Origin of the sequence: Bradyrhizobium sp. AUGA SZCCT0176, assembly GCF_018130145.1 — a bacterium.
In the GTDB taxonomy this organism is placed as follows: domain Bacteria; phylum Pseudomonadota; class Alphaproteobacteria; order Rhizobiales; family Xanthobacteraceae; genus Bradyrhizobium.
This window is the reverse complement of the sequence record NZ_JAFCMB010000034.1, coordinates 1-45,651: the sequence shown is the minus strand read 5'-3', so window position 1 is coordinate 45,651 and position 45,651 is coordinate 1. Positions and strand designations below refer to the sequence as shown.

The 45,651-nt window shown below is 63.1% G+C and carries 42 protein-coding genes; 31 read left to right on the top strand and 11 right to left on the bottom strand.

The window, feature by feature from the left end:
* Positions 1 to 155 precede the first annotated feature (155 nt).
* Complete coding sequence (locus JQ600_RS35350; protein ID WP_212392077.1) at positions 156 to 1,430, bottom strand: NAD(P)/FAD-dependent oxidoreductase; 1,275 nt, start codon at positions 1,428 to 1,430, stop codon at positions 156 to 158.
* A 150-nt stretch (positions 1,431 to 1,580) separates the two neighbouring features.
* Positions 1,581 to 2,315 carry a GntR family transcriptional regulator gene (locus JQ600_RS35345; RefSeq protein WP_212392078.1) on the bottom strand — a complete coding sequence of 245 codons (735 nt, stop codon included), beginning with the start codon at positions 2,313 to 2,315 and terminating at the stop codon, positions 1,581 to 1,583.
* A gap of 109 nt (positions 2,316 to 2,424) precedes the next feature.
* Between JQ600_RS35345 and JQ600_RS35340 the strand changes: the two genes are divergently transcribed.
* The 11 genes from JQ600_RS35340 to JQ600_RS35290 all read left to right on the top strand — a co-directional run bounded on the left by JQ600_RS35340 (position 2,425) and on the right by JQ600_RS35290 (position 14,549).
* Positions 2,425 to 3,552, top strand: coding sequence for a cupin domain-containing protein (locus tag JQ600_RS35340; protein WP_212392079.1), 1,128 nt, complete (start codon positions 2,425 to 2,427; stop codon positions 3,550 to 3,552).
* A gap of 11 nt (positions 3,553 to 3,563) precedes the next feature.
* Entirely contained in the window at positions 3,564 to 4,475 is a 912-nt protein-coding gene (locus tag JQ600_RS35335; RefSeq protein ID WP_212392080.1) for a fumarylacetoacetate hydrolase family protein, read from the top strand.
* Between the two features lie 27 nt (positions 4,476 to 4,502).
* Positions 4,503 to 5,144 carry a flavin reductase family protein gene (locus tag JQ600_RS35330; protein ID WP_249136244.1) on the top strand — a complete coding sequence of 214 codons (642 nt, stop codon included), beginning with the start codon at positions 4,503 to 4,505 and terminating at the stop codon, positions 5,142 to 5,144.
* A gap of 293 nt (positions 5,145 to 5,437) precedes the next feature.
* Positions 5,438 to 6,610, top strand: a complete 1,173-nt coding sequence (locus tag JQ600_RS35325) for an ABC transporter substrate-binding protein (RefSeq protein WP_212392081.1) — start codon at positions 5,438 to 5,440, stop codon at positions 6,608 to 6,610.
* Between the two features lie 199 nt (positions 6,611 to 6,809).
* Entirely contained in the window at positions 6,810 to 7,724 is a 915-nt protein-coding gene (locus JQ600_RS35320; RefSeq protein WP_212392082.1) for a branched-chain amino acid ABC transporter permease, read from the top strand.
* Positions 7,721 to 8,668, top strand: coding sequence for a branched-chain amino acid ABC transporter permease (locus tag JQ600_RS35315; protein ID WP_212490343.1), 948 nt, complete (start codon positions 7,721 to 7,723; stop codon positions 8,666 to 8,668). Before JQ600_RS35320 ends, JQ600_RS35315 begins: the two co-directional genes overlap by 4 nt.
* Positions 8,661 to 9,428, top strand: a complete 768-nt coding sequence (locus JQ600_RS35310) for an ABC transporter ATP-binding protein (RefSeq protein ID WP_212267484.1) — start codon at positions 8,661 to 8,663, stop codon at positions 9,426 to 9,428. The genes JQ600_RS35315 and JQ600_RS35310 overlap by 8 nt, the downstream gene beginning before the upstream one ends.
* Positions 9,421 to 10,149 carry an ABC transporter ATP-binding protein gene (locus JQ600_RS35305; protein ID WP_249136243.1) on the top strand — a complete coding sequence of 243 codons (729 nt, stop codon included), beginning with the start codon at positions 9,421 to 9,423 and terminating at the stop codon, positions 10,147 to 10,149. The genes JQ600_RS35310 and JQ600_RS35305 overlap by 8 nt, the downstream gene beginning before the upstream one ends.
* 159 nt (positions 10,150 to 10,308) lie before the next feature.
* Complete coding sequence (locus tag JQ600_RS35300; protein WP_212392085.1) at positions 10,309 to 10,911, top strand: trans-aconitate 2-methyltransferase; 603 nt, start codon at positions 10,309 to 10,311, stop codon at positions 10,909 to 10,911.
* 312 nt (positions 10,912 to 11,223) lie between these two features.
* On the top strand, positions 11,224 to 13,050 hold the full coding sequence (locus tag JQ600_RS35295; RefSeq protein WP_212392086.1) for a glycosyl hydrolase family 17 protein: 1,827 nt from the start codon (positions 11,224 to 11,226) through the stop codon (positions 13,048 to 13,050).
* 38 nt (positions 13,051 to 13,088) lie between these two features.
* The gene (locus tag JQ600_RS35290; RefSeq protein WP_212392087.1) at positions 13,089 to 14,549 is read left to right on the top strand and encodes a GH1 family beta-glucosidase; all 1,461 of its coding nucleotides are present in this window, start codon (positions 13,089 to 13,091) and stop codon (positions 14,547 to 14,549) included.
* 139 nt (positions 14,550 to 14,688) lie between these two features.
* Here JQ600_RS35290 and JQ600_RS35285 read toward each other — a convergent pair whose 3' ends face one another.
* A complete protein-coding gene (locus JQ600_RS35285) occupies positions 14,689 to 16,125 on the bottom strand; it encodes a glutamine synthetase family protein (protein WP_212490342.1) in 1,437 nt (478 codons plus the stop codon).
* Positions 16,126 to 16,318: 193 nt separating this feature from the next.
* Positions 16,319 to 17,677: an aromatic ring-hydroxylating dioxygenase subunit alpha gene (locus tag JQ600_RS35280; RefSeq protein WP_212392089.1), complete on the bottom strand. Its 1,359-nt coding sequence runs from the start codon at positions 17,675 to 17,677 to the stop codon at positions 16,319 to 16,321.
* A 117-nt stretch (positions 17,678 to 17,794) separates the two neighbouring features.
* On the opposite strand from JQ600_RS35280, the gene JQ600_RS35275 reads away from it, so the two are divergent.
* Positions 17,795 to 18,580, top strand: a complete 786-nt coding sequence (locus tag JQ600_RS35275) for an IclR family transcriptional regulator C-terminal domain-containing protein (protein ID WP_212392090.1) — start codon at positions 17,795 to 17,797, stop codon at positions 18,578 to 18,580.
* 42 nt (positions 18,581 to 18,622) lie between these two features.
* Here JQ600_RS35275 and JQ600_RS35270 read toward each other — a convergent pair whose 3' ends face one another.
* Entirely contained in the window at positions 18,623 to 19,141 is a 519-nt protein-coding gene (locus JQ600_RS35270) for a hypothetical protein (protein ID WP_212392091.1), read from the bottom strand.
* A gap of 346 nt (positions 19,142 to 19,487) precedes the next feature.
* On the opposite strand from JQ600_RS35270, the gene JQ600_RS35265 reads away from it, so the two are divergent.
* On the top strand, positions 19,488 to 19,850 hold the full coding sequence (locus JQ600_RS35265; RefSeq protein ID WP_212267502.1) for a hypothetical protein: 363 nt from the start codon (positions 19,488 to 19,490) through the stop codon (positions 19,848 to 19,850).
* Between the two features lie 18 nt (positions 19,851 to 19,868).
* On the opposite strand, the gene JQ600_RS35260 is transcribed toward JQ600_RS35265, so the two are convergent.
* The 3 genes from JQ600_RS35260 to JQ600_RS35250 form a co-directional block, all read right to left on the bottom strand.
* Positions 19,869 to 20,084 (bottom strand): hypothetical protein, encoded by a 216-nt coding sequence (locus JQ600_RS35260; RefSeq protein WP_212392092.1) that lies wholly within the window; start codon positions 20,082 to 20,084, stop codon positions 19,869 to 19,871.
* Between the two features lie 36 nt (positions 20,085 to 20,120).
* Entirely contained in the window at positions 20,121 to 20,480 is a 360-nt protein-coding gene (locus JQ600_RS35255) for a PilZ domain-containing protein (protein ID WP_212392093.1), read from the bottom strand.
* Positions 20,481 to 20,618: 138 nt separating this feature from the next.
* The gene (locus tag JQ600_RS35250) at positions 20,619 to 21,515 is read right to left on the bottom strand and encodes a helix-turn-helix transcriptional regulator (RefSeq protein ID WP_212033461.1); all 897 of its coding nucleotides are present in this window, start codon (positions 21,513 to 21,515) and stop codon (positions 20,619 to 20,621) included.
* A gap of 125 nt (positions 21,516 to 21,640) precedes the next feature.
* Between JQ600_RS35250 and JQ600_RS35245 the strand changes: the two genes are divergently transcribed.
* The 5 genes from JQ600_RS35245 (at position 21,641) to boxB (ending at position 28,135) form a co-directional block, all read left to right on the top strand.
* A complete protein-coding gene (locus JQ600_RS35245; RefSeq protein ID WP_312011158.1) occupies positions 21,641 to 23,188 on the top strand; it encodes a benzoate-CoA ligase family protein in 1,548 nt (515 codons plus the stop codon).
* A gap of 184 nt (positions 23,189 to 23,372) precedes the next feature.
* Positions 23,373 to 24,185 carry an alpha/beta fold hydrolase gene (locus tag JQ600_RS35240; protein ID WP_212490341.1) on the top strand — a complete coding sequence of 271 codons (813 nt, stop codon included), beginning with the start codon at positions 23,373 to 23,375 and terminating at the stop codon, positions 24,183 to 24,185.
* A gap of 51 nt (positions 24,186 to 24,236) precedes the next feature.
* On the top strand, positions 24,237 to 24,755 hold the full coding sequence (locus JQ600_RS35235) for a DUF309 domain-containing protein (RefSeq protein WP_212267510.1): 519 nt from the start codon (positions 24,237 to 24,239) through the stop codon (positions 24,753 to 24,755).
* A gap of 98 nt (positions 24,756 to 24,853) precedes the next feature.
* A complete protein-coding gene (gene boxC / locus JQ600_RS35230) occupies positions 24,854 to 26,542 on the top strand; it encodes a 2,3-epoxybenzoyl-CoA dihydrolase (protein WP_212392095.1) in 1,689 nt (562 codons plus the stop codon).
* Between the two features lie 156 nt (positions 26,543 to 26,698).
* Positions 26,699 to 28,135, top strand: coding sequence for a benzoyl-CoA 2,3-epoxidase subunit BoxB (boxB, locus tag JQ600_RS35225; protein WP_212392101.1), 1,437 nt, complete (start codon positions 26,699 to 26,701; stop codon positions 28,133 to 28,135).
* A 169-nt stretch (positions 28,136 to 28,304) separates the two neighbouring features.
* Here the strand turns inward: boxB and JQ600_RS35220 are convergent, their stop codons facing one another.
* Both JQ600_RS35220 and JQ600_RS35215 read right to left on the bottom strand, forming a co-directional pair.
* Positions 28,305 to 29,105, bottom strand: coding sequence for an SDR family NAD(P)-dependent oxidoreductase (locus JQ600_RS35220; RefSeq protein ID WP_212267515.1), 801 nt, complete (start codon positions 29,103 to 29,105; stop codon positions 28,305 to 28,307).
* A 212-nt stretch (positions 29,106 to 29,317) separates the two neighbouring features.
* Positions 29,318 to 30,376, bottom strand: a complete 1,059-nt coding sequence (locus tag JQ600_RS35215; protein ID WP_212392096.1) for a polysaccharide deacetylase family protein — start codon at positions 30,374 to 30,376, stop codon at positions 29,318 to 29,320.
* A 328-nt stretch (positions 30,377 to 30,704) separates the two neighbouring features.
* Here JQ600_RS35215 and JQ600_RS35210 point away from each other — a divergent pair, with 328 nt between their 5' ends.
* The 10 genes from JQ600_RS35210 to phoB all read left to right on the top strand — a co-directional run bounded on the left by JQ600_RS35210 (position 30,705) and on the right by phoB (position 40,657).
* Positions 30,705 to 32,099 (top strand): OmpA family protein, encoded by a 1,395-nt coding sequence (locus JQ600_RS35210; RefSeq protein ID WP_212267518.1) that lies wholly within the window; start codon positions 30,705 to 30,707, stop codon positions 32,097 to 32,099.
* Positions 32,100 to 32,101: 2 nt separating this feature from the next.
* Complete coding sequence (locus tag JQ600_RS35205) at positions 32,102 to 32,398, top strand: hypothetical protein (protein WP_212267520.1); 297 nt, start codon at positions 32,102 to 32,104, stop codon at positions 32,396 to 32,398.
* A gap of 272 nt (positions 32,399 to 32,670) precedes the next feature.
* Positions 32,671 to 33,726 (top strand): lysylphosphatidylglycerol synthase domain-containing protein, encoded by a 1,056-nt coding sequence (locus tag JQ600_RS35200; RefSeq protein ID WP_212267522.1) that lies wholly within the window; start codon positions 32,671 to 32,673, stop codon positions 33,724 to 33,726.
* Positions 33,727 to 33,769: 43 nt separating this feature from the next.
* On the top strand, positions 33,770 to 35,074 hold the full coding sequence (locus JQ600_RS35195) for an ATP-binding protein (RefSeq protein WP_212267524.1): 1,305 nt from the start codon (positions 33,770 to 33,772) through the stop codon (positions 35,072 to 35,074).
* A gap of 143 nt (positions 35,075 to 35,217) precedes the next feature.
* Complete coding sequence (gene pstS / locus JQ600_RS35190) at positions 35,218 to 36,228, top strand: phosphate ABC transporter substrate-binding protein PstS (protein WP_212267525.1); 1,011 nt, start codon at positions 35,218 to 35,220, stop codon at positions 36,226 to 36,228.
* A 255-nt stretch (positions 36,229 to 36,483) separates the two neighbouring features.
* Complete coding sequence (gene pstC, locus JQ600_RS35185) at positions 36,484 to 37,473, top strand: phosphate ABC transporter permease subunit PstC (protein ID WP_212267572.1); 990 nt, start codon at positions 36,484 to 36,486, stop codon at positions 37,471 to 37,473.
* 3 nt (positions 37,474 to 37,476) lie between these two features.
* Entirely contained in the window at positions 37,477 to 38,322 is an 846-nt protein-coding gene (gene pstA / locus JQ600_RS35180; RefSeq protein WP_212267528.1) for a phosphate ABC transporter permease PstA, read from the top strand.
* Complete coding sequence (gene pstB, locus JQ600_RS35175; protein ID WP_212267531.1) at positions 38,319 to 39,140, top strand: phosphate ABC transporter ATP-binding protein PstB; 822 nt, start codon at positions 38,319 to 38,321, stop codon at positions 39,138 to 39,140. Before pstA ends, pstB begins: the two co-directional genes overlap by 4 nt.
* 23 nt (positions 39,141 to 39,163) lie before the next feature.
* The gene (phoU, locus tag JQ600_RS35170; RefSeq protein ID WP_212033448.1) at positions 39,164 to 39,880 is read left to right on the top strand and encodes a phosphate signaling complex protein PhoU; all 717 of its coding nucleotides are present in this window, start codon (positions 39,164 to 39,166) and stop codon (positions 39,878 to 39,880) included.
* Positions 39,881 to 39,955: 75 nt separating this feature from the next.
* Positions 39,956 to 40,657 carry a phosphate regulon transcriptional regulator PhoB gene (gene phoB, locus JQ600_RS35165; protein WP_192735463.1) on the top strand — a complete coding sequence of 234 codons (702 nt, stop codon included), beginning with the start codon at positions 39,956 to 39,958 and terminating at the stop codon, positions 40,655 to 40,657.
* A gap of 169 nt (positions 40,658 to 40,826) precedes the next feature.
* Here phoB and JQ600_RS35160 read toward each other — a convergent pair whose 3' ends face one another.
* On the bottom strand, positions 40,827 to 41,336 hold the full coding sequence (locus tag JQ600_RS35160; RefSeq protein ID WP_212267534.1) for a GcrA family cell cycle regulator: 510 nt from the start codon (positions 41,334 to 41,336) through the stop codon (positions 40,827 to 40,829).
* Between the two features lie 482 nt (positions 41,337 to 41,818).
* Here JQ600_RS35160 and JQ600_RS35155 point away from each other — a divergent pair, with 482 nt between their 5' ends.
* The 3 genes from JQ600_RS35155 (at position 41,819) to JQ600_RS35145 (ending at position 45,138) form a co-directional block, all read left to right on the top strand.
* Positions 41,819 to 43,024: an aspartate aminotransferase family protein gene (locus JQ600_RS35155; RefSeq protein WP_212392097.1), complete on the top strand. Its 1,206-nt coding sequence runs from the start codon at positions 41,819 to 41,821 to the stop codon at positions 43,022 to 43,024.
* Positions 43,024 to 43,950 carry an ornithine carbamoyltransferase gene (argF, locus tag JQ600_RS35150; protein WP_212208805.1) on the top strand — a complete coding sequence of 309 codons (927 nt, stop codon included), beginning with the start codon at positions 43,024 to 43,026 and terminating at the stop codon, positions 43,948 to 43,950. The genes JQ600_RS35155 and argF overlap by 1 nt, the downstream gene beginning before the upstream one ends.
* A gap of 183 nt (positions 43,951 to 44,133) precedes the next feature.
* Positions 44,134 to 45,138: an Hsp33 family molecular chaperone gene (locus JQ600_RS35145; protein WP_212392098.1), complete on the top strand. Its 1,005-nt coding sequence runs from the start codon at positions 44,134 to 44,136 to the stop codon at positions 45,136 to 45,138.
* Positions 45,139 to 45,651: the final 513 nt, after the last annotated feature.

Below are 45,651 nucleotides of genomic sequence, written 5' to 3'. Positions count from 1 at the left end.
CGCTTGCGGGGAGAGGTCGGATCGCCTCGGCGATGCGAAGCATCGTCCGGTGCGATCCGGGTGAGGGGGTACAGGTCTCACGACACACTTCGCTCGTGGAAAGAGCCCCTCACCCCGACCCTCTCCCCGCAAGAGCGGGGCGAGGGAGAAGAGGCTCACCCCGTCACCTTGCTCGAGCCCTGCGTGATCAGTCGCGCCGCGCGCTGGTTCCTGGCGTGGATCCAGAGCCAGCTCATGGCGACGCTGAGTCGGTGGCGCAGGCCGATCAAGAAATAGATGTGGGCGATGCCCCAGATCCACCAGGCGAGATTGCCGCGCAGCTTCATCCAGCCGAAATCGATCACCGCCTTGCGCTTGCCGATCTGCGCCAGGCTGCCGGCATGCTTGTAGCGGAACGGTGGCAGCGTGCCGCCGCCGAGCCGCGCCTTGATGAGGGCTGCGACGTAGCGGCCCTGTTGCTTGGCCGCCGGCGCAATGCCGGGCACCGGATTTCCGCTCGCATCGGCAATCGTTGCGGTGTCACCCACAGCGAAGATATCGGGATGGCCGGGCACTGTCAGGTCCGGCTTTACCTGCACGCGGTAGGCGCGATCGGCAGGCGCGCCCAGCCATTCGGCCGCGCGCGAGGCACGCACGCCCGCGGCCCAGATGATGGTTTTCGCGTCGAGCTTGGTGTCGCCATAGACCACGCCATCGATGCTGCATTCCGTCACCGGCTTTCCCAGCATCACTTCGACGCCGAGGCCCTCGAGCGAGGTTTGTGCGTAGGCCGAGAGATCGTCGGGAAAGCCCGCCAGCACGCGAGGACCTGCCTCGATCAGCACCACGCGCGCCTTGCTGGTGTCGATGTTACGGAAATCCTGCGGCAGCGTGTCCTTGGCGAGGTCGGCAATGGTGCCGGCGAGTTCGACGCCGGTGGGGCCCGCGCCGATGATGACGAACGTCAGCAATGCGGCGCGCCGCGCCGGATCGGTCTCGCGTTCGGCGCGCTCGAAGGCGACCAGGATGCGCCGCCGCAGCGTGGTGGCATCCTCCAGCGTTTTCAGACCGGGTGCGAACGGTTCCCATTCGTCATGGCCGAAATAGGCGTGGCGCGCACCGGTGGCGAGGATCAGCGTGTCATAGGGCAGCGCCTCGCCGTCATCGAGCAGTACACGCTTGCCGGCGGCGTCGACGCCATTGACGTTGGCGAACAGCGTCGTGACATCGGGCCGGTCGCGCAGGAGATAACGGATCGGCCAGGCGATCTCGGAGGTCGCCAGCGATGCGGTGGCAACCTGATAGAGCAGCGGCTGGAACAAATGGTGGTTGCGCCGGTCGATCAGCGTGATTTTCACCGCTGCGCCGGCCAGCCCGAAGGCGGCTTCCAGCCCGCCGAAGCCGGCGCCGACGATCACCACGTGGTGCTGACGTTTCGGCGCGCTCGTCATGGAATCCAGCCTCGGTTCGAGATGTCTCCGTGCCCTCATTATGTAGTTATTTGTGCACTGCTTCCAAGAGAAGCTTCAAGGCGTGTTTGCCAATCGACCGATAGCGAAAGCGTATCGTGAGCCGTGAAACACAGCGTCGAAAAATTTTGCTTACGCTGACGACGGCCACACGGTCGACGCCTCGATGATGTCTGCGGTTCGCCGGTAATGCTCGGCCAAATAACGCACGGCGTCTTCGCTGCGGCGTAGCGTGGCGTCCATGATCTGCTGATGCTCGGCGGCAACGTCGCGCGCCGGCGTTCCCGCCACCCGGCCGACCAGGCATGGCAGCCGGTAGCGCTGGGTTTCGACATAGAGCTGGTCGGCCAGGTCGAGAAGCCGCGGCGATCCGCAATGGGCGATCAGCGCCCGATGGAATTGATAGTGCCGCTCGTCCATCGCATGCATGTCGACGGCGCCTACTTCGCCGGAGAGGCGCGATTGCCGTTCGGCCTGCAGGCTGAGCGCATGGAAGGCGGCCACGATGGCGGCTTCCCAATCATCGTCGCCGTTGCGCATCGATCTGCGCAGCGCGTCGGATTCGATCAGAATGCGGGTTTCAGTCGCGTCCTTCATTTCCGCGCGCGACAGCGGCGCGACCGAAAAACCGCGCAGCGCCGTCGAGAACACGAGCCGCTCGGACTGCAGCCGCATCAACGCCTCGCGCAGCGGCGAAAAGCTCAGGCCGTAGCGCTGCTTCAGCGCTTCGAGCCGCAGCGGCTTGCCCGCGTCGAGCGCGCCGGAGACGATGTCGGCACGCAGACGCTGATAGGCGACTTCGCTCAATGTTGCGGGCTCGCCGGCTCCTTCGCTGACGATCCGGCGGTCGCCTGCCACGCCTGCCATGTTTCCTGCTTTCGCGGTCGCCATTAGTGGATTGGATTTCTTTCGAAAATTTTCTATTGCTTCGAAGATATATATTATTTTATATGATTGGTAACCCAGGGAGAGCGAAATGGCAACAGGACGCCGCGAAAACCACCGGGAAGACGTCGCCGGGCGCGCCAATGTCGAGGACACCCCGGAATTGCTCGCCTATTACGACGAGCTGGAAAATCTGGACGCGGGTGCGCTGTGGACGGTCGCCAACAAGATCGAGCCCTGGCAGCCCAAGTCGTCCTCCGTCCCTGTGCTTTGGCGCTATGAGGACCTGCGCCGGCATGTGCTGCGGTCCGTCGAACTGGTGTCTCCCGAAAAGGCCGGCCGACGCGTCATCTACCTGAACAATCCCGGTCGCCGTGATCATGCCGCCGCCGTCGGCTGGCTCTATTCGGGTCTGCAGGTGATGCATCCCGGTGAAGTTGCCTCCGCCCATGCCCATTCCGCCTCGGCGCTGCGCTTCATCATGGAAGGCGAGGGCGCCTACACCATTGTCGATGGCCACAAGCTCACACTCGGCGCCAATGATTTCGTCCTGACCCCAAACGGCACGTGGCACGAACACGGTGTTTCCAGCGATGGCACGCCGTGCATCTGGCAGGACGGTCTCGACATCCCGCTCGTCAACACGCTCGAGGCCAATTTCTACGCGGTGCATCCGAAGATGCAGCAGGAGGTCGGCTATCCCGTCGACGACATGACCCACGCCTGGGGCAATCCGGGCCTGCGCCCCGCGGGCGCGGAATGGACGCGCGGATATTCACCGCTCCTGAAATACGAGTGGGGCCCGACCTACGAGGCGCTGCAACGCTACGGTAAGGCCTCCGACGGCTCGCTTTATGACGGCGTGCTGATGAACTACGTCAATCCCGTCACCGGCGGTCCTGTGATGCAGACGATCGGTGCGTCGATGCAGCTGCTCCGGCCCGGCGAGGCCACAAAGGCTCATCGTCACACCGGCAGTTTCATCTACCAGGTCGCAAAGGGAAGCGGTCACTCGATCATCGACGGCAAGCGCTTCGACTGGAAAGAGCGCGACATCTTCTGTGTTCCGTCCTGGTCCTGGCATGAGCATGTCAACGGCTCCGAACGCGACGACGCCTGCCTGTTCACCTTCAACGATCTGCCTGTGATGCACGCCCTCGGCCTGTATCGCGAGGAAGCGTATGGCGACAATCAAGGCCGGCAGCCGCTGACATCCTAGGGAAACCAACCATGCGTCTTGTTACCTACCGCGCCAATGTCGAGGCGGCGGCCCGCCTCGGTGCCGTCGTCGATGACCTAGTCGTGGACGTCGAACGGATCGGCGCGCATGCCGGCGTCGCGCTGCCATCGTCGATGCTCGATCTGATCGATCTCGGGCCGCCGGCGACGATGGCGCTGAAGAAGATTTTAAGCGATCACGCAAGCCATTGGCCGGTAGGCACAGCGCTGCCGCTTGCCAATGTCAGGCTGCTGGCGCCGATCCCGAGGCCGCGGAAGAACATCTTCGGGATCGGGCTGAACTATGTCGAGCACGTCGCGGAATCGTCACGCGCGCTGGACACGGCGAAGGAATTGCCGAAGCAGCCGATCATCTTTTCAAAGCCTCCGACCAGCGTGATCGGGCCCGACGACGCCATCGAGCACAACCGGACGATTACGCAGCAGCTCGATTGGGAAGTCGAACTCGCCGTCGTGATGGGGCGAACGGCGCGCCGGATCCCGGAAGCGCAGGCCCTCGATTTCGTTTTCGGCTACAGCGTGATGATCGACGTCAGCGCGCGCGACAATCGCCGCGCCGGCCAGTGGATCTATTCCAAGGGCCAGGACACCTACGCGCCGTTCGGTCCATGCATCGTGACGGCTGATGAGATCGGCGATCCGCACGCGCTCGATCTCTGGCTCACGGTGAACGGCGTCGAAAAACAGCGATCCAACACCCGCCACATGCTGTTCAAGGTGCCGCTGCTGATCTCGGACATTTCGGCAGCGATCACGCTCGAGGCGGGTGACATCATCGCGACCGGCACGCCCGATGGCGTGGGCGCGGGGCGGACACCGCAGGAATGGCTGTGGCCTGGCGATGTCGTGGAGGCGGAAGTGGCCGGCATTGGCCGGCTGCGTCATCCGGTCGTGGCGGTCTAAGCGCGGGGGCCGGCGATGTTGTTCGACATGGAGACGCTGGAGGCTCAACAACGCTACAAGATATTGACGGCGACGGTGACCCCGCGGCCGATTGCCTGGGTGACGACGCTGTCCGAAGACGGTGTCATCAACGCGGCTCCCTACAGCTTCTTCAATGTGTTGGGGCACGAGCCGCCGACGCTTGCGATCGGGCTGCTCGCCGGGCCGGGGCGCTTCAAGGATACCGCGACGAATATTCTTGCGACCGGAGAGTTCGTTGTGAACCTGGTTTCCGAACAGAATGCCGCGGCCATGAACGTCACTTGCATCGATGCGCCGCCCGATATCGACGAACTCGCGCTGGCGGGCCTCACCGCCGCCGCGTCACATGCGATACGGCCGCCGCGCATTGCGGAGTCCCCGGTTTCCTTCGAATGCCGGGTGCTGAGCTCGATGGTGACGGGGCCGCGCCAGACGGCGGTGATCGGCCGCATCCTGTGCGCGCACGTGGATGGTGCGGCGGTTCAGGACAGGGAGCGCTGCCATATCGACACGCCTGCGCTGCGGTTGATCGGCCGCATGCATGGCAGCGGCTGGTATGCTCGCTGCACCGATCTGTTCCAACTCGACCGGCCGAGCTGGGCGGAGTGGCGACGAAACGCCGCGCCCCAACCGGATCAGGCGCCATGAACATGATGGCGCGCGCTGTCTCTTCCGATTGTGCTGCGGCCGCACCTGCGACATTTGTTGCCCCGGCAACCGGAACTATAGTTCTTGCCTTCGGCGCCGTCTGCGAATTATGGTGCAGGCCGCTGGGGTATGGGCCGAAGGTTCTAATCGGAGCTTTCGGTTCGTGCTTGCTGTGGGCCGGAGATTTCGCGCACAAAATATCCGGGCTTACCGGGATTGACGAAGGCGCAGGCCTCGAGACGGCAGCCGCACTGGCTGGCGGAACAAAATAGATAATGAGGAGGGGAGTGAATATGAAAAAGACATTCTGGCTGGCGGGCGCAATGGCTCTGGCGCTGGCGCAGCCCGCGCTTGGCGCCGACAGCATCAAGATCGGTTTCGTCTCGACCTTCAGCGGCCCCACGGCCGCGATCGGCAACGACATGCGCAACTCGTTCGAACTGGCGCTCGACCATCTGGGCCGCAAGATAGACGGCAAGCCGGTCGAGGTGATCTATGAGGACGACGGCCAGAAGCCGGATGTCGGCAAGCAGAAGACCGAAAAGCTGATCCAGTCCGACAAGGTCGATTTCATCGTCGGCTACATTTGGTCGAACGTGCTGCTGGCTTCGCTGAAGACCGCGGTCGATTCCAAAACCTTCCTGATCTCGGCCAATGCCGGTCCCTCGCAGCTCGCCGGCGAATTGTGCTCGCCTTACGTGTTCTCGACCTCCTGGCAGAACGACCAGACGCCGCAGGCGATGGGCACCTACATGAACCAGAAGGGCGTTAAGTCGGTGTTCCTGATCGGCCCGAACTATGCCGCCGGCAAGGACATGCTGGCCGGCGTCAAGAGCACGTTCAAGGGCCAGGTAGTCGGTGAAGAATACACGGTGTGGCCAAGCCAGCTCGACTTCTCCGCCGAGCTCACCAAGGCCAAGAACTCCAAGGCCGATTCGATCTTCGTGTTCTATCCGGGCGCTGCTGGCGTGCAGTTCCTCAACCAGTATGCGCAGGCCGGCATCAAGGCGCAGATCCCGCTCTATACGGCGTTCACCATCGACGAATTGTCGCTGCCGTTGCAGAAGGACAACGCGCTCGGCGTTCCCGGTGCGCAGCAATGGGTCAACGACCTGCCGAACCCCGAGAACAAGAAGTTCGTCGAGGACTACCGCAAGAAATATCCGAACCTGCGCCCGACCTTCTATGGCGCGCAATCCTATGATGCCGCGCAGCTGATCAACAGCGCGGTGGTTGCGGTCAAGGGCGACACGACCAAGAAGGACGCGATGAAGGCCGAGATGGAGAAAGCCAACTTCAAATCGGTGCGCGGCCCGTTCAAATACGGCAAGAACCACATTCCGATCCAGAACTTCTATCTGCAGGACGTGGTCAAGGATGCTGACGGCCAGTTGGCGCTGAAGACGGTGGCCACCATCGTCAAGGACAGCCAGGATGGCTTCCACGATAAATGCCCGATGAAGTGATCAGTTGTTCTGCCGACGCATGGTCCGCCAGAAATTGACGACTTGGCCAAAATCTTGGCAAGAAACTTGGCAAGGATCATGCATCCAATAAGAAAATGGCGGCGGCGCAAACGCGCTGCCGCTGTTTTGTTTCGAGTTGCGGGGCATGATCGCGACCAACGCGTGGCGTTGACGCCAGTATCATGGAGAGGGCGCTAAGTTGGTTCTTGTCGAACAATCGCTGAACGGGTTGCAGTTCGGCCTGCTGCTGTTCCTGCTGGCGGCCGGGCTGACGCTGGTGTTCGGCATCATGGACTTCGTCAATCTGGCGCACGGCTCGCTCTACATGATGGGCGCCTATTTCGCCGCGACCTTCACCGCATGGACCGGAAGCTTTATCCTCGGCGTGCTGCTGGCGCTCGGCGCCACGCTGCTGCTCGGGATCGCGCTGGAATTTGTCGCGCTCCGGCATCTCTACGGCCGCGACCACCTCGACCAGGTGCTGGCGACGTTCGGACTGATCTTGTTCTTCAACGACGCGGTGCGGCTGATCTGGGGCCCAGCCGGGCTCGCGCTGCCGCTGCCGGCCTGGCTGACCGTGCCGGTCCAGATCATCCCGGGCGTGTACTATCCGGCCTACCGGCTGTCGATCATCATCGTCGCGCTCGCTGTCGCCGCGCTGCTTTACGTCGTTGTGATGCGGACCCGGATCGGCATGCTGATCCGCGCCGGCGCCTCCAACCGCGAAATGATCGGCGCGCTCGGCATCAACATCAAACTGCTGTTCACGCTGGTGTTCGGCCTTGGCGCGGCGCTCGCCGGTCTTGCCGGACTGATGCAGGCGCCGATCCTCACCGTGCAGATCGGCATGGGCGAGAACATCCTCATCCTCGCCTTCGTCATCATCGTCATCGGCGGCATCGGCTCGATCCGCGGCGCGTTCCTGGCCGCGATCTTTGTCGGCATGATCGATACGCTCGGTCGTGCCTTCCTGCCTGATCTCCTGCGCATGGTGCTGAGTTCCGCCGCCGCCTCTACCGCCGCGCCCGCGCTGTCGTCGATGCTGATCTATCTCTTGATGGCGATCGTGCTGGTGGTGCGGCCGGAGGGGCTGTTTCCGGCCGCCAAGCGATGAAACTACAAATCAATACAAGCAACGTCGTCGTCGCGCTGGTCGCCGCCGGGCTGGTCGTGCTGCCGCTCTATTCGCAGCTCACCGGCAACATCTTCATCCTGACGCTGTTCACCCGCATCATCATCTTCGCGCTGGCCGCGGCCAGCCTCAATCTCATCATGGGCTATGGCGGCATGATGAGCTTCGGCCACGCGGCCTATCTCGGCATCGGCGGCTATGCGGTCGGCATCCTCGCGCATGAGGGCATCGGCTCCGGCTTCATCCAGTGGCCGGTGGCGCTTGCAGTGTCGGCGCTCTATGCGCTGGTCATCGGCGCGCTCAGTCTGCGCACCCGCGGCGTCTACTTCATCATGATCACGCTCGCCTTTGCGCAGATGGCCTATTACATCGCCTCGGGCATGTCGCGCTACGGCGGCGACGACGGCCTCACCATTTACAAGCGCAGCAGTTTCGGCGGCCTGATCGACCTGTCGAACCGCGTGCAGTTCTATTACCTCTGCCTCGGCTGCCTGTTCGGCGGCATCTATCTGATCTGGCGGATCATCAATTCGCGCTTCGGCCTGGTGGTGCAGGGCATTCGTTCCAACGAGCAGCGCATGCAGGCGATCGGCTATCATGCCAACCGCTACCGGTTGGTCTGTTTCGTCATCTCCGGTACCATTTGCGGCCTGGCCGGCGCGCTGCTGGCGAACAATACCGACTTCATCAGCCCGGCCGGAATGTACTGGACCCGCTCCGGCGAGCTCATGGTGATGGTGGTGTTCGGCGGCATGGGCTCGCTGTTCGGTCCTGTCATCGGCACGATCTTCTTTCTGCTGCTGGAGGAGCTGCTGTCGCAATTCACCGAATACTGGGCGCTGATCATGGGGCCGCTGCTGCTGCTGATCGTGCTGTTCGCGCGCGGCGGCATCATGGGCCTGCTCGGGAGGTTTAACCGTGGCTGATCCCTTGCTCCGCGTTGAAAACCTGGTGCGGCGGTTCGGCGGCATTCTCGCCACTGACAATCTGTCGCTCGACGTCATACCTGGCGAGTTGCACGCCATCATCGGCCCCAACGGCGCCGGCAAGACCACGCTGATCAGCCAGTTGACTGGGCAATTGATGCCGAACTCAGGCACCATTGTTTTCGGCGGCCGCGACGTCACCGGGCTGCCGTCCTATGAGCGCAGTCGGCTCGGGCTGGCGCGCTCGTTCCAGATCACCTCGCTGCTGCCGAATTTTACCGCGGCCGACAATGTCGCGCTCGCAGCGCAAGCCCATGACGGCCACTCGTTCCGGTTCTGGGGCAATGCGCGCAAGGAAAAACCGCTGCGCGCCGCCGCGCAAGCCGCGCTGACGCGGGTCGGGCTCGGGGCGCGCGCCGACGTGCCGGTGTCCGAACTCAGCCATGGCGAACAACGCGAACTCGAGCTTGCGGTCGCGCTCGCCACCAAGCCGCAATTGCTGCTGCTCGACGAGCCGATGGCGGGGCTCGGCGTCACCGAGTCGGCGCGCATGGTGGCGCTGCTGAAGGAATTGCGCAAGGAAGTCACCATCGTGCTGGTCGAGCATGACATGGAGGCGGTGTTCGCGCTGGCTGACCGCATCACCGTCCTCGTGTACGGCCGCGTCATCGCGTCGGGCGATCCCGATGCGATCCGGCACAACGACGAAGTCAAGCGCGCCTATCTCGGCGATCAGCACGTGGTGGTCGCTCATGGCTGAAACAAAAATGGCTGAAACCCTGCTCGAAATTGATGGCATCGAAACCTGCTATGGCCTCAGCCAGGTGCTGTTCGGCCTGTCGCTGAAGGTTCAGTCAGGCGAAATGGTCGCGCTGATGGGCCGCAACGGCATGGGCAAGACCACGACCATCCGCTCGATCATGGGCATGACGGGCGCGCGTGCCGGCACCATCCGTTTCGGCGGGCAGGAGGTTCGCAGCCTGCCGTCGTACAAGATCGCAAAACTCGGCATCGGCCTGGTGCCGGAAGGCCGCCAGATCTTTCCGAACCTCACCGTGTACGAAAACCTGGTCGCGGCTGCCGGCAATCGCGCCGGGAATTCCGATCCCTGGACCATCGAAAAGATCCACGCGCTGTTTCCGCGCCTCGCCGAGCGCGGCGGCAACATGGGCGTGACGCTGTCCGGCGGCGAGCAGCAGATGCTCGCGATCGGCCGCGCGCTGATGACCAATCCGAAGCTCTTGATCCTCGACGAAGCCACCGAAGGCCTCGCACCGTTGATCCGCGAGGAAATCTGGAGCTGCTTGTCGATGCTCAAGGGCCGTGGGCAATCGGTGCTGGTGATCGACAAGAACGTCGCCAACCTCTCCCGCATCGCCGACCGGCATTACATCATCGAGCGGGGACGCACGGTGTGGAGCGGCACGTCGGAGCAGTTGATCGCCGAGCCGGATTTGCAGCACCGGTATCTGGGGATTTGAGGGGACCACGCAAATGTCTCTTTACGTCATGGCCGGGCTTGACCCGGCCATCCACGTCTTTCTTGTTTCGCGGAGGTAAGACGTGGATGCCCGGGACAAGCCCGGGCATGACGAGTTGAGAGACTGACGCGTTCACAACGCCCACGCCAAAATACCACCATGAACCCCGACGCCGACCGCATCATCGGACTCTATCAACGCCACGGCCGCGCCTGGGCGCAGGACCGCGGCAACCGGCTGATGGAGCGCGCGTGGCTCGACCGGTTTGGCGCGCTGCTGCCGGCCGGAGCTTCCGTGCTCGACATCGGCTGCGGCTCAGGTGAGCCGATCGCCCGTTACCTCATCCAGCAGGGATGTCATGTCACCGGTGTGGATTCGTCGCCGGAACTGATTGCCCTGTGCACGGCATCTTTTCCGGATCTTGCGTGGCACGTCGCCGACATGCGCACGCTCGCCCTCACGCGGCGCTTCGACGGTTTGCTGGCGTGGGATAGTTTCTTCCACCTCTGTCCCGATGACCAGCGCCGGATGTTTACCATCTTCCGGAATCATGCTGCGCCGCGCGCGGCATTGATGTTCACGAGCGGTCCGGCGCATGGCGAAGCGATCGGGAGCTACAGGGACGAGCGACTCTATCATGCCAGCCTGGACGCCGCCGGATACCGCGCGCTGCTCTGCGCGAATGGTTTCGACGTGGTGGCGCATGTCGTCGAAGATCCGGACTGCGGCGGTCATACGGTCTGGCTGGCGCAACTCACCTAGCGCGGTCGGCTCGCCCACGCTGCGCGCAGGTCAGCCAGAACGATCACGCACATGCCAGGTGGCCCCGGGATTGTTGGAAGATGACGAGCGCTGGTATATTCTTTTTCGTCAAACCGACGTGGTCTATCGGGGCCGCGTGCCATCAAACCCTTAAGCCGGATCGTGACCTCCATCAGGCCAAAGTATGTCCAACAATGTATTCAATTGCCTTCCTGTTGACCGGCAGGTTTTCACGATTGTCGGCGCCGCGACCACCGCGCCGCAATACGACGTTGAGCACCGCTTGCTCCTGATCTAGCCTAGGGCTGCGCGATGTCCCTCGATGCTTCCGCCGCGTTGCGATCTGGTTTGCCGGTCCGGCCGACCGGCGCTTCCCGCAAGAGCGTGCCGCTTGTGCTCTTCTTTTTTTCCATGAGCATCATTGTTGCGGCCTGGTACTGGCTGGCGGCGCCGGTGCTGCTGGATCATGCGCCGATCGATCCCGCGAAGAAGCTCGACTGCGTGTCCTACGCGCCGTTCCGGAGCGGGCAGACGCCGTGGAATTCCGATATCATCATCAGCCCGGAGCAGATTGCGGAAGATCTCGGCCAGTTGGCCGGGATATCGAACTGCATCCGCACCTACTCGGTCGAGAACGGGCTCGACAAGGTGCCTCAGCTGGCGTCGAAGGTCGGGCTCAAAGTCATTCTCGGCATCTGGCTCGGACGCGACCGCACGAAAAACGCCGATCTCATCGACACCGCGGTCGCGCTGGCCAAGGCGTATCCCGGCACGGTCACGTCGGTCGTCGCGGGCAGCGAAGTGCTGCTGCGGGGCGAAATGACCGTGTCCGATCTTCGGGAAGTGATCCGCTCGGTCAAGGCGCGCATCACGACGCCGGTGACCTACGCCGATTCCTGGGATTTCTGGCTCCGCCACCGGGAGATGGCCGACGACGTCGATTTCGTGACGGTCCACATGTTGCCGTTCTGGGAAGACGTGCCGATCCGCGCCGAAGACGCCGCCGCGCATGTGATCGATATCTACGGGAAGGTCGCACTTGCCTTCCCCGGCAAGAACATCCTGATCGGCGAAGCCGGCTGGCCAAGCAAAGGACGCATGCGCGACGTCGCACTGCCGTCGCGGATCAATCAGGCCCATTTCATTTCCGAACTCCTCGACCGGGCCGGGCAGGAAAAAATTCGTGTCAATCTGTTCGAGGCCTACGACGAGTCCTGGAAGCGCCAGTGGGAAGGCACGGTCGGCGCCCATTGGGGCCTTCTCGACGGCGATAGCCGTCAAATCAAGCACGCGCACGGAGCGGCCGTCAGCAATTATCCGTTCTGGAAGATGCAACTGGGAGCTGGCCTTGCTTTCGGCGTTTGTGTCTTTGCCGTTGCATTGTTGACGCTTTGGCGGCGGCGGACGGCGACAGGATTGGTTCCGTGGCTGGCGGTGTCGGCTTGCGCGACGACAGGCGGAATCCTGCTGGGGCTCGGCGCCGAAAAGGCCTTCTATGAAAACTATGGCATCGCCGGTCTGCTGAACCAGGGATGGCTTCTGACCGCGGCCATCGCGCTGCCGCTGCTGTGTGCCAACGCGTTGATGGCTGGACGGCCGTTGCCGTCCTTCCGGGAATTGCTTGGCCCGCGCGAGAGCTGGCCGTCATCAGTGCCTGCGCTGGTGCTGGGCGTTGTGCTGATGATCACTACGCTGATCACCGTAGAGGTCGCGCTCGGCCTCGTGTTCGATCCGCGTTCACGGGATTTCCCGTTCGCCAGCGTGACCATGGCGGCTGTGCCGCTCTGGACGGTGGCGCTGCTCTGCCGCCGAAAGTCGGACAATGGCGTCACCGCCGAGACGGTGTTCGCTGGCCTGCTCGCGGCGGCCGCGCTTTTCCTCTTTTTCAATGAGGGTGTTCACAACTGGCAGTCGCTGTGGACAGCGGCGGCATTTCTCCTGTTTGGCGCCGCGCTGTGGCCGCCGCGTTTCGTTGCCGTGTGGAGCGCGCTACCGAACATGCCGTTCGTCTTCCGGAAGACGCTTCGCAAGCAACAACTCGCCGTACAACCGGTCGCCGTCGCTTCCCTGCCGTCGCCAAAGCCGCAGGACGCCGCCGGCTTCGTTGCGACGACGTCAAAGGTCGAATGCGACAAATAGCTTTGTGCTGAAGAGGGCTCTGGTCCGGGAACGAATGCATGTGGTCGAACAGATTTTCCCGGCGCCGTTTTGGCAAGATCGCAGGATGGGCGGCGCTCGGCCTGTCGACGGGATCGGTCAAGTCAGCGGATGCACAAAGCAGTTCCAGCGGCAAACCCATCGCGGCCTTCCCGGCTGATTTTAGATGGGGCACCGCGACCTCGTCCTATCAGATCGAAGGCGCGGTCAACGAGGACGGTCGAGGGCCGTCGATCTGGGATCGTTTTGCGCACACGCCCGGAAAAATTGCCGATCACAGCACGGGCGACGTCGCTGACGACCACTTTCATCGCTACAAGGACGACGTCCAATTGATGAAGGCGCTGGGGACGAAGACCTATCGCTTCTCGATTGCATGGCCTCGCGTTTTCCCGGAAGGAACGGGCACACCGAATCCAAAAGGCCTCGACTTCTACAACCGGTTGCTCGACGAGCTCCTGGCAAACGGCATCGAACCGTTTGCCACGCTGTATCATTGGGACTTGCCGCAGGCGCTGCAAGACCGCTTCGGCGGCTGGATGTCGCGCGACACTTCGAAAGCCTTTGCAGATTACTCGGGCTATGTCGCCGAGCGCCTGAGTGATCGCGTGAAGCATATCTTCACGATCAACGAATGTTCGAGGCTGGTTCATCTCGGCCATGGCCTTGGCCTCGACGCGCCGGGCCTGAAACTGTCGCTAGGCGAACAGAACCAGGTTCGTCACCATGTTGCCCTTGGGCACGGCCTTTCCGTGCAGGCGATCCGGGCGCACGCCAAGGCCGGAACCAAAATCGGCCTCGCCGAGAACATGGTCAACTGCATCCCCGCAATCGAGACGCCGGCGAACATCCGCGCCGCCGAGATCGCCGTGCGCGAGCTCAACGCCGGTTATCTGACCGCGATCCTCGAAGGAAAATTCACCGACGCCTATCTGGCGCAGCCCGACGCCCCGAAACACACCGCCGACGATCTCAGCATCATTTCGTCGCCGATCGATTTCGTCGGGCTGAATGTCTACACGCCCGATCATTACGTGCTGGCCGCGGACAACGCGCGCGGCTACACGCTGGCGCCGTTTCCGGCATCGTTCCCGCATATGGATGCGTCCTGGCTGCGGATCGGGCCGGAGGCGCTGTATTGGGCGCCGCGTCACGCGGCGAAGATTTGGGGTGTGAAGTCGATCTACATCACCGAGAACGGGACGTCGTCGACGGATCAGCCGGCCGCGGACGGCAACATCTATGACGTCGACCGGGTCATGTATCTGCGCAACTATCTGTTCCATCTGCAGCGCGCGACGTCGGAGGGCGTCCCGGTGGCCGGCTACTTCCTGTGGAGCCTGATCGACAATTTCGAATGGATGGACGGCTACCAGAAACGCTTTGGAATCTACCACGTCGACTTCAACACCCAGCGCCGCACGCCGAAACTGAGTGCGTCGTTCTATCGGGAGGTTATCAAGCAGAATGCGGTTGTTTGACTTTCCGTCGTCCCGGCGAAGGCCGGGACCCATACCGCGTGATCTTTCCGCGAAAGCGACGGCGTCAGTTACCTTTTAAAGCAATGATCGCTGCGGAGTATGGGTCCCGGCCTTCGCCGGGACGACGGAAGACTGTTGCTCAAAACATCTCGAAATATTCGCGATGTTCCCATTCCGAGACCTCGGCCTGGAAGCGTTCGATCTCGGCGTTCTTGATGTGGACGTAATAGTCGACGAACTCTTTTCCGAACGCTTGACGAAAAAACGGATCGTCGCTGAGCGCGGTCACCGCTTCGCGCAGCGTCTTCGGCAACAGCGCCGCCTTGGTCTCATAGGGCATGTCGGCTGACGGGCCAGGATCGAGCTTGCGGTCGACGCCATCGAGCCCTGAGAGAATCTGCGAGGCCATGTAGAGATAGGGATTGGCGGCGGGTTCGCCGATACGATTTTCCAGACGTGTCGCAGCATCATTGGGGCCGCCGAGCACGCGGATCATGACGCCGCGGTTGTCGCGGCCCCAGATCGCCCGATCCGGCGCCAGCGAATAGGTGCGGTAGCGCTTGTAGCCGTTAATGGTCGGTGTCGTGAACACGGCGGAGGCGCGGGCGTGGGCCAGCAGTCCCGCGAGATAGTTGCGCGCAAACGGGCTCAGTACCTCGCTGCCTTCCGTGGTCATGAACGCGTTGTCGCCGCTGGCGCGCGATACGATGGATTGATGCAGATGCCAGCCGGACGCGAACACGTTCGGCAGTTTGGGCCGGCACATGAAGGTGGCGTGATAGCCGTGGCGCCGGGCGACCTGTTTTACGGCGCTGCGAAACAGCACCATGTTGTCGGCGGGCGTCAGCCCCCTGGTCGGCGCAAAGGTGAATTCGCATTGGCTCGGGCCGAACTCGACCTCGACCGACCGCAGCGGCAGGCCGAGCGCCAGCACGTCGCGCCGGATGATTTCCAGCACCGGCTCCATCTGGTCGTAGCGCTGCTCGGTCAGATATTGATAGCCGTGCGACAGCAGGCTCACCGAAGGCGGCTGACCGGGCTGCCCGGCATCCTCCGGCGCCATGTGCGCGTCTTCGAGCTTGAAGATGTGAAACTCGACCTCAAGCCCGGCAACGAAATCGTAGCCGCGCTGGCCGAGTTGATCGAGCACCCCGCGATAGAGATGCCTTGTCGCGAACGGCACCGGGCGGCCATCGCTGAAATAGATGTCGCAGAGCAGCCAGCCGGTCGTCGGCGCCCATGGCAGCACGCGGAACGTGGTGGGATCCGCAACCATCAAGACGTCGGCGGCGCCCTCCATCTCGCGCATGCCAAAACCGCCGCCTGATGTGAACACCGGAAACACCGTGCGGTGCGAGGTGTCCTTGGCGAGCATGGTTGTCGTGATGGAGCAGCCGCTCTCCAGCGAGGCCAGCGCCTCGCTCGCGACCAGCGTCTTGCCGCGCAAAATGCCGTGCTGGTCCGGGAACGACAGCCGGATGACTTCGAGTTTTTGCTCTTCGACAATGCGGCGCAGGCGGCTTGCCGCCTCCTTCTGCTCCGCCGACCACAGGCCGTGACGCTCCACGAAACTCAACGCGTCACTCCCTTTCTTCTCCCTCGCCCCGCTTGCGGGGAGAGGGGCGGGGTGAGGGGGACTCTCCGCGAAGCCGGTGCGAATTGAAGGACCTGTACCCCCTCACCCGGATCGCATCTTTCGATGCGATCCGACCTCTCCCCGCAAGCGAGGAGAGGTGAAGGGAACGCCGGTGCCAACTCAAGAACCACCATCACTCAGCCGCCGTCAGATGCCGGATCTTGTCCGATATCTCGCCCGGCACCGGCGCGGCCCATGGCGCGCCGCGGCGGCGTTTGACGTCGACTTCCATCCAGTAGATTTCCCAGCCCCGAGTCGGCCCGATGCCGTCCATAGTGGCGGGGCCCTGGATGCTGCGCGCGCGGGACGGGTCGAGGAACATGAACGGCTTCTCGCCGCCGGAGACCTTTTCGATCTCCTGCCGCAGCAGGCGGCGATATTGCACGATCGCCTTGTCTGAGGTGCCGAGATGTTCGTTGGTGCGATCCTGGATCGCGCCCATCGATTCCACCGCCCACTGGTCGTGCACGTTGATGTCGGCGCCCATGCCGGTATAGGTCTCGGTCGCCTGCTCGTGCGGATCGAATCCGTAATCGTTCGATCTGTTCTTGCGCGATTTGTAATCGGGCAATTCATAGAGTTCGAGGCGCTGGTCGCGCATCTTCTTCTTGTCGACCGGCGCCGTGTAGGAGGTGAAGATCGCGAACCAGTAGCAGTTCTCGTCATCGACCGGCACATGCCACTGCGTGATCGTCATCTCCTGGCTCATCGGGATGACGAAGCCGTGCGGGAACAGCTGGTTGGTGACGCGCACATGGGTGCGCTCCTCGTCGATCTCGCGCAGTGCGATCAGCCGCAGACCATATTCGGTGTGCTCGACATTGATGATCGGGTTGTCGTATTCGCGCAGGATTTTGGTCATCGGCATGTCTGACCCGGCGGACGCGCCGCGGAACTGCTTGCCGTAGGAAGCCGAAGTATCCTCATCCTCGAAGAAGCGATGCAGGAAGGAGGCGTGCGCCGGATCGATGCCGACTTCGAGCGCCTGCAGCCAGTTGCAATTGATGTGGCCCTTGAATGCGAACGTATGGCTGTCGGGCGCGATGAAGCAGTCGATCTCCGGAAACGCCGGCGGTTCGCCTTCGCCGAGATAAGCCCAGAGGATGCCGCTCTTCTCGACCACGGGATACGAACGCTGCTTGATGCCCTTGCACAGGTTCGAGCCCTTCGGCTCCGCCGGCGTCTCGATGCACTGGCCCGACGTGTCGAACAGCCAGCCATGGAACGCGCAGCGCAGGCCGCCATGTTCGAGCCGGCCGAAAGCAAGGTCTGCGCCGCGATGGGCGCAATGGCGGTCGATCAGGCCGTAGCGGTCGTTCTCGTCGCGGAATAGCACGAGGTTCTCGCCGAGCAGCTTGACGGCTTTGACCGGCCGCGGGCCCTGTAGCTCGTCGACCAATGCGGCCGGTTGCCAGTACATCCGCATCAGTTTCCCGCAGGGGTCCTTTGCCCCGGTGCGGGTGATCAGGTCGTTCGCTTCCTGGCTCATCATGGCGTTCAGCCCTTTCGTCGGAGGCGGTTTGTTCGCCTATTGAACGAATGGGCGAATTATGCCATGACTGTAGAGGACGGCAAGCACAATTTTGAACGCTTCCAATCGGAAGGGCCAATGCCAAAGCTGAAACGCGCCGAGGGCGACGAGCGCGCCACCGATTTCGTCGAGAGTCTCGACCGCGGCATCCGCCTGCTCCAGGTGTTCGGCACGATCGGGGGCCCGGCGACGCTGAGCGATCTGGCGCGCGCCGCCGATCTGCCGCGGGCCACCGCCCGCCGCATCCTGTTCACGCTCGAGCACGGCGGCTTCGTCACGTCAGACGGCAAACTGTTCACGCTGACGCCGCGCGTGCTGACCCTCGCAGCCTCCTATCTTCAGTCGAGCCAGGTGGTGACGGTGCTGCAACCGGTGCTCGACCGGATCGCGCTGGCCGCGCAGGAAATAAGCTCGCTCGCGGTGCTCGATGGCGACGAGGTCGTTTTCATCGCGCGCGGCAGTCCGACGCGGGTGTTCTCCGCCGGCCTCGACATCGGCTACCGCCTGCCGGCGTTCTGCACCTCGGTCGGCCGCGTCATGCTCGGCCAGTTCGACGATGGCGATCTCACGGCGCGGCTCGCCGCCATGCGGCGCGAGCCGATGACGCCACACACGGTGACCGATCCAAAACGATTGCTTGCTTGCGTGCGCGGCGATCGCGAACAGGGCTATTCGCTGGTCGATCGCGAGGCCGAGCCGCATTTCCGTTCGATCTCGGTGCCGGTGCGCCGCTACGACGACGTGATCGTCGGCGCCATCAACATGGGCGCGCATGTTGATCGGGTCTCGACGGCCGAGATGATCGAGCGGTTTTTGCCGTTGCTGAAAGAGGGCGCGGAGTCGGTCAGATCGATGTTGCTGTGACTATGCCGCACCTCGTGGGCAACCTGAAAAGCTATTTGAAGGTCATTGCCCCGAAGAGAGCAGCTCTATTTGTCGCTGAGCTGTGACGTAGCCCCAGATACCGGCAATTGTGATCGTTAGCAGCGCAGCCGCACCCAAGAGAGGCCACTTGGAAGTACCGCGGAAGCCAGCGTCCATATGCAGGAAGCCAAACAGCGTAACGGGAGTCTGAAACGCCAATGCGCCAATGTAGCGCGTGATCGAAATGCCATGCTGATACGGCTTCCAGTCCGGGCCGGCATTTATACCCAGAAGGAGATCCGAAGGCGTCAGATAGTCGTAGCAATACCAGGTCAATATGGCGGTAAGCGGCAACGCCGGAAGCACTGCAAATCGCGCTCGACTACCAACCATCCGATGCCCGGTTGCAACGAGGGCGGCTTGAAAGGCCTGAGGTAAAGCAAATACGAGGATGGATCCGATCGCGGCAATGATACCAAGGATGGGCGTCTGTATGGCCATCATGGAGAGAACGTCTTTCCGGGTTCTGTGCGGGTTACCGTGCACGATGTCGAAGAACACAAGGTGAGCGATACTCCTTGCACCGACGGCCATCGCCGCGAAAAGCATGACCCATAAGAGGCTGTGTGCCTAAGAAGCGCCAATAGCGCGATTGTTCATTGAAAATGGCCCCGTTCAATTCTGCGTAGCCCGCTCACTGTCGCCGATGGCTGAGCAGGTTTTGTGCATAAATTCAGGGATTTTCGTGCCTAAATGCCCCGCTTGCGCCGTGCTCGCGGTCAGAGTTGGTGGATACGCGGAGTTCATTATCACCCACCTTGAACGGAGGCCGCATTTTTCGTCATCTGCCATGAACGCGATCCCCTCCCGCCTGCACGAAGCTGATGCAGATGCCGCGAGAGATCGAATGAACAATCCCAATTGGGCTGTCCGTATTGTCGCCGTCCCTCCCGGCGAGGCGCCGCTATGGGTGCGTCAGAAATGGGTCGGCCTCGATTTGCCGGTCATGCGCTATGCGGCGCACCGCAAAATGCTGGCCTTCGGCGTCCTGTCCATACCGCAGTCGTGGCCAGCGCAATGGGCAGCCATTCTCCGTGGACGCGCAGAGCGAGTCGCCGGCTATGCGGTGGCGGCAGCACCCGCTATCGGCATTCTCGCCAAAGCGAGTCCGGAGGCCGCCGCATGGTGGCGCGAGAACACGCCGCATCTGATCGCGCCGAAGCGCTACCTCGTGTTTCACGAGGAAGTCTGCCGGATTGCCGATATCTGACGAGGAAACCAAAGCCGGCTAGCGCTTGAGCGCGGCGGCGATCATTTCGAACTTGGCGACGATCTGCGGTGTCACCAGATAGCGAAGCGTGCCCGCAACCGACAGGCTGACGACGATCGCGACGATCGTGTACTGCGCCGTCAAAACCGCCAGTATCGCGCGAAGCGGGCGCGGCCGGCTTCTCGGCATCTTCGCGGCGATGCGGATGGAAGCGTCGTCTTCAAGGGTACTCATGCGATTTCATCCTGCATGGCGGCTGAGCGGATCGCATCAGTGTTCGGATCGCAGCTGATCGAGGCGCGACCGCAGTTGCCGGTTCGCCCGTTCGCTGGCGCGCAGCTTGCGCGCCCAGTTCAGCTCAACGACGCCTCCGGCCTCGCTTGCGCCAGAAAACATCAGGCCCGCGGCGAAACGATCGCGCCAGACCAGGCGCGCCAGGCAGGAGATACCCTTGCGTTCGATTTCGAAATCCACCTCGTCGGGCACGAGGGCCGAATTTTCAAATTCGATCCTGGCACCGAACTGGCTGAAGTTGCGCACGACGCAGGCGAGCGTCGAAGAGCGGGCGTTGAAGGCGACCCTTCCGCCGTAATAGACGCGGTTTCTCGGCAGTTTGCGGCGCTCGGACATGATCTGTATTCCCTGCGTTTAACGCTTTGGTAACACTATTAGAGGGTGTGTTTCCGCAAGGAACTGTTGCGGTGGTTAACCGCGGCCGTGGTTAATGGTGGCGTTCTTTTCGCGAGCGGTGCACGACGCCGCGCCCGCTCAGCCCCGCGCGAACATCCGCGCTTCATCGTGCAGCACTGGCGCCACCGCATCGACCAGCCGCGACGCGGCGTCGTTGACGTTCAAGCCCGCGGTATCCACCACGGCCGACGCGCGGGCGTAGAGCGGTTCGCGGCTGACCAGGATGGTGCGCAGTTCGGCCATCGCGGAGCGATCGTCCGCCATCGGCCGCAGGTCGCCCTGGCCGCGCACCCGCGCCATGTGTTCTTCGGGCTTCGCCTTCAGCCAGATCGTGTAGAACGACGACAGGATCAGGTCGAACGTCAGTGGTTCGGAGACGATGCCGCCGCCGGTTGCCAGCACCATCAGTTCCTTGCGCGCCAGCAATTGCCCGAGCGCGGCCTGCTCCATGCGCCGAAAGCCTTCCTGGCCGTAGAGCGCGATGATCTCGGCGACGGACAATCCGTTCTGCGCCTCGATCTCCTTGTTGAGTTCGACAAAGCTCCAGCCGATCTTCTTCGCCAGCATCTTGCCGAGCGTCGATTTGCCGGCGCCACGCAGGCCGATCAGGGCGATGCCCGAGAACGACATCTTGCGATGCGCCGCAGTACTTCCGCCCGCGAGCACATCCTTGGCCTGCGCGATCTGCGCGGATGTCGCCTTGCGCACGAGGTCGCGGATGACAGCCCAGTCGGGCACAGGTTCAGTGGAGGGAATGAGATCTTCCAGATGCGCGCCCATCGCGTTCGACACCCGGCGCAGCAGCACGATCGAGACGTTGCCCTTGCCGCTTTCGAGCTGGGCGATATAGCGTTCGGAAATGCCGGAGACCTTCGCGAGCACTTTTCGCGACATGCCGCGCAACGCCCGCATGGTGCGCACGCGCTGGCCGAGCTGCTCAAGAAAGCCGGTTTCGGGATCGCTGGTTTCGGACATTTCCCTGAGTTAGCCCTGACTGCGAATCGGCGCGGTTCGGAAACATAATGCCGATGAGGATTGACAGCAAGCGCGCCCGGTGGTCTTTATATGAATTATAATTCTTAAAATCTGGGAGAAGCGTCGTGAGCGGCACGTCCGGTTCCTACAATGCGGTGACCTGGCTGCTTGATCGCAATGTCGACGAGGGCCGCGGCGCCAAGCTCGCCTTCACCGATACGGTCTCCGAACTCACCTATGGCGATCTGCAGCGGCAGAGCCGCCGCGTCGCCAACATGCTGCGCCGGCTCGGCGTCCGCCGCGAAGAGCGCGTCGCGATGATCATGCTCGACACGGTCGATTTTCCCTGCGTGTTCCTGGGCGCGATCCGCGCCGGCATCGTGCCGGTGCCGCTCAACACGCTGCTGACGGCGGATCAATATGCCTATGTGCTGGCGGATTGCCGCGCGCGGGTGCTGTTCGTTTCCGAGGCGCTGCTGCCGGTCGTGAAAGACATCGTCGGGCGGATGCCGGACCTCGAACATGTCGTGGTGGCTGGCAAGGAGGCGCACGGCCACAAGAAGCTTGCCGACGAACTCGCGCGCGAGAGCGACGCGTTTGCGACCGCGGCGACGCATCCCGATGAGCCCGCGTTCTGGCTCTATTCGTCGGGCTCCACCGGCATGCCCAAGGGCGTGCGCCATCTGCATTCCAATCTCGCCGCGACCGCGGAAACCTACGCCAAACAAGTGCTCGGCATTCGCGAGGACGACGTCGGCCTCTCGGCAGCAAAGCTGTTTTTTGCCTACGGCCTCGGCAACGCGCTGACCTTTCCGATGTCGGTCGGCGCGTCAACGGTGCTGAATTCCGATCGTCCGACGCCGGCGGCGATGTTCGCGCTGATGAACAAATACAACCCCAGCATCTTCTTCGGCGTGCCGACGCTGTTCGCGGCGATGCTCAACGACGAGACGCTGAAAGACACGGGAGCCGGCCAGCGGCTTCGTGTCTGCACCTCGGCGGGCGAAGCGCTGCCGGAATCGGTCGGCAATGCCTGGAAGGCGCGGTTCGGCGTCGACATTCTCGACGGCGTTGGCTCCACCGAGCTCTTGCACATCTTTCTTTCCAACGCGCCCGGCGACATCAAATACGGCTCGTCCGGCCGCCCCGTGCCGGGCTACCGGGTGCGGCTGGTCAATGAAGCCGGCGCCGACGTGCCGGACGGCGAGGTCGGCGAATTGCTGGTCGACGCGCCCTCGGCCGGCGAGGGCTACTGGAATCAGCGCAGCAAGAGCCGGCAGACGTTTGAAGGCCACTGGACTCGCACCGGCGACAAGTACATCCGTGACGCCGACGGCCGCTACACGTTCTGCGGCCGCAGCGACGACATGTTCAAGGTATCCGGCATCTGGGTGTCGCCGTTCGAAGTCGAGAGCGCGCTGATCACCCATCCCGCGGTACTGGAAGCCGCCGTTGTGCCCGAGGCCGATCCGGAAGGCCTGCTGAAGCCAAAAGCCTTCGTGGTGCTGCGCGCCGAAACCAAGACCGACGGCCTGCATGACGCGCTGAAGGAGCACGTCAAGCAGAAGATCGGGCCGTGGAAATATCCGCGCTGGATCGATGTGGTGGAAAGTTTGCCGAAGACGGCGACGGGAAAGATTCAACGGTTCAAATTGCGGGATGGCGCACCATAACCTCAACGCCGTCCCGGCCTAGTGCGCAATTGCGCACGGGCGCCGGGACCCATACGCCGCGGCAGCAATTGTTGAGCACAATGGTTGACGGCTTCTTTCAACAACAGATGACCGGGATATGGGTCCCGGCGTTCGCCGGGACGACGTGAGTGGGACGTCCGGATCACTTTCAGAAAGCGACATCATGACACTCTCCCCCACAGGCTTCCTCACCATCGGCGCGTCCGATCTCGAATACCGCATGATCGGTCCGTCACCTCAGGACGCGCCGACCATCGTGATGCTGCATGAAGGCCTCGGCTCGGCCGGCCTGTGGGGTGACTTCCCGGACAAGCTTCAGGCCGCCACCGGCGCCGGAATCTTCGCCTATTCGCGCGCGGGCTATGGCGCGTCGACGCCGGTGAAATTGCCGCGCCCGGTCGACTACATGCACAGCGAAGCGCTCGACGTGCTGCCAAAGCTGCTCGATGCGATCGGCTTTCGCCGCGGGCTGCTCGTCGGGCATTCCGACGGCGCCTCGATCGCGGCGATCTATACGGGTGCGCATCAGGATCACCGCGTCGAAGGCGTCGTGATGATCGCGCCGCATTTCATCGTCGAGGACATCTCGGTGAGTTCGATCGCCAAGATCAAGACCGCCTATGAGACCTCGGACCTGAAGGCAAAGCTGGCGCGCTGGCACAAGGATGTCGACAACGCCTTCCATGGCTGGAACGGCGCCTGGCTCGATCCGGCCTTCCGCAACTGGGATATTTCCGAATACCTCGCCTATATCCGCGTGCCCGTGGCGATCCTGCAGGGTCTGGACGACGAGTATGGGACAATGCGCCAGATCGAGATCGCCCAGGAAGAGTGCTACTGTCCTGTCGATGTGACGGTGATTCCGGGGGCGGGACACCAGCCGCATCGGGAGGCGCCGGGGGCGACGCTGGATGCGGTCCAGGAATTCGCAAACGCGGTGTTGCGTGTCCACGGCTCGCAGGGACGGGCCGCGTAAGCTATTTTTCCGTGCACTGTTTGGGACTGTTGGTCGTCGGGTCACGCCCCGATGACCACCCCGCCTCTGGCCACAGGCAATCTTCCGCTGCCGCGATGGGCCTATGTGCCGGGCGAGGCTGACGAAGCCCACGCCGACTACGAAACGCTGGCGCAGGTCACCGCATTGGTGCCGTCGCGGTTCGGCGGCCATGTGCCGGCGCGGCATCCGGCGCTACGCTATGCGCTGCGGCTCAACGACCACGGCTATTTCTGGGAGTCGCAGGAGATCCTTGAGGCGGTGTGGGCAGCCGCACCGCAAGGCGGCCGCGAGCGAATCCTGCTGCGCGCCTGCATCCAGATCGCGACCGCGAATTTGCGCCTGCGTATGCAGAAGCCGCACGCCGCAGCAAGGTTGCTTGGGGAAGCGCTCGCCGAACTCAAGGCGCTCGGCATGCGCAACGCCGGCGGCGACGGCTTCGCCGACGGTTTTCCGGTTTTGGCCCTGGCCGAACTCGTCAAGGTCAAACTAGGGCGGCCGCAGCTTGCCAAGTCCGATTGGGTGGCCTTTGGCTCTGTCAGCCGAACATGAAACAAAATGCATGTTCCGACGTTTTGGACTAGACCTGATCAAAAACATGCATTATTGTGCATGTAAGGTAAGGCTAACAAAAGCGTCAGGGTGGCCCAATGGCTGGCGAAGATCGCGTCCTCGCAGGCGGTGCAAAATACATCGATTTCCAGACTGATCCGTCGCGCTACCGGCACTGGAAGCTCGATGTGGCTGGTGACGTCGCGACGCTGACCATGGACGTCGACGAGAATGCCGGCCTGTTCGAAGGCTATCAGTTAAAACTCAATTCCTACGATCTCGGCGTCGACATCGAACTCGCCGACGCCGTCCAAAGGCTGCGCTTCGAGCATCCGGAAGTAAAAGTCGTGCTGATGCGCTCGGGCAAGAACCGCGTGTTCTGCGCCGGCGCCAATATCCGCATGCTGGCGGGCGCCACCCACGCCCACAAGGTCAATTTCTGCAAATTCACCAACGAGACCCGCAACGGTCTGGAAGATTCGTCCGAGAATTCCGGCCAGCGTTTCATTACCGTCGTCAACGGCACCGCGGCCGGCGGCGGCTATGAGCTGGCGCTGGCGACCGATCACATCATGCTTGCCGACGACGGCTCGGCCGCGGTGTCGCTGCCGGAAGTGCCGCTGCTCGCGGTGTTGCCGGGCACCGGCGGTCTGACGCGCGTGGTCGACAAGCGCAAGGTGCGCCGCGATCACGCCGATTATTTCTGCACCATCGAGGAAGGCATCAAGGGCAAGCGCGCCGTGCAATGGCGCCTGGTCGACGAGATCGTGCCGAACAGCAAGCTGGAAGCCAAGGTCGCCGACCGCGCCAAGGAATTCGCCGCCGCCTCCAGGCGCAACGGCAATGGCAAGGGTCTCGCGCTGACGCCGCTCAAGCGCACCATCAATGAGGCCGGCATCCGCTATGGTTTTGTCAGCGTCGATATCGACCGCGCACAGCGCATCGCCACCATCTCGATCAAGGCGCCGGAAGAAGCCCCGCCCGCCGACATCGACGGCCTGATCGCGCAAGGCGCATCGTTCTGGCCGCTGCAGGTCGCGCGCGAGCTCGATGACGCGATCCTGCACCTGCGCATCAACGAGCTAGAGACCGCGATGCTGCTGTTCAAGTCGCATGGCGACCGCGCAGGCGTGGTCGCCTGCGACGCGTTCCTCGATGCCAACAAGGCGCATTGGCTGGTCAACGAGATCAGGCAATACTGGAAGCGGGTGCTGAAACGCATCGACGTCACCTCGCGCACGCTGGTGACGCTGGTCGAGCCCGGCTCCTGCTTCGTCGGCACGCTGGCCGAACTCGTGTTCGCCGCCGACCGCTCCTACATGCTGATCGGCCAGAAACAGGGCGACAACCGCGCCCCGCCGACCATCGAACTGACCGCGATGAATTTCGGGCCGTATCCGATGAGCCATGGCCTGACGCGGCTGCAGTCGCGCTTCCAGGCCGATCCGTCCGATCTCGAGCGCGCCGAGGCCACTATCGGCACCACGCTCGATGCCGAGGCGGCCGAAGAACTCGGCCTCGTCACCTTCGCGCTCGACGATATCGACTGGGACGACGAGGTGCGGGTGTTCCTGGAGGAACGCACCTCCTTCTCGCCCGACGGCCTTACCGGCATGGAAGCAAACTTGCGCTTCGTCGGACCCGAGACCATGGAATCGAAGATCTTCTCGCGCCTCACCGCGTGGCAGAACTGGATATTCCAGCGCCCCAACGCCGTCGGCGAAAACGGCGCGCTGCGCCGCTACGGCACCGGCCAGAAGGCGCAATTCGATATGACGCGGGTTTGATTCGTGTCCCGGGCGCGATGCAGCGCGCTTGCGCTGCTTCGCAGAACCGGGACCCACACGGACCGTTACTGAAATGGTCCCGGCTCTGCGGCGCACCGCTTCGCGTCGCACCGCGTCCGGGACACGAGAGCGAGCAAGGAGCACGCGATGAACTTCATGAACGTCGATTACTCAACCAAGATTCCCAACAACGTGAATCTCAGTGAAGATCGCCAGGTGCTCAAGGCGCTCGAAGGCTGGCATCCCGGCTATATGGATTGGTGGAGCGACATGGGGCCGGAGGGCTTCCAGCAGTCGCTGGTGTACCTGCGCACCGCCTATTCGGTCGATCCGCGCGGCTGGGCCAAGTTCGATTACGTCAAGATGCCGGAATATCGCTGGGGCATTCTCCTTGCTCCCCAAGAGGAAAATCGCGTCATTCCGTTCGGCGAGAATTTTGGCAAGCCGGCCTGGCAGGAAGTCCCGGGCGAACACCGCGCCACGCTGCGCCGCCTGATCGTGATCCAGGGCGACACCGAGCCGGCCTCGGTCGAACAGCAGCGCCATCTCGGCAAGACCGCGCCCTCGCTGTACGACCTGCGCAATTTGTTCCAGGTCAATGTCGAAGAGGGTCGCCATCTCTGGGCGATGGTCTATCTCTTGCAAAAGTATTTCGGCCGCGACGGTCGCGAAGAGGCCGATGATTTGTTGCGCCGCCGCTCCGGTGACGCGGACTCGCCGCGCATGCTCGGCGCCTTCAACGAGGCGACGCCCGACTGGCTGTCGTTCTTCATGTTCACCTACTTCACGGACCGCGACGGCAAGATGCAGCTGCACTCGCTCGCGCAGTCCGGCTTCGATCCGCTGTCGCGCACCTGCCGCTTCATGCTGACCGAAGAGGCGCATCACATGTTCGTCGGCGAGACCGGCATCAGCCGCGTCGTGCAGCGCACCTGCGAGGCGATGAAGGCCGCCGGCATCACCGATCCCACCGATATCGCAAAAGTCCGCGCGCTCGGCGTGATCGATCTGCCGACCATCCAGAAGAAACTACATTTGCATTACTCGCTGTCGCTGGATCTGTTCGGCTCGGAAGTCTCGACCAACGCGGCGAATGCCTTCAACGCCGGCATCAAGGGCCGCTACAAGGAAACCCAGATCGACGACGACCATCAGCTGAAGAACGCGACCTATCCGGTGCTGAAACTGATCGACGGCGTGATCAAGCGCGTTGACGAGCCGGCGCTGACCGCGCTCAACATGCGCCTGCGCGATGACTACACGCAGGATTGCGCCAAGGGCATGCTGCGCTGGAACAAGATCATCTCGCTCGCCGGCTACCAGTTCAAGCTGACGCTGCCCGACGTCGCATTCCATCGTCATATCGGCGAGTTCAAGGACATCAACGCGACGCCGGAGGGCGTGCTGATCGACGTCGCCACCTGGAACGCGCGCAAGAACGATTGGCTGCCGTCATCGGACGATGGCGACTTCATCGCCTCGCTGATGACGCCGGTTACGGAAGCCGGCACCTACGCCTCCTGGATTTCGCCGCCCAAGGTCGGCATCGACAACAAGCCCGGCGATTTCGAATACGTGAAAATCGAGACGTGAGGCGCTTGCTTAACCTCTCCCCGCTTGCGGGGAGAGGTCGCCGCGCTCTTGCGCGGCGGGTGAGGGGGTACAGGTCTCACTCCGCTCTGAACTCGTGGATAGAGCCCCTTACCCCAACCCTCTCCCCGCAAGAGCGGGGCGAGGGAGCGGACCACCGGTGACGCCGCTCCTACCCCGCGATCTCAAGCCCCGCATTCGCGTAGACCACGCCGCCGTCGACCGCGATGGTGTTGCCGACGACATAATCGCCGGCGCGCGAGGCGAGGTAGATGGCAATTCCCGCCATATCCTCGTCGGTTCCGATCCGCTTCGCCGGAATGCGCTTGGCGACGTCGTCGGCGTGATCGCGTGCGGCCTTGTTCATGTCCGACTTGAAGGCGCCCGGCGCGATCGCGGTGACGTTGATATTGTCCTTGACCAGTTTGGTCGCCATGCGCCGTGTCAGATGGATCACCGCGGCCTTGCTCGCGGCGTAGGAATAGGTCTCCGTCGGGTTGACGAAGATGCCATCCACCGAAGCGATGTTGATGACCTTGGCCGGCCGTTCGTGCGAGGCCGCCGCGCGCAGCGGTTTCGCCAGCGCCTTGGTCAGGAAGAACAGCGACTTGACGTTGAGGTCCATGACCTTGTCCCAGCCGCTCTCCGGAAACTCGTCGAACTCCGCGCCCCATGCGGCGCCGGCATTGTTGACGAGGATGTCGAGCTTCGGCTCGAGCTTGATCATCTCGGCTGCCAGCCTGTCGCAACCTTCGACCGTCGAAATATCGATCGGCAGCGCGATGCACTCGCCGTCATAGGCCGCGGTGAGCTCTTTCGCGGTCGCCTCGCAGGGACCGGCCTTGCGCGCGGTGATGTAGACCTTCGCAGCTCCCTGCGCGAGAAACCCGGCCGCGATCATCTTGCCGATCCCGCGCGATCCACCCGTCACGAGCGCGACGCGGCCCTTTAGTGAAAACAGATCCTTGAACATGCGTTCCTCCTTTTGCTCTTGGCAGCGGTTTTGAGCGCGGGGGCAGGGCGAGTCAAGGAAACAACCGTCGTCCCGGCGAAGGCTCAGATGCGCAATTGAGCATCGGGGGACCCATACGCTGCGGCCCATCAGTAAGGCGATGGATAGTTGCCTTCGTAATCATGAGCGACGGTGGTTATGGGTCCCGGCCTTCGCCGGAACGACGAAATCAGCTAAGCCGCGTCGATGCGGCGGAAGCCGTTCCACATCGCGGTGGCGGCGCCGGAGGTCAGCACCGGGATGATGCGCTCGTCCTGGTAATTTCCGTTGAGCGAGACCCGCTGCAGCGCGGTCAAATGACCGGCGCTTTCCGGGAAGATCATGCCCGGCCGGGTCGTCACCGCGGTCTTGAAGCCAGCCGCCTTGGCGAGTGTGAACTCCCGCTGCCCGGCGGCGATCTTGTCGCCATAGGGATAGGCAAGATGCAGCACCGGGCGTTGCAGCGCCGCCTCGATCCGCATCCGGCTGGTGGCGATTTCGAAACTGGCGGTCGCCTCGGTCTGCTTGGCCAGATTGCAATGCGTGATTGTATGCGCGCCGATGGTCACGAGCGGTTCGTCGGCAAACGCCTTCAACTCGTCCCAGGACATGCAGAGGTCGCGGGCGATCTTCGTCTCGTCCACATCATAGCGGGTGCATAGCGCGGAGATTTCGCGTTGCACGTCGAGCTCGCCCGGCAGGCTACGCAGCCACTCGTGCAGCCGGTCGAAGGCGAGCTGCTTGGCAACCGGCGTCGAGGCATCGAGGCGGGTAACCACGCCGCCGATCGGCACCTCGATCGAGGAAGCCTTGGCGAGCGCCAGCTCCATTGCAACCCACCACAACCGGCCGGTGCCTTCGGCGAAATCGCTGGTGACGTAGACTGTCATGGGTGCGTCGAATTCACGCATCACGGGCAACGCGAAATCGCGGTTGTCGCGATAACCGTCGTCAAAGGTGAAGCAGGCGAAGCGCCGAGCGAAATTGCCTTGGGAGAGCCGCGCATGCGCCTCGTCCATGGTAACCAGGTCGACGTTGAGGGACCGCAGATGCGCGAGCACCGCGCGCAGGAATTCCGGTTCGACCTCGAGATGATAATTGGGCTGGAATTCCACGTCGCGGCGCGGGCGCACATGGTGCAGCATGAAAATTGCGCCGATACCTGCGAAGATTGGTCGCAGCAGATAGTGCGCACCCGAGAAGTAAAGCGCCTCCAGTCCGGCGCGGATAACGGTGTTGCGGAGCGTTTTCATCAGGACTTGCCGCCTGTTTCATTACGTTTCGAACTTAGCGGCAGACCGTTGAATAAACGGTTAGCTGGGCAAATATCCGCACCCCGACGCTTCTGTGTTATTTCGGGTTTGACAGCCCCGCAAGGGTTTGTTTTCTCTCTGTTCCCGGCGCCGCCGATTTGAAGTCCCTACACGGGCTCCGCGAATTCGATTAGGGACTTCAAATCGATAAGCGGCACCGGAATTTGTTGTTTTGCTAGTGCCCCTCTTGTTGCCGAAGTTCGTATCAAGGGTGCCGCGACAGCGGACGAACTTCGGAAACGGGGGCACTAGCCCTTTAGGAACTCGAATGCACGGACTTTTCAGGTGGAGTGGCAAATGGTGGCCGGGTGTGATTCCGTTCGTCATCCTTTGGGCTCTCGCCGCCTGGACCAGCACCGCACCGCTGGAAGCAGACCTGGCGCAACGTTCTACCACGGCGCTCAAGGATACCGTCCTCGACAAAAGGCGAATAGCGGTTGCGGGCCGCGACGTGACGTTTGCGGCCGAAGCATTCTCGGAAGAGGGCCGGCTGAGCGCGGTTGCGTCGGTGGATGCGGTGCCGGGCGTGCGGCTGGTCAACGACGAAACCCGCCTCGTTCCCGAAGCCAAGCCGTTCGTGTGGTCGGCTGAACGCGACGTCGTCCGGGTGACGCTGGGCGGCAGTTCGCCGCTGCCTTCGAGCAAGAGCAAGCTCATGGAAGCCGCGCGCGCGATGCTCGGTGGCGTCGAAGTCTCCGACCGGATGAATCTGGCGCGCGGAGCGCCGCAGCGCTTCGACAATGCCGCGCTGCTGTTGCTCGACCAGATCGCTAAACTGAAGGACGGAAAGATCACGCTGTCGGACAACAAGGTCACGCTGTCAGGGATGGCGCGTGAACTTGGCGGCCGCGAAGCCATCGCCGCCGCGCTGAAAAATCTCCCGGAGGGCTATTCGGTCGCGGCCAACGACGTCAAGGCGCCGCCCTACATCTTCCAGGCCTACAAGGATCCGGTCGCGGTGACGCTGACGCTGACCGGCTATGTGCCGGACAACAACGCCCATGCTGCACTGGTGGCGGCGGCGGGCCGCAAATTCTTCAGCGAGAAAGTCGTCGACAACCTGAAGGCGAGTATCGGCGCGCCATCAGGATTTGCCGCCGCCGTCGTGCCGGCGCTCGGCGCGCTGTCGCGGCTGTCGACCGGGACGCTCGTGGTCAGCGACCGCGAGGTGAAACTGTCGGGCGATGCGCTTTACGAGGCGGCCGCGACCCAGATCCGAGCCGGCCTTGGCAAGGAGTTTCCGCAGGGCTGGCAATTCAAGCCTGAAATCTCGGTCAAACCGACCGCGGCGCCGGTCGATCCCACGGTCTGCCAGCAGCTGTTTACCGATCTGCTCGGCAAGGCCAGGATCCGGTTCGAATCGGGGAAGGCCGACATCGTGGCGGATTCCGCCGGGCTGCTCGACCGGCTGATCGAGACCGCATTGCGCTGCCCGAACGCCAATATCGAGGTCGTCGGACATACCGATTCCGACGGCGAGGAACCCGCCAATCAGGCGCTCTCGGAGAAGCGCGCCCAGGCGGTCACCGATTACCTGGTCAAGGCCGGACTGCCCGCGAACCGTTTCACGTCGGTCGGCTATGGCAGCACACAGCCGATCGCCGGCAATGATACCGACCAGGGCAAGGCGCAGAACCGCCGCATCGATTTCGTGGTGAGGTAAGGATGGCCTATCTGACGACGTTCTTCTGGGGCTGGCTGTTGGGCTCGCTGCTGCTTGGGCTGGCGATGGGCTGGATTTCCATCGTTCAGCACGGCGAGGGCGTATCGAAAAACTGGAAGCGGTGGCTGGCGGCGTTGGCGGTCGTGCTGGTCGCGGCCGCGCTTTCGCGCGTGGTTCCCGGCCGGTTTGGCTATTGGCTCGACCTCGGACTGATCATGTTTGCGCTCTATCTTTGCGGCTGCGCGGTGGGGTCGTGGCTGCGGGACTGGGTGGTCTCCCGCAGTGCGCCCGCGGCTTGAAACGCCCCGGCATGACCCCTTCCAGCCCAAGGGATTGGTCAAGGGATTGCCCAAGGGACCCGGCCGGAGCCCGATTTGGGCGCGCAGAATGCAGCAAAACTGTGCATCCACTGTCATCAATTCCGCCTAATAGATTGAAGAACCGCGTTTTATTGTCGTTAGACGAATTCCACTCCGGCCCAAAACGCGCTACTGGAGTGCCTAGGGAGCAGCGGAGCGTCGGCGGAATTCGCACCGTTGCCGTCGTCGCGGGATCGCAATTCGAGGTCTAGATGCTGGAAGCAATACGCAGGGCGATTTCGTTTCTGCGCCAGAAGCAGGTCCTGCATAAGCTCGGGGTTGTGATCAGTATCGCGGTCATCGGAACCGCGTGCTACGTGCTCTATCACATGCTGCGGGGCATCGACTCCAACGAGGTGATCGAGGCCATCAAGAGCACGGAACCACGCCAGATCGTGCTGGCGGCGCTGTTCGTGGGCGCGGGTTACTTCACGCTGACCTTCTACGATCTGTTTGCGGTGCGGGCGATCGGCCACACCCACATCCCCTACCGCGTCACCGCGCTTGCCGCCTTCACCTCCTATTCGATCGGCCACAATGTCGGCGCCAGCGTCTTCACCGGCGGCGCGGTGCGCTACCGGATTTATTCGGCCTGGGGTCTGAACGCGATCGACGTCGCCAAGATCTGCTTCTTGGCCGGGCTCACCTTCTGGCTCGGCAACGCCGCCGTGCTCGGGCTGGGCATCGCCTATCATCCGGAAGCCGCAGCTTCGATCGATCAGTTGCCGGCCTGGCTCAACCGTGCCCTGGCGTTTGCGATTATCGCCGGCCTCGTCGGCTATGTGGTCTGGGTCTGGAGCCAGCCCCGCGGGGTCGGCCGTGGACCCTGGAGCGTGACGCTGCCGGGCGGGCCGCTGACGCTGCTGCAGATCGGCATCGGCATCGTCGACCTCGGGTTCTGCGCGCTGGCGATGTATATGCTGGTGCCGGGCGAGTCCAATGTCGACTTTATCTTCGTCGCGGTCATCTTCGTCTCGGCGACGCTGCTGGGTTTCGCCAGCCATTCCCCTGGCGGGCTCGGCGTCTTCGATGCCGCCATGCTGGTCGGCCTCTCGCAGATGGACCGGGAGGATTTGCTGGCCGGGATGCTGCTGTTCCGGGTCCTCTATTATATTGCGCCTTTTGTCATATCTGTAATCTTGCTGACGCTTCGGGAGGTTATCCTGGGTGCGCGGTCGAAGCGCCTGCGCCAGTTGGCGCCTGGCCCCGACGCCGAGCCGAGACGTGAGGCCGTCTATGTGCGCGAGCGTGGAGACACCGGCGCCTGAAAGCGCGTAAAAGATGCAAAAGACAGAGGGAACAAAGCCAACAATGGCGATAGACGATTCCTCCTCTTCCTCCTCCTATTTTGCCCCATGGTCCGACCGGTTACGGCATTCGGCCATTATCCTGCTGGTCGCGGGCCTCGCTTTGTCGGTATTCGTTGCGACCGGCGAACTCGGGGTGGCGCGCGCCGTTGCGGCCTTCATCTGCATTGCCGCCGCAGCCCTGGTGCCATGGCGGCTGCATGATACGGCCACCTCGCGCGAAGACGTTCGCGGCGTCAATCCGGTCGAAGCCGCCGCCGTCAGCGCCGTCGTGGCCGGCATGCCGGATCCGGCCGTGCTGCTCGACCGCGCCGGCCGCGTGATCCATCTCAATGCTGCGGCAGCCCAGCTTGCCCCCGCTTTGCGCAAGAACGAGCTTGCCCAGTTCGCGCTTCGCTCGCCCGAAATCATCACCGCCCTGCGCGAGGCGATCGCGACCAGCGAGCCGCGCCGCGCGACCTATCTCGACCATGTGCCGGTCGACCGCTGGATGGAGCTGATCATCACGCCGGTGCCGGTGCCGACGCTGTTCGGCGGCGCCGACAAGTGCATGCTGATGACGTTCCACGATCAGACGCCGCTGCGCCGGGTCGAGGAGATGCGCGCCGATTTCGTCGCCAATGCCAGCCACGAACTGCGTACGCCGCTCGCCGCCCTGTCCGGTTTCATCGATACGCTGCAGGGGCCTGCCAAGGATGACGTCAAGGCGCGCGAGCGCTTTCTCGGGATCATGCACGCGCAGGCGACGCGCATGGCGCGGCTGATCGACGATCTCTTGTCGCTGTCGCGGGTCGAATTGTCGGCGCATGTTCGGCCCGATACCTCGGTCGACATCGTGCCCATCATCCGCCAGGTCGCCGACGGGCTGGAGCCGCTGGCGCATGAACGCCAGGTCGCCATCGAGATCGATCTGCCGGAGCTGCCGGTGACGATCGCGGGCGATCGCGAGGAGCTGCTGCGGCTGTTCGAAAATTTGATCGAGAACGCGCTCAAATATGGCGCGTCCGGCGGCAAGGTCATCGTCTCGCTGGTGCATGCGAATTCCGCCGATGGCGCGCCGGAAGTCCGCGTCCTGGTGCGCGATTTCGGGCCCGGAATTGCCCCGGAGCATCTGCCGCGGCTGACCGAGCGGTTCTACCGGGTCGATGTCGGCGACAGCCGGGCGCAGGGTGGAACCGGGCTCGGTTTATCCTTGGTGAAACATATTGTTAACCGCCATCGCGGCCGGCTTTTGATCGAAAGCGTGCCCAAAAACGGGGCCACTTTTACCGCCTGCTTTCCCCAGGCGAAACCCCCGGCAGGGACTTAAACTCTAGCGATTCCAATCGCTTGAGTCTGTCATCCAACTGTCATCGAACCTTCGTAAAAGCTCTATTGACCGCACCTAAACGGATGCGGCGTGAGCGCGATCGGGCGTTAACAGGCGCTTCGCTCACCAGATGGAGACCAGCCATGAATTTCATCAAGACAATCGTCGCGGCAGGCCTCGTCGCCGCCTCGACCTCGGCATTCGCCGCCGATATCACCGGCGCAGGCGCCACCTTCCCGTTCCCGGTCTATTCCAAGTGGGCCGATGCCTACAAAAAGGAGACCGGCAACGGTCTGAACTACCAGTCGATCGGCTCCGGCGCCGGCATCAAGCAGATCCTGGCCAAGACCGTGACCTTCGGCGCCACCGATGCGCCGCTGAAGGCTGAGGCCCTCGAAAAGGATGGCCTCGTGCAGTGGCCGATGGTGATGGGCGCGATCGTCCCCGTCGTGAACCTCGAAGGCATCAAGTCGGGCGAACTCGTGCTCTCGGGCGAAGTGCTCGGCGACATCTATCTCGGCAAGATCAAGAAGTGGGACGATCCCGCGATTGCCAAGCTCAATCCGAAGCTGAAGCTGCCGACCGACGCCATCACCGTGGTCCGCCGCTCCGACGGTTCGGGCACCACCTTCAACTTCACCGACTATCTGTCGAAGTCGAACGCCGAGTGGAAGGCCAAGGTCGGTCTCGGCACCGCGGTCGAATGGCCGACGGGCGTTGGCGCCAAGGGCAATGAAGGCGTTGCCGGCAACATCGGCCAGACCAAGAACGCGATCGGCTACGTCGAGTACGCCTACGCCAAGCAGAACAAGCTGACCTATGCCGCGATGGTCAACAAGGCAGGCAAGACCGTGCAGCCGACGGTAGCCTCGTTCCAGGCTGCTGCGGCCAACGCCGACTGGGCGAAGGCGCCCGGCTACTACGTGATCCTCACCGACCAGCCCGGCGAAACCTCGTGGCCGATCACCGCCGCGACCTTCATCCTGATGCACAAGTCCGCGACCGATAAGGCCGCGTCCCAGGAAGCCATCAAGTTCTTCAAATGGTCGTTCGAGAAGGGCGGCAAGATGGCTGAGGAGCTCGACTACATCCCGATGCCGGACTCCGTGGTCAAGCTGATCGAAAAGACCTGGACCGCCGAGATCAAGAGCTGAACTTAAGAACAAGAGCCGGGCGGCGTTCCGGCCCGGCGACAATGGGAGCGTGCTCCCACTTTGCCCAACCCGGGTCTTTCCGGGTTGGGTCTTTCCCTCCGGGCAGGAGGGCGAATACGGGCGGGTCTGGTTTGCCGAGTGACTTGGTCGACAAGGTCTTGGCCGACAGGGGTCTTGGTTCAAGAGTCCGGTGCAAAACCGGCGCCGGGTCCGGGGCAGTTGGGCTATACAGTACAGGGGATTGGCGTGGCAGACATGGCCGTTCAGAGCGACGTGATGGAAGCTGCAGGACCTTACGATCGCGCCAGGGCCCTCAGCGCCTTCAAGCTTGGTGACGTTACCTTCTATTGGCTCACGCGCGCCTGTGCGATCTCGGTGCTGCTCATTCTCGGCGGCATCATCTTATCGCTGATCGTGGGCGCCTGGCCTGCGATCAGGGAATACGGCTTCTCGTTCCTGTTCACCTCGCGCTGGGCGCCATCAGCCGATCCGCCGGTGCTGGGCGCGCTCGGGCCGATCTACGGCACGCTGATCACCTCCGTGATCGCGATGATGATCGCCATTCCGGTCGGTATCGGCATTGCGGTGTTCCTGACCGAGATCTGTCCGATCTGGCTGCGCCGTCCGATCGGGCTCGCGGTCGAACTGCTCGCCGGCATTCCCTCGATCATCTACGGCATGTGGGGCTTCTTCGTGCTGGGCCCGTTTTTGGCCAACTCGTTCCAGCCGTTCATGATCAGCATCTTCGACGGCGTCCCGGTTCTCGGCACCATCTTCGCAGGTCCCCCGTCTTATCTCAGCCTGTTCAACGCCGCGCTGATCCTTGCGATCATGGTGCTGCCTTTCATCACCTCGATCTCGGTCGACGTCTTCAAGACGGTGCCGCCGGTGCTGAAGGAAGCCGCCTACGGCGTCGGCTGCACCACCTGGGAAGTCGTCCGCAACGTGGTGATCCCCTACACAAGGGTCGGCGTGATCGGCGGCGTGATGCTGGCGCTCGGCCGCGCGCTCGGCGAAACCATGGCGGTCACCTTCATCATCGGCAACTCGTTCAAGATCTCATCCTCGATCTTCGCGCCGGGCACCACGATCTCGGCGGCGATCGCCAGCGAATTCGCCGAGAGCGACGGCCTGCACCAGTCCGGCCTGATCCTGCTCGGCCTGCTCTTGTTCGTGCTGACGTTCTTCGTCTTGTCGGCCGCCCGGCTGATGCTGATGCGGCTGGAAAAGAAGGCGGGGAACTGAGCCATGAACCCGATTTACGCCTCCCGCCGCCGCAACGACATCATCATCCGGGGCCTCTGCGTCGGCGCCGCCTTGTTCGGCGTGACCTGGCTCGCGCTGATCCTGTTCACGCTGTTCTATAACGGCCTGGCCGGCCTCAACCTGGCCGTCTTCACCCAGGACACGCCGCCGCCCGGCTCGACCGATGGCGGTCTGCGCAACGCGATCATCGGTTCGATCATCATGACTGCGATCGGGGTCGGCATCGGCGCGCCGCTCGGCATGCTGGCCGGAACCTATCTGGCCGAATACGGCAAGCATGACCGGCTCACCTCGGTGATCCGCTTCATCAACGACATCCTGCTCAGCGCGCCCTCGATCATCATCGGCCTGTTCGTCTACGGCGCCATCGTGGTGCCGATGGGCGGCTTCTCGGCCTTTGCCGGCTGTCTGGCGCTGGCCGTGATCGTGATCCCCGTGGTGGTTCGCACCACCGAGGACATGCTCGGCCTGGTGCCCAATCCGCTGCGTGAAGCGGCGTCCGCGCTCGGCCTGCCGCGCTCGCTGGTGATCAAGCGGATCGCCTATCGCGCCGCGCGAAGTGGTCTCATCACCGGCGTGCTGCTCGCCACCGCCCGCGTCGCCGGCGAAACCGCGCCGCTGCTGTTCACCGCGCTGTCGAACCAGTTCTTCAGCCTCGATCTCACCAAGACGATGGCGAACCTGCCGGTCACCATCAACAACTTCGTGCAGAGCCCCTACGAATACTGGAAGCAGCTCGCCTGGAGCGGGGCGCTGCTCATCACCCTGACCGTACTCGCCCTGAATATTGGCGCGCGCATCCTTGGCGCCGAGAGGACCGCAAAATGACCGAAGTTTCTGTATCCATGAGTGCCGTCAACGCGGGCGTTCCCCACGTGGCGCTGCCCGACGCGCCGCCGAAAGTGACCGCGCGGGGCCTGAACTTCTACTATGGCGAGCACCACGCGCTGAAGAACATCAACCTCACGCTCGGCACCCACCGCGTCACCGCCTTCATCGGGCCGTCCGGCTGCGGCAAGTCCACGCTGCTGCGGATCTTCAACCGGATGTACGACCTCTATCCGGGCCAGAAGGCGACCGGGCAATTGATGCTCGACCAGACCAACATCCTCGACCCCAAGCTCGATCTCAATCTGCTGCGCGCCCGGGTCGGCATGGTGTTCCAGAAGCCGACGCCGTTTCCGATGACGATCTACGAAAACATCGCCTTCGGCATCCGCCTTTATGAGAAGATCTCGAAATCCGAGATGGACGGCCGCGTCGAAAAGGCGTTGCGTGGCGGTGCGCTGTGGAACGAGGTCAAGGACAAGCTGAATGCATCGGGCCTCAGCCTGTCCGGCGGCCAGCAGCAGAGGCTCTGCATCGCGCGCACGGTGGCGGTGCGCCCTGAAGTGATCCTGTTCGACGAGCCCTGCTCGGCGCTGGACCCGATTTCGACCGCCAAGGTCGAGGAATTGATCACAGAATTGGCGGAGGACTACACCATCGCCATCGTGACCCATAACATGCAGCAGGCGGCGCGCGTCTCGGACAAGACCGCCTTCATGTATCTCGGTGAATTGGTCGAATTCGACGACACCAACAAGATTTTCACCTCGCCGAGCGATCGACGCACCCAGGATTACATTACCGGCCGGTTCGGCTAAGCGCACATCGCGAGGAGAAGACAATGGCTTCAGAGCATACCGCGAAGGCGTTCGACAGCGATCTTCAGGAATTGACCCGCCTGGTCGCCGAAATGGGCGGCCTTGCCGAACGCATGATCACCGAATCCGTCGATGCCTTGATCCGGCGCGACGTTGCGCTCGGAAAACGCGTCGTCGCCTCCGACGCCGAGATCGACCGCCTGCAGCACCTGATCGAGGAACGCGCGGTGCTGACGATTGCCCGCCGCCAGCCGATGGCCATCGACCTGCGCGAGATCGTCGGCGCCATGCGGGTGGCCACCGATCTGGAACGGATCGGCGACCTCGCCAAAAACATGGGCAAGCGCGTCGCGGCGCTGGAGAACGATTTCCAGCCGCTGAAACTGATCCGCGGTCTCGAACACATGACCGACCTGGTGCAGTCGCAGGTCAAGTCCGTGCTCGACGCCTACGCGTCGCACGACCTGCCGGCGGCGATGGCGGTCTGGAAGGGCGACGAGGAAGTCGACGCCATCTGCACCTCGCTGTTCCGCGAACTCCTGACCTACATGATGGAAGATCCGCGCAACATCTCGTTCTGTATCCATCTGATGTTCTGCGCCAAGAACATCGAGCGGATCGGCGACCATGCCACCAACATCGCCGAGACCGTGTTCTACATGATCGAAGGCCAGCAGATCCTCGACAAGCGCCCGAAGGGCGACATGACGAATTTCGCCACGACTGTGCCGGGAAACTAGTTACTGAACTGACAGCGGAACGAGAGACGTTTTTCGCGTATCGACAGCGCGTCAAAACACAAGAGGCTTACATAGATGAACGCACGCATTCTGGTGGTTGAAGACGAGGAAGCGCTCACCACGCTTCTGCGCTACAACCTCGATGCCGAAGGCTATGAGGTCGAAACCGTCGCCCGCGGTGACGACGCCGATACACGGTTGAAGGAGCGGGTGCCCGACCTGATCGTGCTGGACTGGATGCTGCCGGGCCTGTCCGGCATCGAACTGTGCCGCCGCTTAAGGGCTCGGCCGGAGACCAAGGCGCTGCCGATCATCATGCTGACCGCGCGCGGCGAGGAAAGCGAACGGGTGCGGGGGCTGGCGACCGGCGCCGACGACTACATCGTAAAACCCTTTTCGGTGCCGGAGCTGCTGGCGCGGGTGAAGGGCCTGTTGCGGCGGGCGAGCCCGGAGCGGCTGGCCACCGTGCTGACCTATGGCGATATCGAACTCGACCGCGAGAAGCGCCGCGTCGCGCGCTCGGGCCGTCCGATCGATCTCGGCCCCACCGAATATCGCCTGCTGGAGTTTTTCCTGGAACATCCCGGCCGCGTGTTCAGCCGCGAGCAACTGCTCGACAGCGTCTGGGGCCGCGACATCTACATCGACGAGCGTACCGTCGACGTCCATATCGGCCGCCTGCGCAAACTGCTCAACCCCGGCCGCGAACAGGACCCGATCCGCACCGTGCGCGGCGCCGGCTACGCGCTGGATGATCGGTTCGCGAAGGTGGAGTAGCCAATACTCCATCGTCGTCCCGGCGAAGGCCGGGACCCATAACCACAAGTATCGATTTTTGAAGCGAGCTGGAGCTCCAGCCAAGCCTAACCACGATCGCCTGTGGTTATGGGTCCCTGCGTTCGCAGGGACGACAGCGGATATTTTCCGCGTAGCTGATGCGCAGCTCTTACCTGGTCGGCTTCGGCGCCGGGCGGCGGCGATCGGAGGCCGGCTGATAGGCGATGCGCGAGTGATGCGCGCAATAGGGCAGGCTGCTGAGCGCCTTGCCGCCGCAGAAAAAGAATTCCGAGCTGGAGGGATCGCCGATCGGCCAGTGGCAGGTGGCCTCGTTCAATTCGAGCAGCGTCAGCCGCTGGCTCATCGGCACCACATTGTCGTAGGCGACCGGATCCGGCTCCATCTCCACCTCGAAGGCGTGGGCCAGCGCGGTGTTGCCGCGCGACACCGGGCGCGCCACCCGCATCATCTGCTGGGCGGGGCGCGCCTTGCGCTGACGCGGCGCGGCCGAGGAGGGGCTCTTGGCACGGCCGGAGAGACCCAGCCGGTGCACTTTGCCGATCACTGCATTTCGCGTCACATTTCCGAGTTCCGCGGCGATCTGGCTGGCGGAAAGTCCGCCCTCCCAGAGCTTTTTAAGCTGCTCGACGCGCTCGTCGGACCAGGTCAATACCGTCATCGCATTCTTCCCTTCGCACAGAGCCGGCCAAACCGGGGGCAGCGCTGGCGATGCCAATTCTCAAAAATCCCAGCGGGCAGAATCCCTTAGCCCTCGCCGGGCGCAAAAAAGCCGCCCGAACGTTTACGCCTTACAAAATGGACTCTAGGGGTCAGTACTTCCGCACGAGATGTCGTACCCGACAGCCCAGACGCTACAATATGGCGGGACTCTGGCGCAAGAGTCCGCGTCCGTGCGTCCACATGTTCCGGTATTTATGCATTGTAATTGGAGTTTTCCACTGCACCGGAATGCTACGGATTGCTTTATCCTGCACTGCAGGAAAGCCGTTTTTAGGCGTGTTGACACGGTCCAAAGCCAGCATAGAATGCTTGTTACGTGCCGCCCCGAAAAGGCGGCACGTTTTGTTTTCGCAAGACCGGCTGTGCCGCGTTCGCGCCAATGCACGCTATGTGGCCGGTCTCTAACCGTCAGTGATAGCCATGACCAACAGCGCCCCGTCGCATCTGCTTCCCGTATTCGCGAGAGTCGATCTCGGTTTCGAACGCGGCGAAGGCGCGTGGCTGATCTCGACGTCAGGCGAGCGCTATCTGGACTTCACCTCGGGTGTGGCGGTGAATGCGCTCGGCCACTGCCATCCGCATCTGGTCGCTGCCTTGCAGGAGCAGGCCACCAAGCTCTGGCACATGTCGAACCTGTTCCGGAGCCCGGACGGCGACAAGCTTGCAGCAAGGCTGTGCGAGCAGAGCTTTGCGGATCTGGTGTTCTTCTGTAATTCCGGCGCGGAAGCGATGGAATGCGCGATCAAGGTCGCGCGCCGCTATCACGCCGCCAAGGGACATCCGGAGCGCTATCGCCTCGTCACCTTCGAGGGCGCGTTCCACGGTCGCACGCTGGGCACGCTGGCGGCGACCGGCTCGGCCAAATATCTGGAAGGTTTCGGTCCGCCGCTGGACGGCTTCGACCAGGTCGCGCATGGCGATCTCGAGGCGGTGAAGAAGGCGATCGGGCCGCAGACCGCCGCCATCCTGATCGAGCCGGTGCAGGGCGAGGGCGGTGTCCGCAGCGCGCCGCATGCATTCTACAAGGCGCTACGCCAATTGTGCGACGACAAGGGCCTGCTGCTGATTTTCGACGAGGTGCAGACCGGCATGGGCCGCACCGGCGATCTGTTTGCCTATAAGCGCCTTGGCGTCACCCCCGACATCATGTCGCTGGCAAAAGCGCTCGGCGGCGGCTTTCCGATCGGCGCCTGTCTCGCCACGGCAGAGGCGGCGTCCGGCATGACGCCGGGCTCGCACGGCTCGACCTTCGGCGGCAACCCGCTGGCGATCGCCTCCGCCAATGCGGTGCTCGACGTGATGCTCAAACCCGGCTTCTTCGACCACGTGCAGAAAGTGTCGCTGCTGCTGAAACAGAAGCTCGCTTCCGTGGTCGATCGCTATCCTTCCGTGCTGGCGGAAGTGCGCGGCGAAGGGCTGCTGATCGGCGTCAAGGCCGTGGTGCCCTCGGGCGATCTCGTCGCCGCGCTGCGGGACCAGAAGCTGCTGACGGTCGGCGCCGGCGACAATGTCGTGCGCTTCCTCGCGCCCCTGATCGTTTCCGAATCCGAGATCGAGCAATCCGTCCAAAGCCTCGAACGCGCCTGCATCGCGCTGTCAGGCGACAAGAAGAAGGCGGCGGGGTGATGAGCAAGTCCCTACGTCACTTTCTCGATATCAGCGAGCTGCCGCCGAAGGAATTGCGCAACATGCTGGACCTGAGCGTCGCCATGAAGGCGAAGCTGAAGGCGCATGAGACGCCCAGAAAGCCGCTCGAGGGCAAGACCCTGGCGATGATCTTCGAACGGCCGTCGACCCGCACCCGGGTCTCGTTCGACGTCGGCATGCGCCAGCTCGGCGGCGAGGCCATCATGCTGACCGGCGCGGAAATGCAACTCGGCCGCGGCGAGACCATCGCCGATACCGCGCGCGTGCTGTCGCGTTACGTCGATGCGATCATGATCCGCATCCTCAATCACGATGCGTTGCTGGAGCTTGCCGCCAACGCCACCGTGCCCGTCATCAACGGGCTCACCCGGCGCTCGCATCCCTGCCAGGTGATGGCGGACCTGATGACGTTCGAGGAGCATCGCGGCTCGATCGAGGGCCGCACCGTGGCCTGGACCGGCGATGACAACAACGTGCTGGCGTCATGGGCGCATGCGGCGGAACGCCTGAAGTTCAAACTGAACGTGGCCACCCCGCCGCAGCTCGCGCCGAACAAGGCGATGAAGGACTGGATCAAGGCGACGCAGGCGCCGATCGTGCTCGGCAACGACCCGGAAGCCGCCGTCGCCGGCGCCGACTGCGTCGTGACCGACACCTGGGTGTCGATGGGCGACAAGGACGGCGAGCATCGCCACAACGTGCTCAAGCCCTACCAGGTCAACGCCCAGCTGATGTCGCTGGCCAAGCCCGACGCGCTGTTCATGCACTGCCTGCCGGCTCATCGCGGTGAGGAGGTCACCGACGAGGTGATCGACGGCCCGCAATCGGTGGTGTTCGACGAAGCCGAAAACCGCCTGCATGCGCAAAAGGGCATTCTGGCCTGGTGTTTTAACGAAGTGGCGTAGCTCCTCAACATAGCTGTCGTCCCGGCGAACGCCGGGACCCATACGCCGCGGCCTTGTTTGTCGAAAAAGGAAGATAACGATCAGCGTGTAAAACAATTACCGCCGGTGGTTATGGGCCCCGGCCTTCGCCGGGGCGACGGTAGACCCCTTTCGATTCACTCCTTCCGACCCCAGATAGACGCGATGACATCACAATCCCCCGACATCAAAATCACGCCCTCAGCGCCGATCCGCGCGCCATCGGCGGTTCCCATCGACGACGCGGCGCTGCCGTTCGAGGTCAATGCGCTCGACCTGCGCGGACGGCTGACCCGGCTCGGCCCCGCGCTCGACGACATCCTGACCAAGCACGATTACCCGGCTCCGGTCTGCAAGCTGCTCGGCGAAGCCATCGTGCTGGCAACGCTGCTGGGCTCGTCCCTGAAGTTCGACGGGCGCTTCATCCTGCAGACCCAGACCGACGGCCCGGTGTCGTTCCTGATCGTGGATTTCCAGCTGCCGGATCGGCTGCGCGCCTATGCGCGCTTCGATGCGACGCGGCTGAAGGACGGGCAGGACTCCGGCGCGCTGCTGGGCAACGGTCATCTGGCGATGACCATCGACCAGGGCGCGGACATGAGCCGCTATCAAGGCCTGGTGGCGCTGGAAGGCGGCAATCTCGAAGACGCCGCGCATGAATATTTCCTGCGCTCCGAGCAGATCCCGACGCGCGTGCGGCTTGCGGTCGGCGAGGAATGGCGCGGCAGCGGCGACGGTCCGAAACACCGCTGGCGCGCCGGCGGCATGCTGCTGCAATTCCTGCCCCAGGCGCCGGAGCGGGCGCGGCAGGCCGACCTCGATCCCGGCGATGCGCCGGAAGGCGCCGTGACGCATGCGGTGGCCGAAGACGACGCCTGGGTCGAAGGCCAGTCGCTGATCTCGACCGTCGAGGATGTCGAACTGCTCGATCCGGATCTGTCGGGCGAGCGCTTATTGTATCGCCTGTTCCACGAACGCGGCGTGCGCGTGTTCACGCCGTTGCCGCTGCGCGCGCAATGCTCCTGCTCGCGCGACGCGGTGTCGTCGATGCTGAAAAGCTTCCAGGCGCAGGACCGCGCCGAAATGGTCAAGGACGGCAAGGTGGTGGTGACCTGCGAGTTCTGCTCGTCGGTCTATGAGTTCACGCCGGATGAAGCGGGTGTGGAGTAGGGATGCGATTCTGCCTACCACCGTCATTGCGAGGAGCGTAGCGACGAAGCAATCCATTCCTCTGCTTGCGGCGCTACGGATTGCTTCGCTGCGCTCGCAATGGCGGATGCGCGGCAATCAGTGCGACAAAACAACCCGTCGGGCAAATCAGTTCTGATTTAAAGAAATCCTGTCAAGCCCCAAAATAAAAAAGATTTCTGTTTACCAGAACACAAATCAGGGGCATATATTCGCCCATCCCGTCCTACTCAGAAGGGCGTCGGCCGTCGTCACGGACGTTGGACGGGTTGCGGTGGACGCTGGTTTACGCCTCGACGACGGCGTGGATGAGCGTACGGCAAAACCGTGTGGTCCTGGTGCCCGTTGCAGGCGTCAAGCTGTCGGTAGGCGAGAGCTGAACGGCAGCGACGGAGTCAACCAAGAACTCGTCTCCGGGGAGATCACGGCATAAGCCGTAAAGCCATTGCGCAGGGAAGGCCGGGTGTTCTCCGCTGCCCTGTATGCTCGTGTGCA

Coding starts and splice junctions, on each gene's coding strand:
- JQ600_RS35235 (WP_212267510.1), top strand. CDS start 24,237: ATGACCACCCCGCCTCTGGCCACAGGCAATCTTCCGCTGCCGCGATGG.
- JQ600_RS35330 (WP_249136244.1), top strand. CDS start 4,503: ATGGAGACGCTGGAGGCTCAACAACGCTACAAGATATTGACGGCGACG.
- JQ600_RS35220 (WP_212267515.1), bottom strand. CDS start 29,105: ATGTTCAAGGATCTGTTTTCACTAAAGGGCCGCGTCGCGCTCGTGACG.
- JQ600_RS35215 (WP_212392096.1), bottom strand. CDS start 30,376: ATGAAAACGCTCCGCAACACCGTTATCCGCGCCGGACTGGAGGCGCTT.
- boxB (WP_212392101.1), top strand. CDS start 26,699: ATGAACGTCGATTACTCAACCAAGATTCCCAACAACGTGAATCTCAGT.
- JQ600_RS35200 (WP_212267522.1), top strand. CDS start 32,671: ATGCTGGAAGCAATACGCAGGGCGATTTCGTTTCTGCGCCAGAAGCAG.
- phoB (WP_192735463.1), top strand. CDS start 39,956: ATGAACGCACGCATTCTGGTGGTTGAAGACGAGGAAGCGCTCACCACG.
- JQ600_RS35305 (WP_249136243.1), top strand. CDS start 9,421: ATGGCTGAAACAAAAATGGCTGAAACCCTGCTCGAAATTGATGGCATC.
- JQ600_RS35295 (WP_212392086.1), top strand. CDS start 11,224: ATGTCCCTCGATGCTTCCGCCGCGTTGCGATCTGGTTTGCCGGTCCGG.
- JQ600_RS35280 (WP_212392089.1), bottom strand. CDS start 17,677: ATGATGAGCCAGGAAGCGAACGACCTGATCACCCGCACCGGGGCAAAG.
- argF (WP_212208805.1), top strand. CDS start 43,024: ATGAGCAAGTCCCTACGTCACTTTCTCGATATCAGCGAGCTGCCGCCG.
- JQ600_RS35290 (WP_212392087.1), top strand. CDS start 13,089: ATGTGGTCGAACAGATTTTCCCGGCGCCGTTTTGGCAAGATCGCAGGA.
- JQ600_RS35195 (WP_212267524.1), top strand. CDS start 33,770: ATGGCGATAGACGATTCCTCCTCTTCCTCCTCCTATTTTGCCCCATGG.
- JQ600_RS35145 (WP_212392098.1), top strand. CDS start 44,134: ATGACATCACAATCCCCCGACATCAAAATCACGCCCTCAGCGCCGATC.
- phoU (WP_212033448.1), top strand. CDS start 39,164: ATGGCTTCAGAGCATACCGCGAAGGCGTTCGACAGCGATCTTCAGGAA.
- JQ600_RS35325 (WP_212392081.1), top strand. CDS start 5,438: ATGAAAAAGACATTCTGGCTGGCGGGCGCAATGGCTCTGGCGCTGGCG.
- pstS (WP_212267525.1), top strand. CDS start 35,218: ATGAATTTCATCAAGACAATCGTCGCGGCAGGCCTCGTCGCCGCCTCG.
- JQ600_RS35205 (WP_212267520.1), top strand. CDS start 32,102: ATGGCCTATCTGACGACGTTCTTCTGGGGCTGGCTGTTGGGCTCGCTG.
- JQ600_RS35335 (WP_212392080.1), top strand. CDS start 3,564: ATGCGTCTTGTTACCTACCGCGCCAATGTCGAGGCGGCGGCCCGCCTC.
- JQ600_RS35155 (WP_212392097.1), top strand. CDS start 41,819: ATGACCAACAGCGCCCCGTCGCATCTGCTTCCCGTATTCGCGAGAGTC.
- JQ600_RS35265 (WP_212267502.1), top strand. CDS start 19,488: ATGAACAATCCCAATTGGGCTGTCCGTATTGTCGCCGTCCCTCCCGGC.
- JQ600_RS35160 (WP_212267534.1), bottom strand. CDS start 41,336: ATGACGGTATTGACCTGGTCCGACGAGCGCGTCGAGCAGCTTAAAAAG.
- JQ600_RS35255 (WP_212392093.1), bottom strand. CDS start 20,480: ATGTCCGAGCGCCGCAAACTGCCGAGAAACCGCGTCTATTACGGCGGA.
- JQ600_RS35345 (WP_212392078.1), bottom strand. CDS start 2,315: ATGGCAGGCGTGGCAGGCGACCGCCGGATCGTCAGCGAAGGAGCCGGC.
- pstB (WP_212267531.1), top strand. CDS start 38,319: ATGACCGAAGTTTCTGTATCCATGAGTGCCGTCAACGCGGGCGTTCCC.
- boxC (WP_212392095.1), top strand. CDS start 24,854: ATGGCTGGCGAAGATCGCGTCCTCGCAGGCGGTGCAAAATACATCGAT.
- JQ600_RS35240 (WP_212490341.1), top strand. CDS start 23,373: ATGACACTCTCCCCCACAGGCTTCCTCACCATCGGCGCGTCCGATCTC.
- JQ600_RS35315 (WP_212490343.1), top strand. CDS start 7,721: ATGAAACTACAAATCAATACAAGCAACGTCGTCGTCGCGCTGGTCGCC.
- JQ600_RS35300 (WP_212392085.1), top strand. CDS start 10,309: ATGAACCCCGACGCCGACCGCATCATCGGACTCTATCAACGCCACGGC.
- JQ600_RS35275 (WP_212392090.1), top strand. CDS start 17,795: ATGCCAAAGCTGAAACGCGCCGAGGGCGACGAGCGCGCCACCGATTTC.
- JQ600_RS35340 (WP_212392079.1), top strand. CDS start 2,425: ATGGCAACAGGACGCCGCGAAAACCACCGGGAAGACGTCGCCGGGCGC.
- pstC (WP_212267572.1), top strand. CDS start 36,484: ATGGCCGTTCAGAGCGACGTGATGGAAGCTGCAGGACCTTACGATCGC.
- JQ600_RS35250 (WP_212033461.1), bottom strand. CDS start 21,515: ATGTCCGAAACCAGCGATCCCGAAACCGGCTTTCTTGAGCAGCTCGGC.
- JQ600_RS35210 (WP_212267518.1), top strand. CDS start 30,705: ATGCACGGACTTTTCAGGTGGAGTGGCAAATGGTGGCCGGGTGTGATT.
- pstA (WP_212267528.1), top strand. CDS start 37,477: ATGAACCCGATTTACGCCTCCCGCCGCCGCAACGACATCATCATCCGG.
- JQ600_RS35260 (WP_212392092.1), bottom strand. CDS start 20,084: ATGAGTACCCTTGAAGACGACGCTTCCATCCGCATCGCCGCGAAGATG.
- JQ600_RS35350 (WP_212392077.1), bottom strand. CDS start 1,430: ATGACGAGCGCGCCGAAACGTCAGCACCACGTGGTGATCGTCGGCGCC.